This is a genomic window from Burkholderia sp. WTPI3 (assembly GCF_021483755.1).
Lineage (GTDB): Bacteria > Pseudomonadota > Gammaproteobacteria > Burkholderiales > Burkholderiaceae > Burkholderia.
The window spans coordinates 1-48,879 of record NZ_JAGIXF010000056.1; the positions used below are offsets into that span (position 1 = coordinate 1).

The 48,879-nt window shown below is 68.6% G+C and carries 47 protein-coding genes; 29 read left to right on the plus strand and 18 right to left on the minus strand.

From position 1 onward, the window contains the following. Positions 1–221: 221 nt before the first annotated feature. Positions 222–944 carry a haloacid dehalogenase type II gene (locus J7024_RS25545; RefSeq protein ID WP_234745573.1) on the plus strand — a complete coding sequence of 241 codons (723 nt, stop codon included), beginning with the start codon at positions 222–224 and terminating at the stop codon, positions 942–944. Between the two features lie 365 nt (positions 945–1,309). Here J7024_RS25545 and J7024_RS25550 read toward each other — a convergent pair whose 3' ends face one another. Beyond that, on the minus strand, positions 1,310–2,104 hold the full coding sequence (locus tag J7024_RS25550) for a uracil permease (protein WP_234745574.1): 795 nt from the start codon (positions 2,102–2,104) through the stop codon (positions 1,310–1,312). Between the two features lie 64 nt (positions 2,105–2,168). Beyond that, positions 2,169–3,128, minus strand: coding sequence for a LysR family transcriptional regulator (locus tag J7024_RS25555; RefSeq protein WP_124830967.1), 960 nt, complete (start codon positions 3,126–3,128; stop codon positions 2,169–2,171). A 155-nt stretch (positions 3,129–3,283) separates the two neighbouring features. Here J7024_RS25555 and J7024_RS25560 point away from each other — a divergent pair, with 155 nt between their 5' ends. From J7024_RS25560 to mmsB, 3 genes are all read left to right on the plus strand, one after another. Further along, positions 3,284–4,603, plus strand: coding sequence for an MFS transporter (locus tag J7024_RS25560; protein WP_124830968.1), 1,320 nt, complete (start codon positions 3,284–3,286; stop codon positions 4,601–4,603). A gap of 124 nt (positions 4,604–4,727) precedes the next feature. Further along, complete coding sequence (locus J7024_RS25565) at positions 4,728–6,254, plus strand: CoA-acylating methylmalonate-semialdehyde dehydrogenase (protein WP_124830969.1); 1,527 nt, start codon at positions 4,728–4,730, stop codon at positions 6,252–6,254. A 14-nt stretch (positions 6,255–6,268) separates the two neighbouring features. Further along, positions 6,269–7,159 carry a 3-hydroxyisobutyrate dehydrogenase gene (mmsB, locus tag J7024_RS25570; protein WP_234745575.1) on the plus strand — a complete coding sequence of 297 codons (891 nt, stop codon included), beginning with the start codon at positions 6,269–6,271 and terminating at the stop codon, positions 7,157–7,159. Positions 7,160–7,266: 107 nt separating this feature from the next. On the opposite strand, the gene J7024_RS25575 is transcribed toward mmsB, so the two are convergent. The 4 genes from J7024_RS25575 to J7024_RS25590 form a co-directional block, all read right to left on the minus strand. Beyond that, a complete protein-coding gene (locus tag J7024_RS25575) occupies positions 7,267–7,599 on the minus strand; it encodes a hypothetical protein (RefSeq protein WP_124830971.1) in 333 nt (110 codons plus the stop codon). A gap of 235 nt (positions 7,600–7,834) precedes the next feature. Further along, positions 7,835–10,282 (minus strand): c-type cytochrome, encoded by a 2,448-nt coding sequence (locus tag J7024_RS25580; RefSeq protein ID WP_234745576.1) that lies wholly within the window; start codon positions 10,280–10,282, stop codon positions 7,835–7,837. Further along, positions 10,272–10,778: a (2Fe-2S)-binding protein gene (locus J7024_RS25585; protein ID WP_124830973.1), complete on the minus strand. Its 507-nt coding sequence runs from the start codon at positions 10,776–10,778 to the stop codon at positions 10,272–10,274. Before J7024_RS25585 ends, J7024_RS25580 begins: the two co-directional genes overlap by 11 nt. 177 nt (positions 10,779–10,955) lie before the next feature. Then, a complete protein-coding gene (locus J7024_RS25590; protein ID WP_124830974.1) occupies positions 10,956–12,113 on the minus strand; it encodes an FAD-dependent monooxygenase in 1,158 nt (385 codons plus the stop codon). Positions 12,114–12,411: 298 nt separating this feature from the next. Here J7024_RS25590 and J7024_RS25595 point away from each other — a divergent pair, with 298 nt between their 5' ends. The 5 genes from J7024_RS25595 to J7024_RS25615 all read left to right on the plus strand — a co-directional run bounded on the left by J7024_RS25595 (position 12,412) and on the right by J7024_RS25615 (position 18,240). Next, complete coding sequence (locus J7024_RS25595) at positions 12,412–13,164, plus strand: maleate cis-trans isomerase family protein (protein ID WP_175760893.1); 753 nt, start codon at positions 12,412–12,414, stop codon at positions 13,162–13,164. 27 nt (positions 13,165–13,191) lie between these two features. After that, positions 13,192–14,022 carry an alpha/beta fold hydrolase gene (locus tag J7024_RS25600; RefSeq protein ID WP_124826309.1) on the plus strand — a complete coding sequence of 277 codons (831 nt, stop codon included), beginning with the start codon at positions 13,192–13,194 and terminating at the stop codon, positions 14,020–14,022. 44 nt (positions 14,023–14,066) lie between these two features. Further along, entirely contained in the window at positions 14,067–15,107 is a 1,041-nt protein-coding gene (locus J7024_RS25605) for a 2,5-dihydroxypyridine 5,6-dioxygenase (RefSeq protein ID WP_124826310.1), read from the plus strand. Positions 15,108–15,126: 19 nt separating this feature from the next. Next, a complete protein-coding gene (locus tag J7024_RS25610) occupies positions 15,127–15,774 on the plus strand; it encodes an isochorismatase family protein (protein ID WP_124826311.1) in 648 nt (215 codons plus the stop codon). A 177-nt stretch (positions 15,775–15,951) separates the two neighbouring features. Continuing rightward, positions 15,952–18,240 carry a xanthine dehydrogenase family protein molybdopterin-binding subunit gene (locus J7024_RS25615; RefSeq protein WP_234745577.1) on the plus strand — a complete coding sequence of 763 codons (2,289 nt, stop codon included), beginning with the start codon at positions 15,952–15,954 and terminating at the stop codon, positions 18,238–18,240. Between the two features lie 36 nt (positions 18,241–18,276). On the opposite strand, the gene J7024_RS25620 is transcribed toward J7024_RS25615, so the two are convergent. Continuing rightward, complete coding sequence (locus tag J7024_RS25620; protein WP_124826313.1) at positions 18,277–18,723, minus strand: MarR family winged helix-turn-helix transcriptional regulator; 447 nt, start codon at positions 18,721–18,723, stop codon at positions 18,277–18,279. Positions 18,724–19,245: 522 nt separating this feature from the next. Here J7024_RS25620 and J7024_RS25625 point away from each other — a divergent pair. After that, on the plus strand, positions 19,246–20,553 hold the full coding sequence (locus tag J7024_RS25625) for an MFS transporter (protein WP_124826314.1): 1,308 nt from the start codon (positions 19,246–19,248) through the stop codon (positions 20,551–20,553). A 461-nt stretch (positions 20,554–21,014) separates the two neighbouring features. Further along, complete coding sequence (locus J7024_RS25630) at positions 21,015–21,779, plus strand: DUF4397 domain-containing protein (protein ID WP_175751618.1); 765 nt, start codon at positions 21,015–21,017, stop codon at positions 21,777–21,779. A gap of 56 nt (positions 21,780–21,835) precedes the next feature. Here J7024_RS25630 and J7024_RS25635 read toward each other — a convergent pair whose 3' ends face one another. Next, on the minus strand, positions 21,836–22,384 hold the full coding sequence (locus J7024_RS25635; RefSeq protein WP_234745578.1) for a DUF3005 domain-containing protein: 549 nt from the start codon (positions 22,382–22,384) through the stop codon (positions 21,836–21,838). 122 nt (positions 22,385–22,506) lie between these two features. On the opposite strand from J7024_RS25635, the gene J7024_RS25640 reads away from it, so the two are divergent. The 4 genes from J7024_RS25640 to J7024_RS25655 all read left to right on the plus strand — a co-directional run bounded on the left by J7024_RS25640 (position 22,507) and on the right by J7024_RS25655 (position 26,585). After that, entirely contained in the window at positions 22,507–22,767 is a 261-nt protein-coding gene (locus J7024_RS25640; protein ID WP_233410089.1) for a hypothetical protein, read from the plus strand. A 331-nt stretch (positions 22,768–23,098) separates the two neighbouring features. Next, positions 23,099–24,631 carry an NCS1 family nucleobase:cation symporter-1 gene (locus J7024_RS25645; RefSeq protein ID WP_124826316.1) on the plus strand — a complete coding sequence of 511 codons (1,533 nt, stop codon included), beginning with the start codon at positions 23,099–23,101 and terminating at the stop codon, positions 24,629–24,631. A gap of 22 nt (positions 24,632–24,653) precedes the next feature. Then, entirely contained in the window at positions 24,654–25,382 is a 729-nt protein-coding gene (locus J7024_RS25650; protein ID WP_124826317.1) for an aspartate/glutamate racemase family protein, read from the plus strand. A 24-nt stretch (positions 25,383–25,406) separates the two neighbouring features. Then, positions 25,407–26,585 (plus strand): LysR family transcriptional regulator, encoded by a 1,179-nt coding sequence (locus J7024_RS25655; RefSeq protein WP_124826318.1) that lies wholly within the window; start codon positions 25,407–25,409, stop codon positions 26,583–26,585. 35 nt (positions 26,586–26,620) lie between these two features. On the opposite strand, the gene J7024_RS25660 is transcribed toward J7024_RS25655, so the two are convergent. Then, on the minus strand, positions 26,621–27,562 hold the full coding sequence (locus J7024_RS25660) for an AEC family transporter (protein WP_124826319.1): 942 nt from the start codon (positions 27,560–27,562) through the stop codon (positions 26,621–26,623). Between the two features lie 89 nt (positions 27,563–27,651). Beyond that, positions 27,652–29,220: an MFS transporter gene (locus tag J7024_RS25665; protein ID WP_234745579.1), complete on the minus strand. Its 1,569-nt coding sequence runs from the start codon at positions 29,218–29,220 to the stop codon at positions 27,652–27,654. A 100-nt stretch (positions 29,221–29,320) separates the two neighbouring features. Here J7024_RS25665 and J7024_RS25670 point away from each other — a divergent pair, with 100 nt between their 5' ends. Further along, positions 29,321–30,199 (plus strand): LysR family transcriptional regulator, encoded by an 879-nt coding sequence (locus J7024_RS25670; RefSeq protein WP_124826321.1) that lies wholly within the window; start codon positions 29,321–29,323, stop codon positions 30,197–30,199. Between the two features lie 140 nt (positions 30,200–30,339). Further along, a complete protein-coding gene (locus tag J7024_RS25675) occupies positions 30,340–31,335 on the plus strand; it encodes an ABC transporter substrate-binding protein (RefSeq protein WP_124826322.1) in 996 nt (331 codons plus the stop codon). Between the two features lie 28 nt (positions 31,336–31,363). Here J7024_RS25675 and J7024_RS25680 read toward each other — a convergent pair whose 3' ends face one another. Next, the gene (locus tag J7024_RS25680) at positions 31,364–31,738 is read right to left on the minus strand and encodes a phage protein NinX family protein (protein ID WP_175796611.1); all 375 of its coding nucleotides are present in this window, start codon (positions 31,736–31,738) and stop codon (positions 31,364–31,366) included. Positions 31,739–31,956: 218 nt separating this feature from the next. Between J7024_RS25680 and J7024_RS25685 the strand changes: the two genes are divergently transcribed. The 6 genes from J7024_RS25685 (at position 31,957) to J7024_RS25710 (ending at position 37,872) form a co-directional block, all read left to right on the plus strand. Beyond that, positions 31,957–33,024, plus strand: coding sequence for an ABC transporter substrate-binding protein (locus J7024_RS25685; RefSeq protein ID WP_124826324.1), 1,068 nt, complete (start codon positions 31,957–31,959; stop codon positions 33,022–33,024). A 14-nt stretch (positions 33,025–33,038) separates the two neighbouring features. Beyond that, on the plus strand, positions 33,039–33,881 hold the full coding sequence (locus J7024_RS25690) for an ABC transporter permease (protein WP_124826325.1): 843 nt from the start codon (positions 33,039–33,041) through the stop codon (positions 33,879–33,881). Positions 33,882–33,904: 23 nt separating this feature from the next. After that, on the plus strand, positions 33,905–34,732 hold the full coding sequence (locus J7024_RS25695; protein WP_124826326.1) for an ABC transporter permease: 828 nt from the start codon (positions 33,905–33,907) through the stop codon (positions 34,730–34,732). Positions 34,733–34,767: 35 nt separating this feature from the next. Beyond that, positions 34,768–35,604, plus strand: coding sequence for an ABC transporter ATP-binding protein (locus J7024_RS25700; protein ID WP_234745580.1), 837 nt, complete (start codon positions 34,768–34,770; stop codon positions 35,602–35,604). Positions 35,605–35,781: 177 nt separating this feature from the next. Continuing rightward, positions 35,782–36,738 (plus strand): TauD/TfdA dioxygenase family protein, encoded by a 957-nt coding sequence (locus J7024_RS25705; protein WP_234745581.1) that lies wholly within the window; start codon positions 35,782–35,784, stop codon positions 36,736–36,738. Positions 36,739–36,924: 186 nt separating this feature from the next. Then, positions 36,925–37,872 carry a TauD/TfdA dioxygenase family protein gene (locus J7024_RS25710; protein WP_234745582.1) on the plus strand — a complete coding sequence of 316 codons (948 nt, stop codon included), beginning with the start codon at positions 36,925–36,927 and terminating at the stop codon, positions 37,870–37,872. A 55-nt stretch (positions 37,873–37,927) separates the two neighbouring features. Here J7024_RS25710 and J7024_RS25715 read toward each other — a convergent pair whose 3' ends face one another. Continuing rightward, positions 37,928–39,589: an ABC transporter substrate-binding protein gene (locus J7024_RS25715; protein ID WP_124826330.1), complete on the minus strand. Its 1,662-nt coding sequence runs from the start codon at positions 39,587–39,589 to the stop codon at positions 37,928–37,930. A 335-nt stretch (positions 39,590–39,924) separates the two neighbouring features. Here J7024_RS25715 and J7024_RS25720 point away from each other — a divergent pair, with 335 nt between their 5' ends. Both J7024_RS25720 and J7024_RS25725 read left to right on the plus strand, forming a co-directional pair. After that, positions 39,925–40,332, plus strand: coding sequence for a DUF427 domain-containing protein (locus J7024_RS25720; protein ID WP_124826331.1), 408 nt, complete (start codon positions 39,925–39,927; stop codon positions 40,330–40,332). A gap of 205 nt (positions 40,333–40,537) precedes the next feature. Further along, entirely contained in the window at positions 40,538–41,527 is a 990-nt protein-coding gene (locus J7024_RS25725) for a sulfonate ABC transporter substrate-binding protein (RefSeq protein ID WP_124826332.1), read from the plus strand. 27 nt (positions 41,528–41,554) lie between these two features. Here J7024_RS25725 and J7024_RS25730 read toward each other — a convergent pair whose 3' ends face one another. Both J7024_RS25730 and J7024_RS25735 read right to left on the minus strand, forming a co-directional pair. After that, the gene (locus J7024_RS25730; protein ID WP_234745583.1) at positions 41,555–42,139 is read right to left on the minus strand and encodes a putative glycolipid-binding domain-containing protein; all 585 of its coding nucleotides are present in this window, start codon (positions 42,137–42,139) and stop codon (positions 41,555–41,557) included. A 179-nt stretch (positions 42,140–42,318) separates the two neighbouring features. After that, complete coding sequence (locus J7024_RS25735) at positions 42,319–42,576, minus strand: hypothetical protein (protein WP_234745584.1); 258 nt, start codon at positions 42,574–42,576, stop codon at positions 42,319–42,321. A 378-nt stretch (positions 42,577–42,954) separates the two neighbouring features. On the opposite strand from J7024_RS25735, the gene J7024_RS25740 reads away from it, so the two are divergent. The 3 genes from J7024_RS25740 to J7024_RS25750 all read left to right on the plus strand — a co-directional run bounded on the left by J7024_RS25740 (position 42,955) and on the right by J7024_RS25750 (position 44,933). Continuing rightward, a complete protein-coding gene (locus J7024_RS25740) occupies positions 42,955–43,860 on the plus strand; it encodes a LysR family transcriptional regulator (protein WP_124826335.1) in 906 nt (301 codons plus the stop codon). Between the two features lie 159 nt (positions 43,861–44,019). After that, on the plus strand, positions 44,020–44,433 hold the full coding sequence (locus tag J7024_RS25745; RefSeq protein WP_233410088.1) for a hypothetical protein: 414 nt from the start codon (positions 44,020–44,022) through the stop codon (positions 44,431–44,433). Next, positions 44,403–44,933: a hypothetical protein gene (locus J7024_RS25750; RefSeq protein ID WP_124826336.1), complete on the plus strand. Its 531-nt coding sequence runs from the start codon at positions 44,403–44,405 to the stop codon at positions 44,931–44,933. Before J7024_RS25745 ends, J7024_RS25750 begins: the two co-directional genes overlap by 31 nt. Positions 44,934–44,988: 55 nt before the next feature. Here the strand turns inward: J7024_RS25750 and J7024_RS25755 are convergent, their stop codons facing one another. The 3 genes from J7024_RS25755 to J7024_RS25765 form a co-directional block, all read right to left on the minus strand. Next, positions 44,989–46,146, minus strand: coding sequence for an iron-containing alcohol dehydrogenase (locus J7024_RS25755; RefSeq protein ID WP_124826337.1), 1,158 nt, complete (start codon positions 46,144–46,146; stop codon positions 44,989–44,991). Continuing rightward, positions 46,143–46,478 carry a putative quinol monooxygenase gene (locus J7024_RS25760; protein WP_175796613.1) on the minus strand — a complete coding sequence of 112 codons (336 nt, stop codon included), beginning with the start codon at positions 46,476–46,478 and terminating at the stop codon, positions 46,143–46,145. Before J7024_RS25760 ends, J7024_RS25755 begins: the two co-directional genes overlap by 4 nt. A gap of 208 nt (positions 46,479–46,686) precedes the next feature. Beyond that, on the minus strand, positions 46,687–47,403 hold the full coding sequence (locus J7024_RS25765) for an SDR family oxidoreductase (protein WP_124826339.1): 717 nt from the start codon (positions 47,401–47,403) through the stop codon (positions 46,687–46,689). Positions 47,404–47,537: 134 nt separating this feature from the next. Here J7024_RS25765 and J7024_RS25770 point away from each other — a divergent pair, with 134 nt between their 5' ends. Beyond that, on the plus strand, positions 47,538–48,515 hold the full coding sequence (locus tag J7024_RS25770; protein ID WP_199569061.1) for a LysR family transcriptional regulator: 978 nt from the start codon (positions 47,538–47,540) through the stop codon (positions 48,513–48,515). Between the two features lie 30 nt (positions 48,516–48,545). Here J7024_RS25770 and J7024_RS25775 read toward each other — a convergent pair. Beyond that, a partial coding sequence (locus tag J7024_RS25775) for an SDR family oxidoreductase (RefSeq protein ID WP_234745585.1) occupies positions 48,546–48,879 on the minus strand: 334 nt, incomplete at its 5' end.

Here is a 48,879-nt window from a genome sequence, read left to right on the forward strand (position 1 = left end):
CCGCCTGGACGCACCCTGCGTGACATGAACCAACCCGCCCGGGCCACACGGCCCCGGCGGGTGCCCGTGCGTCCGGACCACGCGGCAGCTCGCCGGCCGCCTCGCCGTCCATCGCGGCCAGCCGCGCTTTCCCATCCGTGCTTCAATGTCGTTCGACCCGGCATCGCGCATTGCAGCAACGCCGCGTGCCGTCTCCCCCCGTTCGACCTTCACGGAATCACATGACGAATCCTGCCGAGATCAAGGCGCTCGTTTTCGATGTATTCGGTACGATCGTCGACTGGAGAAACGGTGTCGCGCGCGATGCCGCCGCATTCCTCGCGCGCCATGCGCCGGCGCTCGACCCGTTCGAATTCGCCGATACGTGGCGGCGCGAATATTCGCCGTCGATGGAAGAGATCCGCAGCGGACGCAGGCGCTACGTGCGGCTCGACGTGCTGCATCGCGAGAATCTCGTGCGCACGCTCGATCGCTACGGCATCGACGGCGTACCCGATGCGGAGATCGATGCGCTCACCCTCGCGTGGCACCGGCTCGATCCGTGGCCGGATGCCGTCGCGGCGCTGCAGCGCCTGAAACGGCGCTACGTGATCGCCCCGCTGTCGAACGGCAATATCCGGCTGATGATCGACGTCGCGAAACACGCGGGCCTGCCGTGGGACGCGATTCTCGGCGCCGAAGTCGCGCGCGCGTACAAGCCGTCGCCGAAGGTGTATACCGAAGCGGTCGAGATTCTCGGCATCGCGCCGGCCGAGCTGTGCCTGGTCGCCGCGCACAACGGCGATCTCGCCGCCGCGCGGCAACTGGGGCTGTCCACCGCGTTCGTGCTGCGCCCGACCGAACACGGGCCTGCCCAAACGACCGACCTGAAAGCGGACGACGCGTGGGATTTCGACGTTAAAGATCTGAACGAACTCGCGGACCGGCTCGGTTGTCCGGGGTGAGCGACGGCCGGGCATGACCGGGGTGGCGCCGCTCGCGATGCGTGGCGGGCGGAACGTCCGGTCGCGACACCAGACCGTCGGCGCCACCATCCGGTAGCACAGCCGGCGATTTTCATCGAGCACGAGAATCCGCTGGTCGATGGTGCCGCGATCGGTCGTGCACTGCCGCGTATGGCCGACGGCCGGCGTGCCTTCGAGCACGCGGCAACTGACCGGCTTCGGCACGCCGGGACGGAACAGCAGCGGCCGCGTGTCGTCCATCCGCGCGCGCAGGAAATGCGGCCATACATGCTCGGGCCGGCAATCGAACGCTATTGCGAATGAATTTCCACGACCGTGTCCTGGCGGCTGTCGGTGCGCACATGCTACTTCGCCACGGCGCGCCACGCGTTGCGCGCATACAGGATCAGCAACGGCAGCAGCGCGAGCGCGAACAGCATGCACAGCCCCAGCAACCACACCGGCCACTGCTGCGGATTACCGTGCGCCCAGTAGCGGTAAGGCACGCTCAGGAAGCCGATTTCCATCAGCAGCGCGCCGAGCGGCACGAGCCCGTTCAGCACCACGGCCATCCCGATGCGGGCCGCGCCGTCGAGCGTCTTCCCCGCCCCGTAAGCCGCGATCAGGTACAGGAAATAGCCGAGCATCGCGACCATCAGCGCGCCGCCTGCCAGCAGGCCGACGCTGCGCACGCTGCGTTCGTGCAACTGGCCCGAGCCGGGCGGCAAGACGACGTCGACGGCCTCGCCGATGACCGGCATGCTACCCGAGCGGATGTTGCCAGGCAACACGACCCGCTGGCCGTCCGGCAGCACGGCTTCCAGCATCGACGTGTACTTGATGCACCGGTACGTCGAGGTTCGCCCCGAACTGTCGCGGCGCTCGCAGGTGTCCCACTCGGACTGGTAGGACACGACGGTCGCCGGGTATTTCGGCGAAACGGCCAGCACGTACAACTCGTCGCCAATCCAGTACGCGAACGGGAAACACAGCGACACCAGGCAAAAGCACACGAGCCACCAGAACGCGACCGCGCCGCCATTCGAACCGCCCTTGCCGCCCGACTGGCGGCGCACCATGCGCGACGCCAGCCAATAGGCGGTCACGCCGAATACGGCGACACACACCACGAACACCTTGCCGGCATGCGTCAATGCCATCTCCCCCTCCCCTCCGATAACCGGCTGAATCGCGGTCGCGACCCTCGCGACGCCCGCCCGTCCGCTATTCAGGATCCCCGACGAACCGCAACCGCTCCGACTCCCCCATCAGCAACGCGCGATTCGCATCCGCCGCCGCGCGCAGGTAATCCCATAGCGCCGTCACGCGCCGCAGCTTGCGCAGATCCTCGCGACAGGTCAGCCAGAAGCAGCGCGTGACGACCACGTCGTCCGGCAACACCGGCACCAGCGCCGGCTGCGTGGCCGCCATGAAGCACGGCAGGATCGCGAGCGCGCCGCCCTGCAGCGCCGCGAACACCTGCGCGATCACGCTCGTCGTGCGCAGCCCGGCGGTTGCGCCCGGCACCGCGCGCTCCAGGTACAGCAGCTCGCTGCTGAACGCGAGATCGTCGACGTAGCTGATGAACGCGTGCCGCGCGAGATCGTCGGTGCAGGTGATCGGCGGATGGTTCGCGAGATAGTCGCGCGTCGCATAAAGCCGCAGCTGGTAGTCGCACAGCTTCGTGACCACGTAAGGCCCGCGCTCGGGCCGCTCGAGCGTGATCGCGAGATCGGCCTCGCGCTTGGGCAGGTTGACGAAATGCGGGACCGGCAACAGGTCGACCGTCACATGCGGATGCGCGACGCGAAACCGCGCGAGCTGCGGCGCGAGGAAAAAGCAGCCGAACCCTTCGGTCGACCCGATCCGCACATGGCCCGACAGCGCCTGGCCGGTATTCGCGACCTGGTCGCATGCGGACTGCACGGTCGTCTCCATCGCATCCGCGTACGCGACGAGCCGCTGGCCCTCGGCCGTCAGCGTGAAGCCGCCGGAGCGCGACTTGTCGAACAGCAGCGTGCCCATCGCGGTTTCGAGTGCGCGGATGCGCCGCGCGACGGTCGTGTAGTCGACGCCGAGCCGCTTCGCCGCGCCGCTCGCACGCTGCGTGCGGGCGACTTCGAGGAAAAAACGCAGGTCGTCCCAGTTCAGGTTGCCGGAAACCGGCTCGGTGGCGTGTCGCATCGGCGGAAAAAGGGGCTATATCTCCGGGCCGGCCGTCGATATGCATAAATGCATATCCGACCGGTTTTCTTGTCGGTACATCATGGATCTGCGCATAACTATACTCGACCGTGACCTGAGGACCATGAGCCGCGGGCAATAAAACCGGAGACACCATGCAGACCCGATCCACCCTCGATGAGCATGCAACCGCCGCGGCGCCGGCACCCGCCCGCACCGCGAAGCACTACCTGCTGGCCGGCTGGGCCAGCATGGCCGGCACCACGATCGAGTGGTACGACTTCTTCCTCTACGGCACCGCCGCCGCGCTCGTTTTCAACCGCATCTTCTTCCCGTCGCTCGACCCGGTCGTCGGCACGCTCGCCGCGTTCGGCACGTTCGCGGTCGGCTTCATCGGCCGGCCGATGGGCGGCATCGTGTTCGGCCACTTCGGCGACCGCATCGGCCGCAAGTCGATGCTGATGATCACGCTGCTGCTGATGGGCGTGCCGAGCATGGTGATCGGGCTGATCCCGTCCTACGACAGCATCGGCTACTGGGCCGCCGCGCTGCTGATCGCGATGCGCTTCCTGCAGGGGATGGCGGTCGGCGGCGAATGGGGCGGCGCGGTACTGATGGCCGTCGAGCACGCACCGAAGGGCCGCAAGGGGCTGTTCGGCAGCCTGCCGCAGACGGGCGTCGGGCTCGGCCTGATCCTGTCGTCGGTCGCGATGGCCGCGGTCGCCGCGCTGCCCGACGCCGACATGCTGTCGTGGGGCTGGCGCGTGCCGTTCCTCGCGAGCATCGCGCTGGTCGGCCTCGGCTGGTTCATCCGCGCGAAGGTGCCCGAGTCGCCCGACTTCGAGAAGGTCCGCAAGCAGGGCAAGGCGGAGAAGTCGCCGGTGACGGCCGCGCTGCGCCGCCATCCGCGCGAGGTGCTGACGATCGTCGGCGCGCGCGCCGCCGAGAACACGTGGTTCTACATGGTCGTCACGTTCGCGCTCGCGTATGCGACGCAGCAGCTGCATCTGCCGAAGGCCGGGATGCTGCACGCGATCACGGCCGGCGCCGCGCTGTCGCTCGTCACGATGCCGCTGTGCGGGCATCTCAGCGACCGCATCGGCCAGCGCCGGATGTTCGCGATCGGCCTCGTGCTGATGTGCGCGTTCGCCGCGCCGTTCTTCATGATGCTCGGCACGCAGCAGACGTCGTATGCGTGGTGGGCGATCGTGCTCGGCCTCGGCGTCGTGTTCCCGATCCTGTATGCGCCCGAGTCGCTGCTGTTCGCGCAGCAGTTCCCGGCGGAAATCCGCTACAGCGGCATCTCGCTGTCGGTGCAGCTGGCCGGCGTGATCGGCGGCGGCTTCGCACCGATGATCGCGACGTCGCTGCTCAAGGCCGGCGGCGGCCAGCCGCATTACGTGATCGCTTATCTCGTCGGCTTCGGCGTGTTCGCGCTCGCATGTACCGCATTGATGCGTCCGCCGCGTGCATGAGCACACCCGAGTGCAGCGGCCCGCATCGACCCGATTCCAGTTCGACCTGCCGTCCGCCGTGGCCGCACGCGCGACGGACGCAGCCCCCCATTTTTCTTCGCACCACCGTTTCCCGGAGAGTTCCATGAACGCCGCAGTTCCCCAGACCACCCTCGCCCTGCCCACCGCCAAGCTGCTGATCGACGGCGCGTTCGTCGAATCGCAAAGCGCCGAATGGGGGGACATCGTGAACCCCGCGACGCAGGAAGTGATCGGCCGCGTGCCGTACGCCACGCTCGACGAGGTCGATGCCGCGATCGCATCCGCGCAGCGCGCGTTCCAGACGTGGAAGACGACGCCGATCGGCGCGCGCCTGCGCATCATGCTGAAGTTCCAGGATCTGGTGCGCCGCAACCTCGAACGGATCGCGAAGACGCTGACGGCCGAGCAAGGCAAGACGCTGCCCGACGCGCAGGGCGACATCTTCCGCGGCCTCGAAGTGGTCGAGCATGCGTGCTCGATCGGCACGCTGCAGCAAGGCGAATTCGCGGAGAACGTCGCGGGCGGCGTCGACACCTACACGCTGCGCCAGCCGATCGGCGTATGCGCGGGCATCACGCCGTTCAACTTCCCCGGGATGATTCCGCTATGGATGTTCCCGATGGCGATCGTGTGCGGCAACACGTTCGTGCTGAAGCCGTCGGAGCAGGATCCGCTGTCGACGATGCAGCTCGTCGAACTCGCGATCGAGGCCGGCGTGCCGCAGGGCGTGCTGAACGTCGTGCATGGCGGCAAGACCGTGGTCGACCGTCTCTGCACGCATCCGGACATCAAGGCGATCTCGTTCGTCGGCTCGACGCGCGTCGGCACGCACGTGTACAACCTCGGCAGCCAGCACGGCAAGCGTGTGCAGTCGATGATGGGCGCGAAGAACCACGCCGTCGTGCTGCCGGATGCGCATCGCGAGCAGTCGATCAACGCGCTGGTGGGCGCCGGCTTCGGCGCGGCCGGCCAGCGCTGCATGGCGACGTCGGTCGTCGTGCTCGTCGGCCAGGCGCGCGACTGGCTGCCCGATCTCGTCGAGAAGGCGAAGGCACTGAAGGTCAACGCAGGCGCCGAAGCCGGCACGGACGTCGGTCCGGTCGTGTCGAAGGCCGCGAAGGCACGCATCCTGTCGCTGATCGACGCCGGCGTGAAGGAAGGCGCGACGCTGCTGCTCGACGGCCGCGACGTGAAGGTGCCCGGCTACGAGCAGGGCAACTTCGTCGGCCCGACGATCTTCTCGGGCGTGACGACCGACATGTCGATCTACCAGGAGGAAATCTTCGGGCCGGTGGTGGTCGTGCTCGAAGCGGACACGCTCGACGAAGCGATCGCACTCGTCAACGCGAACCCGATGGGCAACGGCGTGGGGCTGTTCACGCAAAGCGGCGCGGCCGCGCGCAAGTTCCAGAGCGAGATCGACGTCGGCCAGGTCGGCATCAACATCCCGATCCCGGTGCCGGTGCCCTACTTCAGCTTCACCGGCTCGCGCGGCTCGAAGCTCGGCGATCTCGGCCCGTACGGCAAGCAGGTCGTGCAGTTCTACACGCAGACGAAGACGGTCACTGCGCGCTGGTTCGACGACGATGCGACGGCCGGCGGCGTGAACACGACGATCGCGCTGCGCTGAGCGAGGGCCCGCACATGGAAATCGCATTCATCGGACTCGGCAACATGGGCGGCCCCATGGCCGCCAACCTGCTCAAGGCCGGCCACGCGCTGACGGTGTTCGACCTCGACGCGAACGCGGTCGACGCCGCGGTGCGCGCGGGCGCGACGGCCGCCGCCTCGCCGCGCGATGCGGCCGCGCGCGGCGCGCTGGTCATCACGATGCTGCCGGCCGCGCAACACGTGCGCGCCGTCTACCTGGGCGACGACGGCGTGCTGGCCGGCGCGCGCGCCGGCGCGACATTCGTCGACTGCAGCACGATCGATCCGGGCACCGTGCGCGCGGTGGCCGAAGCGGCCGCGCAGCGCGACTTCCCGCTCGCCGATGCACCGGTGTCGGGCGGCACCGGCGGCGCGCAGGCCGGCACGCTGACCTTCATGGTCGGCGCGCCCGACTCGCTGTTCGAGCGCATCCGCCCGGTGCTGCTCGACATGGGCAGGAACGTCGTGCATTGCGGCGGCACGGGCACCGGGCAGATCGCGAAGATCTGCAACAACCTGCTGCTCGGGATCTCGATGATGGGCGTGTCGGAGGCGATGGCGCTCGGCGCGGCGCTCGGCATCGAGCCTTCGGTGCTGGCCGGGATCATCAACACGTCGACCGGGCGCTGCTGGAGCTCGGACACGTACAACCCGTACCCGGGCGTAAACGAAGCGGCGCCCGCCGCGCGCGGCTATGCCGGCGGCTTCGCGGCGAACCTGATGCTGAAGGATCTCGGGCTCGCGACGGAAGCCGCACGCAACGCGCGGCAGCCGGTGTGGATGGGCGCGCTCGCGCAGCAGCTCTATCAGTCGATGAGCCAGCAAGGGCTCGGCACGCTGGACTTCTCCGCGTGCGTGAAGCTGTACGAAGCGCAACCCGCGTAACGCGGCAAACGGACGTGCGCCGGCCCGCGATGCCCGTCAACGGCATCGCGGGCCGGATCACATTCGGAGGAACCCGGGCGCGGGCGCCACGAACGCGCGACCGGCGCTTACCCGCGCGGATTCGACGCGGTCTCGAAGGTCGGATGGCACTCGAACGCAAGCTCGGAGCGCGCGTCGACACGGCGGCCGCCGGTCACCGACTCCTGCTTCAAGCTCGCGCGCAATCCGCGCTGCGAGCAGTAGTTCGTGGCTTCGGTGACGGCTTTTTCATGGGCGTCGGCCCACGTCGTCGACACGCCGAGCGTGCGCGTCGTCACGGTGAAAACGTTCGGGTTCGACGTCGCGGTCACGTCGGAAGCGGTCGAACACGCGGCGAGCAAGCATGCAGCAGCCGCGACGGTCAACCATCGCAGGGATCGAAAAGGGACAGGGATAGACATGGGGGGCAAGCGCACGTCGATTCGACGGCATTGAGCAACATAGGCGACAGTATGCCTGTCCGATCGCCGGAGATCATGCCCCTTTCGGTGAACACATTGTTTCTAATGGTTAAACGATGAACCGATGCCGGCAAGATTTACGGCCTGCGCGGTGTGCTGCGCGGCCCCGGGGCGTCGCTTTTCCCGGCTGCCGCGCGAGGCCGGGCCGGCGTGAGCGTCGCGCCCCGCGCGCCCGTCAGTGCGCGCCCTCGCGCCGGATCCTCGCCGATGCCTCCTCCAGATTGCGCCACGCCGGTTGCCCCGGCGCGTAGCGCGCGCGGATGTACGCGGCGAGCTCGGCCATCTGCCGGTCGTCGAATGCGTCCCGAAAACCCGGCATGTAGCCGAGCCGGGCGGTGGCCGGCTGGTCGATCCCGTTGTGCAGCACGCGCAGCAGATTGTCGGGCGCGGCCTGGCTGACGCTCGTGTTGAGCCCCATCAACGGACGCACGCCGAGATGCCCGACGCCGCCCGATTCCGCGTGACAGACCGCGCATGCGGTATCGAACGCGCGGCGGCCGCTTTCGAGGCCGAGCGTCGCGACGGCTTCCGCGCCGTGCGCGCGACGGGTCGCCGCATCCGCGGCCGTGGCGGCATCGACGGACGGCGACAGCGACGCCAGATAGTGCGAGATCGCCCGCACGTCGGATTCGGGCAACGATGCGAGCCCCGCGACGACGGGCGCCATCGGCCCGGCCGCGACGCCGTGCTGGGCGGAGAAGCCCGTGCGCAGATAGTCGAACAGCGCACCTTCGGTCCACGGCACCGGCGCGGCCGGCGACGCGACGAGCGGCGGCGCGATCCAGCCTTCGGCCTCGCCGCCCGCGAGGTACGCGCGCCCGCCCTTCTCAGCCCCGAGCGCGTTGCGCGGCGTGTGGCACGCGCCGCAATGGCCGGCCCCGTCGACCAGGTACTTGCCGCGATTCCACATCGCGGAGCGCGCCGGATCCGGCGCGAACGGCCGCGCGTCGTGAAACAGCCAGTTCCACCCGGCGACGAGACGCCGCTGGTCGAGCGGGAACGGCAGCTTCGTCTTCGGCGGCGCGTGCTTCACCGCCGGCTGCGCCATCAGGTACGCATAGAGCGCGAGCAGGTCGGGCTCGCTCATCTTCGCGAACGCGGTGTACGGGAATGCCGGGTACAGATGCGTGCCGTCGCGGCCGATGCCTTCCCGCATCGCGCGCGCGAACGCCGGATACGACCATGCGCCGATGCCGGTTTCCGGATCGGGCGTGATGTTGGTCGTGTAGATCGTGCCGAACGGCGTGTCGAGCGCGAGCCCGCCCGCATTGGTCGCACCGCCGGGCGCGGTGTGGCATACCGCGCAATCGCCGGCGAGCGCGATCAGGCGGCCGCGCTCGAGCGTCGCCGCGCTCCACATTGCGCCGTCCGCGCCGCCAGGCGCGAGCGGAGCGATCGGCGCGGGGCCCGGCAGGATCGCGCATGCGAGCCCGATCAGCCCGCCGACCACGCCGCCTGCACCGCCGCCGGCCAGCCAGCGGCGCCAGCGCGACGGGCGGCGCGGTGCGCCCGATTGCCCTTCGGCGAGATCGGCCGGCACCGGCCGTGCCAGCGCCGCACGAATGCGCGCGGCGTCGAACGGCGGCGCGCGAAACCGCACGCCCGTCGCGTCGTACAGCGCGTTCGCGATCGCGGCGGCGGCCGGGGCGGCCGCCTGCTCGATACATTGCGCATCGCGGGTCGACAACGGCTGCGCGCGATCGGCACCGGCGGTCGCCGGCTCGAACGCGACGAGTTCATGCGCGATCGTATCCGGCGGCATGCCGTTGCCGGTCTCGTCATGCGCAGGGCGCGCGGACAACCGCGTGCCCATCACGCGCGAGATCGCAGCCTCGACCTGCCACGCGGGCAGACCGGCCATCGACGGCTGACCCGGTTCGCCCGCGCCCTGCCCCGCCACCACGCGCCGCACCGCGACGTTGCCCGTCGCGCGATCGACGTCGAGATCGACGACCCACGCGGACCAGTGCGGGGCGCTGTCGGGCGCGGCATCGGCTCGCGGCTTCCCGCTGTCGAGCGGCGCGCCGAGCGTGCCGGCGCCGTCGAATGCGAAGCCGCGGCCGCTGACACGCGTATCCGGCTGCGCATACGCTTCGGCTGCGGTCGATTCGCCCCATGCGGCACGTTCGCTGACCATCCGGATAATCTCGCGCGGCCCCGCATCGCACGACGCATCGAGATGCTGCAGACGCAGCGCGACCGGATCGCGGCCCAGCGTACCGGCCAGTTCGTCGATGAAGGATTCGCGGGCGAATGCGTGTGCATGGCCGGGAATCGCGCGATCGGCGTCGGCGATTTCGATCGACGTCCGCACGTGCCGGTAGACGAACGGCGACGACGGCGCGGATGCCCCGCCGTCCGTCGCCGCGGGTAGCGCATCCGGCGTCGCGCCGGCTTGCGCGCGATACCGCCACGTCGTCATCCGTCCGTCGGGCGCGGTCAGGGTTTCGACGCTGAACGATGCCTGCGCGCGTGTGTCGCCGATCGGCCATTCGTAACGCGCGCGATGCGTGCGCGCCGCATCGGCCCGGCGCCGCGCGGACTCGGCGACGACGTCACCGCGCGGCTCGTCCCGTGTTGTATCGGGTTCGGGCCTCGCGGTCAGGCCGAGGTCATGCTTCATCGCCGTCGCCCCGCAGATAACGCGCGGCCCGATGCACCGCACGGATGATCTCCAGATGCGTGCCGCAGCGGCACAGGTTGAAACGCAGTGCGGCGCGGATCGCCGCATCGGCCGGCGACGGATCGCGGTCGAGCAGCGCCTTCGTGCTCATGATCATCCCGTTCAGGCAATAGCCGCATTGCGCGGCCTGCTCGTCGATGAACGCGCGCTGGATCGGATGCAGCGCGTCGCGCGAGCCGAGCCCTTCGAGCGTCGTCACATCGCGCCCGTTGGCCGCGGCGGCCGGCACGACGCACGCACGCGTCGGCTGCCCGTCGACGAGCACCGTACACGCGCCGCACTGTCCGAACCCGCAGCCGTATTTCGGGCCGTTCAGCGCGCAGTCGTTGCGCAGGACCAGCAGCAGCGGCGCATCGGGCGCCGCATCGTCGAAGGTATGCGGCGTGCCGTTCACGCAAAATGCGAGCGGCCGCGACGAAGGAGCGGGATGGGACATGAATGGATCCGGAAGGCAGCGTGCGCGCCGGGGCCGGGCCGGCGGCAGGCATGACCGCCGGCTCGCGACGTTCGGCGTCGCGCACACTGCTCACGTATAACACGCCGAAATGCGCGCGTACCGCCGCATCGATCCGCGATACGGCGCGCGCCGCACGGCGCCGGGGGCTCGGGTGCGTCAGGCGACGGCCGCGACAGTGCTGCGCGACGGCGACTCCAGCGGCACGCCGAACACGTCGTAGCCGAACACCCACGCCGGATCCTCGTTCGTGCGCAGCCACGTGTTGTTGTGCGACACGAGTTGCACCTTCGACGCACGCGCTGCGCGATTCGCCTCGTACAGTGCGAACACGCCCGCGTAATCGCCGATGCCGACCTCGTCGAGGCAGCGCGCGAGCATCGCGGCATCCTCGATCGCCATCGCGGCGCCCTGCGCCATGTGCGGCTTCATCGGATGGCACGCATCCCCGAGCAGCACGAGACGGCCGCGGCTCCACAACGGCAGCGGATCACGCTCGAGCAGCGGCCACTTCGTGATCGACGGCGACACGTCGATCAGGTGCTGGATATCCGCATGAAAACCCGCGAACGCTTCGCGCATTTCGTCGCGGCTGCTGTCGACCATCGACACGCCTTCCGGCCAGTCGGCCTGCGGCACGCCGGTCACGTAGTAATACTCGTCGCGCTTCTCGGTCACGTAGTAGACCATCATGTGGCGATCCTCCGACCACCACTTCACGCACATGTCGTACGGCTTGTTGCCGAGCAGCGACGCGGGGAACACCGCGCGATGCGCGACGTAGCCCGTATAGCGCGGCGGCTCCGCGCCGAGCAGGTGCTCGCGGATCCGCGAATTCACGCCGTCCGCGCCGATCACGATGTCGGCCGTATCGACGCTGCCGTCCGCGAACGTCAGGCGCACCTCGCTGCCGGTGTCCTCCACCGCAGCAAGCCGCTTGCCGAAGCGGATCGTGCCGGGCGTCACCGCCTGCGTCATCAATGCATGGAAATCGCCGCGATGCACGGTCAGGTAGCTCGCGCCGTACGTCTTGCGCGCGTAGTCGCCGAGCGGAATCTGCGACAGCACGTCGGCCGTCTGCCAGTCGCGGCTGTACCAGCAATCCGGATGCGAGCCCATCGTCTCCAGCGCGTCCTCGCAGCCGATGCGCCGCATGATCTTCATCACGTTCGGGCCGAGATGGATCCCCGCGCCGAGGCGCGAGAACGCCGGCGCCTGCTCGTACAGCGCGACGTCGTAGCCGCCGCGCTGCAGCAGCGCAGCCGCGGCCGTGCCGCCGAGACCGGCGCCGATGATTGCGATACGGGGTTTGCTCATGCGGATCTCCTGATCGTGGGCCCGTCGCCGAACACGGTGCGAGAACGGGCGGATTGAATGGCGTACATATAGCGTACACACTCAATTTATTCCGGACAAGAGGATTGTTGACGGCAGCCGAGATATACGGGAAAACACCAATAAATCCCGGATAATCCGCGCAATCAAATACTCCAAATCGATCGTCAATCATTTTGATCCATTGCCATTTTCAAATGTACACACTAGACTTTGCTCGAAATCAGGCGATTCCGCATCCGCGTGCCGCCCCACCCTTACCGACACGGAGCCTCCCGTCATGAGCAAGACCTACCGCATCGGCCAGATCGTGCCGAGTTCCAACACGACGATGGAAACCGAGATTCCCGCGATGCTGCGGTTGCGCGAAACGATCCGGCCCGAACGCTTCACGTATCACTCGAGCCGGATGCGGATGAAGAAGGTCGTCAAGAAAGAGTTGGCGGCGATGGATGCCGAATCCGACCGCTGCGCGATGGAGCTGAGCGACGCGCGCGTCGACGTGCTCGGCTATGCCTGCCTCGTCGCGATCATGGCGATGGGCCATGGCTACCACCGCGTGTCGCAGAAGCGTCTGCGCGAGCGCACGCAGGAGAACGGCGGCGACGCGTCCGTCATCACCAGCGCCGGCGCGCTCGTCGACGCATTGAAGGTGATCGGCGCGAAGCGCATCGTGGTGGTCGCGCCGTACATGTTGCCGCTGACCGAGCTGGTGGTCGACTACATCCGCAATGAAGGCTACGACGTGATCGCGTACCGCGCGCTGGAAATTCCGGACAACCTGGACGTCGGCCGCCACGACCCGGCGCGCCTGCCGGACATCGTGAAGACGCTGCCGTACCAGGATGCCGATGCGATCGTGCTGTCCGCCTGCGTGCAGATGCCGTCGCTGCCGGCCGTCGCAAAGGTCGAGGCGATGACGGGCAAGCCGGTGATCACGGCCGCGATCGCGACCACCTACGCGATGCTGCGCGAACTCGATCTCGAACCGGTCGTGCCGGGCGCCGGCGCGCTGCTATCCGGCGCGTACTGATTGCCGCCCTTTCGACGGAGTTTCCCCATGTCTTCGACTTTCCTGTACGGCGCGAACGTCCACGCCAACGGCATCCGCCAGCACTACCTGCGCTACGGCGGCGCGTCCGGCGCGCGCGCATCGCGCCCGGCGATCGTGCTGATCCCAGGCATCACGAGCCCCGCGATCACGTGGGGCTTCGTCGGCGAAGTGTTCGGCGCGGCGTTCGACACCTATGTGCTCGACGTGCGCGGCCGCGGGCTGTCCGAAGCGTCGGCGACGCTCGACTACGGTCTCGATGCGCAGGCCGACGACATCGCTGCGCTGATTGCCGCGCTCGGCCTGCCGCGCACGAGCCTCGTCGGCCATTCGATGGGCGCGCGGATCGCCGCACGCGCGGCGCGGCGCGCCATCCGCGGGCTCGAATCGGTCGTGCTCGTCGATCCGCCCGTGTCGGGCCCGAACCGCCGCGACTATCCCGGCAAGCTGCCGTGGTACATCGACTCGATGGCGCTCGCGCGCGCCGGCACCGACGCCGAAGGGATGCGCGCGTTCTGCCCGACCTGGACCGACGCCGAGCTGCAACTGCGCGCCGAATGGCTGCACACCTGCGACGAGCGCGCGGTGCGCGCGACGTACGAGAGCTTCCATACCGACGATTTCCACGCGGACGCCGCGCGGCTGACCGTGCCGTCGCTGCTGATCACGGCCGGGCGCGGCGACGTGGTGCGCGACGACGACGTCGCTGAACTGCAGCGCGCCACGCCGGCGATGCGGCACGTCCGCGTGCCCGACGCGGGCCACATGATTCCGTGGGACAACGCGGCGGGTTTCTACGCTGCGTTCGGCGACTTCCTCGGCGCGCCGCTCGCGGCCTGAGCGCGTCGCCCACTCTTTCCTTCACGCCCTTACCGGAGCCGACGATGCCAGTCAGCGACACCCAACTGATCGACGCGTGGAAGCAGGTGCTCACGCTGTCGCGCCTCGAACCCGGCCAGACCGTCACGATCCTGACGAGCGCGGCCACCCATCCGCAAACGCTGACGTGCGCGCTGATCGCAACGCAATCGATGGGCGCGATCGTCAACCGCCTCGACCTGCCGCCGGTGAACGGCGAGAAGGCGTTCAGCCGCGACCCGCTCGCGTATCTCGGCACGACGCCGCTGACCGGCAACCGCGCCGCGATCGCAGCGCTGCGCGAAAGCGACCTCGTGCTCGACCTGATGACGCTGCTGTTCTCGCCCGAGCAGCACGACATCCTGAAGTCCGGCACGAAGATCCTGCTCGCGGTCGAGCCGCCCGAAGTGCTGGTGCGGATGGTGCCGACGCTGGCCGACCGCACGCGCGTGCTCGGCGCCGCCAGAAAGATCGCCGCCGCGCGCGAGATGCGCGTGACCTCCGCGGCCGGCACCGCGCTCGCGTGCCCGCTCGGCGACTTTCCGCCGACCGCCGAATACGGCTTCGTCGACGCGCCGGGCCGCTGGGATCACTGGCCGAGCGGCTTCGCGCTGACCTACCCGAACGACCGCACCGCGCGCGGCACGATCGTGATCGATCGCGGCGACATCCTGCTGCCGCAGAAGCACTACGTGAGCGAGCCGATCGCGCTGACCGTCGAAGGCGGCTATGCGACGCGCATCGAAGGCGGCGTCGACGCCGACCTGCTGCGCGACTACATGGAAACCTTCGCCGATCCGGAAGGCTATGCGATCTCACACATCGGCTGGGGGCTGCAGCCGCGCGCGCGCTGGTCGACGCTCGGCCTGTACGACCGCGAAGCGACGATCGGCATGGATGCGCGCGCATTCGAAGGCAACTTCCTGTTCTCGCTCGGGCCGAACAACGAAGGCGGCGGCAACCGCACCACCACCTGCCATATCGACATTCCGTTGCGCCGCTGCACGGTCGAACTCGACGGCGAGACCGTCGTGCGCGACGGCCGCGTGATCGATCAACCCGCCTGACCGACGAGTACCCGACATCATGACCGATCTTTCCCACCACGCCGAAGCGGGCGTCTATCGCCAGCAGGGTTTCGGCACGCCGCTGCCGCCGCACGGCAACATCGGACTGCTGATCGTCGATTTCGTGGTCGGCTTCGCTGATCCCGCGACGTTCGGCGGCGGCAACATCGCGCCGGCGATCGCGCGCACGACGCAGGCGCTCGCACGTGCGCGAGAACGCGGCTGGCCCGTCGCGCACAGCCGCATCGTGTACGCGGACGACGGCAGCGACGACAATGTGTTTTCGCTGAAGGTGCCCGGCATGGCAACGCTGACCGAGCATCATCCGAACAGCGCGATCGTGCCCGAGCTCACGCCCGCTGCCGGCGAACTCGTCGTGCGCAAGACCGTGCCGTCCGCGTTCTTCGGCACGCAACTGGCGCCGTGGCTTGCGCAGCGCGCAGTGCAGACGCTGCTCGTCGCGGGTGCGGTGACGAGCGGCTGCGTGCGTGCAAGCGTGGTCGATGCGATGTCGCACGGATTCCGCCCGCTGGTGCTCGCCGATTGCGTCGGCGATCGCGCGATCGCGCCGCACGAAGCAAACCTGTTCGACATGCAGCAAAAATATGCGGCCGTGATGCCGCTCGACGATGCGATCGCGGCGATCGATGCCGTGCACGCGCGCTGAGCCGCCGCCTCGAGCCGTCATGCAGCGCGGGCGCCGGCCGCGCCGGTGCGCCCGCGCGCGATTGACGCTGCGGTTTTGGCGGCCTAGATTGAACGCGTGCCCGGCCGGCGGCGCACGCGCGCCGCACCCGCCACGACCGGCCGCCGACCGCGCCTTCCCCGACAGGACTCTTCATCCGTGAATCGCTCCGAACTGCTAGCGCGCGACGGCTGCCTGACCGTGATCCGCCCGCCCGCGCCGCCCGTGAAGCCGGCGCCCGGCCAGCCGGGCAGCCTGTCGTCGTATGTACCGGCGCTGCCCGAAGTGTTCGTCGCGATCCTCGACGACGGACGCATCCTCGCATTCAACGGGCACGTCGACCTCGGCACCGGCATCCGTACGTCGCTCGCCCAGATCGTCGCCGAGGAACTCGACGTGCCGGCCGCGCGCGTCACGATGGTGCTCGGCGACACGGCCGCGACGCCAAACCAGGGCCCGACCATCGCGAGCGCAACGATCCAGATTTCCGCCACACCGCTGCGTTGTGCGGCCGCACAGGCGCGGCACGCGCTGCTGGCGCTGGCCGCCGAGCGCTTCGGCGTCGACGCCGCGCAACTCGCCGCCGAAGGCGGGACGATCTCGGTTCCCACCGACAGCCGCACCGCGACATTCGCCGCGCTCGTTAGCGCGCGCCGCATCGCGTTGACGCTCGACCTGAATGCGCGGACGAAGGATCCCGCGCACTACTGGATCGTCGGCACGTCGTCGCCGCGCATCGACGTGCCCGCGAAGGCCACCGGCCAGCTCACGTTCGTGCACGACATGCGCGTGCCGGGCATGCTGCACGGCCGCGTCGTACGGCCGCCGTATGCGGGCCACGACAGCGGCGCGTTCGTCGGCACGTCGCTCGTCGACGTCGATCGCGCGTCGGTCGCCGACATTCCGGGGCTCGCGGCCGTCGTCGCGATCGGGGACTTTGTCGGCGTCGTTGCCGAACGCGAGGAACATGCGATTCGCGCGGCGCGTCAGTTGCGCGTCACGTGGCGACCGCACCCCGCGCTGCCGTCGCTCGATGCGCCGGCCGCCGCGATCGCCGCCGCGCCCGTGCAACGACGCGTCTTGCTCGACGAAGGCAGCGTCGATGCGGCACGCACGCAACCCAACACGATCACGCTGTCGCGCACCTACGCGTGGCCGTTCCAGATGCACGGCTCGATCGGCCCATCGTGCGCGCTCGCCGACTACCGCGAGCCGGGCGACGGCCGGATCACCGTGTGGTCCGGCACGCAGAACCCGGTGTCGCTGCGCTACGACCTCGCAACGCTCGTGGCCCGCGACGAAGCGGATTTCGACATCGTGCGGATGGAAGCGGCCGGCTGCTACGGCCGCAACGGCGCGGACGACGTATGCGGCGACGCGCTGCTGCTGTCGCGTGCGGTCGGCCGGCCGGTGCGCGTGCAACTGTCGCGTGCGGACGAACATCTGTGGGAACCGAAGGGCGCCGGCCAGTTGATGCAGGTGACGGGCACCGTGACGCGCGACGGCCGCCTGCTCGGCTACGACTTCACGACGCGCTATCCGTCGAACGATGCACCGCTGCTCGCGACGCTGCTGACCGGCGCGATCGCACCCGAGCCGCGCGTGTTCGAGATGGGCGACCGGACGGCCGTGTCGCCTTATGCAAGCCCGAATCGCCGTTTCGTCTGCGAGGATCTCGCGCCGCTGGTGCGCGCGTCGTGGCTGCGCGGCGTATCGGCACTGCCGAACTCGTTCGCGCACGACGCATTCGTCGACGAATGCGCGGCGCTGGCCGGCATCGATCCGCTCGCGTTCCGCATTCGCCATCTGCAGGACACGCGTGCGATCGAACTGCTGCGGGCCGTGGCCGATCGCGCGGGCTGGACGCCGCGCGCAGGTCGCGACAAAGAACGGGATGGCCGCGATGGCGCGCGGGTCGTGCGCGGCCGCGGTATCGCATATGCACGCTACGTGCACAGCCGCTTCCCCGGCTTTGGCGCGGCGTGGTCCGCGTGGATCGTCGACCTGAGCGTCGATCGCGTGTCGGGCGAGATCCGGATCGAGCGCGTGACGGTCGGCCAGGACACGGGCACGATGATCAATCCGGACGGCGTACGCCACCAGATCCACGGCAACGTGATCCAGGTATTGAGCCGCACGCTGAAGGAGCGCGTACGGTTCGCCGACGGCAAGGTCGCGTCGCGCGAATGGGCGAGTTATCCGATCCTGACGTTCGACGAAGTGCCGGACGTCGATGTCCTGCTGATGCCCAGACAAGGCGAGCCGCCGCTCGGCGCGGGCGAATCGGCATCGGTGCCGGGGCCAGCCGCGGTCGCGAATGCGCTGTTCGATGCGACCGGCGTGCGCGTCTACGCGCCGCCGTTCACGCCCGAAACGGTGCGAGCCGCGCTACGCGAGGCCGGCCGGCTTGCGAGTGACGAAGCGCCGGCTGCCGCAGGCGTCATATAACGCCGGGTTGCGTCGATGGCCGGACGGCGCCGCGCATCACGCATCGCCGTCGGCCTCCATCATCTTGCGCAGCAGATACTGCAGCGCGACGCGCTCGCCCGGATTGAGCGGACCGTACGTACGCTCCGTCACCTGCCGCGCGAACGGCACCGTGCGATCGATCAGCGCGAGCCCCGCCGCGGTCGCGCGCACGATCAGCTTGCGGCCGTCGCTCGGGTCGGGCAGCACTTCGATCAGCGCGCGCGCCTTCAATCGGTCGACCACGCCGCGGATCGTCGCCTGATCGATCGCGGTCGCCTTGACGATGTCGTTCAGCGAACACGCCTGCTTTTCCTTGACCGCGCACAGCGCGACGAACTGGGCGGCCGTCAGATCCGAATCGGGGATCGCTTCCTGAAAGATCGCTACGTGGCGCTGATATGCGCGGCGCAGCAAGTGGCCGACCTGGTCGTGAAAGTCGTAGGAATCCCTGGAAGACGCCATGAAAGTAAAGGCCCGCGCGGCACGAATAGGAAAGGTAAGGAGTGTACACCCTCAAATCGCCGCAATCGACGGTGCGCGCGCCGCTTCGTTGCGGTGCATCAGGGTTCGTCGCACCGCTCCCGCACCCTGCGCGAAGATCCCTCGGCGTTGTCGTTCATGCCCGGACAACGCACATCCGGCACCGCCCGGCGCATGCCGGATGGCAGGTTTCCGGGCTGTCGAATCGCTTGCGCGCACACGCTGCAATTTTGAGCGCGTACGCACTAATTCGGCGCATGCATCGATGCTTTGTCCAGCTGCCAGGATGCACATGAAGATTCGCTTTAATCCTGCAAAAATACGCAATATTCCTCATCGATAGGTCGATCACGATGCATTCATTTTCATGCCTGTGCGATTCCGTATTTTCTAGTGTGTACGCTACGTAATTGGCGTGCTATACAGACTCCAGCGCGCGGCGAGATGCTCGCTCGCGTCGATCGGCCACTCACTCATCCGTCACACTTGAACAGGGGCAATCCCATGTCTACCGCACACCCGAGCGCCGCCGTCTCCGCCGACGACGCGCAGCACGGCACGCTCTACCGCAAAGTCACGCTACGCCTGATCACCCTCTTCTGCCTGTGCTATTTCGCGGCCTATCTCGACCGCATCAACATCGGCCTCGCGAAGCTGCAGATGCTCGATGCGCTGAAGTTCAGCGATACCGTGTACGGGCTCGGCGCCGGCCTGTTCTTCGGCGGCTACATCCTGTTCGAAGTCCCGAGCAACCTGGTGCTTCAGCGCGTCGGCGCGAAGCTGTGGATCGCGCGGATCATGATCACGTGGGGCCTGCTGTCCGGCGCGACGATGTTCGTGCAGACGCCGATGCAGTTCTACATCGTGCGCTTCCTGCTCGGCGCGGCCGAAGCCGGCTTCCTGCCCGGCGTGCTGCTGTACCTGACGCAGTGGTATCCCGACGCGCGCCGCGCGCGGATCGTCGCGCTGTTCATGGTCGGCCTGCCGTTGTCGAGCATGATCGGCAGCCCGATCTCCGGCTGGATAATGCGGGCGTTCGACGGCACGCACGGGCTCGGCGGCTGGCAGTGGCTGTTCCTGCTCGAGGCGTTGCCGTCGATCCTGCTCGGCTTCGCGGTGCTGCGCTGGCTGCCCAACAGCATCGAGACCGCGCGCTGGCTGGACGACGACGAAAAGCGCGCACTGCGCGAAAACCTCGACGCCGATCCGGCCGGCAACAAGAGTCACGCACTCGGCCGCGCGTTCTCCGATCCGAAGGTCTGGGCGCTCGGCCTCATCGATCTGTGCGTGCTGCTGGGGCTGTATGCGGTGAGCTTCTGGCTGCCGACGATCCTGCGCGATACCGGCGTGAAGGACGCATATCACATCGGCTGGCTGATGGCGATCCCGAACGCCGCGGCCGTGCTCGCGACGCTGTATTGCGGCGCGAGCTCCGACCGCGCGCGCGAGCGCCGCTGGCATATCGTCGTGCCGTTCGTGGTGTCGGCCATCGCGCTCGCGCTTGCGGCCGCGTCGTCGCACGGCACGCTCACGACCGTGCTGCTGTTCTCGCTGATCAATGCGGGCGCCGCGGCAGCGATGCCGGTCGTCTGGGCCCTGCCGTCCACGTTCCTGAAGGGCTCGGCCGCAGCCGGCGGGATCGCGTTCGCATGCTCGATCGCGAACCTCGGCGGATTCGGCAGCACCTATTTCATCGGCTGGCTGCGCGACACCTTCCATTCGCAAAGCGCCGGGCTGTACGGCTTCGCTGCCTGCATGCTGGTCGGTTGCGCACTCGCGCTCGCGTATCCGGCGAAGCTCGTGAATCGCTGATGCCCCGACGCGCGCGGCGACGCCACGTCGTCGCGCGCGGTTCTGCGGTTCTGCGGTTCTCCGCAGGTGCGTGCCGTATCGATGCGCATGCAACGACTTACGAACGCGCACCGCCGCCTCCATCCTCTCTCGGCCGCCGCGCAGGTTTGCGCAATGCACACCGAACGGCGTTTGAAACGCCGTTGCCGCGAAGATCGCGCGCGAACGCGCCACCACGCCGCTTTTTTACAAGCGCGTTACCCGATACGCACGATCACGCGCGGCATTTGACAGCCCGCCGCGCCGCACACGCCATCACACGGCCACCCGCGCGCTTCGCGCCATGCAGGCACATCGCTTGCGACATCCTCGCGCCCGTCATCCGGCGGACAACATTGATCCTTCAACCGGCGCTGCGCACCGCGCGATCCTTCGCGCGGCGACCCGCATCGCAAGCAGGTTCCCCTGAACGAGAGGACGACATGAAATCCATACGAACGATCGCGGCGCTGTGCTCGGTCATTTCCGTGCTCACGGCATGCGGCGGCGACGGCAACGACGTCGGCACCGAGCTCGGGATCTCGAAGCCGCAGGCACGCTTCATCAACGCGGTGCCGGCCGGCCCGAACCTCGACTACTACCTGAATGCGAAGGTCGACGCATCCGGCGTCGCGTACAAGGGCGTCACGCGCTATCACGACGTCGATTCAGGCACGCAGAACGCCAGCTACGACGTATCGGGAACGACGACGACGATCGCATCTCAATCGTTCAGCGCGGCGAACGGCCACCACTACACCACGATCGCGCTGCCGAGCACCTCGTCGCCGATCTCGGTGATCGACGATCCGTACGACAAGGGCCTGCTGTCCGACAAGGCGCGCGTGCGCACCTTCAACGCATCGCCGAACGCACAGAACGTCGACGTGTACGTCGTGCCGCCGGGCACCGACATCACGACGCAAAGCCCGACGCTGTCCGGCGCCGCCTATCAGAACGCCTCGCCCGCATCGGGCCAGGACTCCGTCTACCTGAACGGCGGCAACTACCAGGTGATCGTCACGACCGCCGGCAGCAAATCGCCGATCCTGACGACCGCACCGGTGGCGATCAACAACAATGCCGACTGGTTGCTGGTGACGATTCCGGCCGGCGGCATCGGCGACGTCACGCCGAACGACGTCCACGTGCTGGTTGCGCAAGGCAACGATGCCGACACCTCCGCGCAGGAACTCGGCCCGCAATAAGCGGCACCGCGCGCCCGGCGCCACGCCGCCCGGCGGGGCGTCGGGCCATCCGTCCGTCAGTCGCCGCGCTCGAGGCGGATCACATGCTCGGCACGCGTCCCGCCGCCGTGCGCGATATCGACGTCGCCGACATGACTCACGCGCCAGCCGGGCCGCGTCGCGATCCGCGGCAGATTGCCGGACGGACGGCTCTCGATACCGCCGAGCCCTTCGTCCGGCGTGCGGACCGCATCGTCAAGCGACGCGTTCGAATAGATCACGTTGTCGTGCCATTCGGTCGCGCCGGTGCCCGCTTCCATGCCGTTGCCGTCGACGTCGACCGTGTTGTCCGTCATCGCCATGTTCGCGTTGTCGAGCGTCACGATCCGGCCAGCGGCACGGCGCACCGGATCGCCGCTGTCGACCGCATGCGCACCGACGTCGATCAGCGGCAGTCCGGTCGGCGCTTTCGCCGCGATCGTCTCGGGCGTCTGCGGCCGCTTCGCGACTTCGGCGGCCTGGGTCGCGGCATCCGGCATGTCGCCGGCCGCCGGCGTCTTCACGGGGCTCCGTTCGATCGGTTCCTGCTGCTGTTTCGGGGTTGGGTTCAATTCCGCGTTCCGCATCGCACCTCCAGTTCCGGACGGCGTGCGCCGGCGGGATGCACGGCGCCGGTCCGGGAATCGCTACAACGATCCTTGCAAATCTTTCACGCGCGGCGCGTCACCCGACGCGCCCGCACAACATCATGACGCCCGGCAGGCGGCGGCCGCGCACATGGCGCACGCCGCCTGCGCTCGCCGGTCAGCCGCCGCTCGCGCCGGCCGGTGCGGAAGCCGCACCCGGCGAGCTCGCGCCGCTGTCGCCGCCGGTCGTCCCGGTGTCGGCGCCGGCCGCACCGCTGGCCGGCGTGCCAGACGGCGCGGTGGACGGCGCAGCCGACATGCCGCCTGTGGCGCTCGTATCGGAGCTCGCACCGGTGCCGGTGTCGTTGTCGCCCTTCTTCTGACAGCCCGCCCCCGCCGCCAGGCCGGCGATCACGATGCCGGCGAAGACGGCTCGCGATACGTGACGAAAGGAATATCGCTGCATGACACCTCCGCTGATGTCGATGTGGATGGAGCCCGTTGAGCCGCAATTCGCATGCCGCCGGATCTGCTCGACGATGATCGAACCCCATTCATTTTCCAACTGACGCTTAGCAAAATATTTAATTTCCCATCGTTGCAGCCGCCGCCCATACTCGCCGACAAATCCGAGACATAACGTCCACGGTGGCCGGGCCCGCGCTGCGTGCACACGCTGCCGGTTCGCGCCCCGCACATGGAAGGAGACAAGGCGTGCAACTGGAAGCCATTCACCGCGCGGGCATCGTGCTCGGCGCGGACGACGCATCGCATCGAACCGATACGGCCATGCGCGACCCCGCGCTGAGCCCGCGGCTGCACAACCCCGACCTCGCGCCGACCCAGGCCGAAGGCCGCACCTGGGGCCGCTACAGCATCTTTGCGCTGTGGACCAACGACGTGCACAACATCGCGAACTATTCGTTCGCCATCGGCCTGTTCGCGCTCGGCCTGTCGGGCTGGCAGATGCTCGCCGCGCTCGGGATCGGCGCGGTGCTCGTCTACAGCTTCATGAATCTCACCGGTTACATGGGCCAGAAGACCGGCGTGCCGTTCCCGGTGATCAGCCGGATGAGCTTCGGCATCTACGGCGCGATGCTGCCCGCGATGATCCGCGCGGTGATCGCGATCGCATGGTTCGGAATCCAGACCTATCTCGCGTCGGTCGTGCTGCGCGTGCTGCTCACCGCGATCTGGCCGGGCCTCGCCGCCTTCGACCGGAACGCGATCTTCGGGCTGTCGTCGCTCGGCTGGATCACGTTCGTCGCGATCTGGCTCGTGCAGATCGGCATCCTCACGTACGGAATGGAAATGGTCCGCAAGTACGAAGGGCTCGCCGGCCCTGTGATCCTCGTCACGACGCTGTCGCTCGCCGCATGGATGTACGGCCGCACGGGCGGCCATCTCGCGCTGTCGATCGGCAAGCCGATGACCGGCCTGAAGATGTGGACCGAGGTGTTCGCGGGCGGCTCGCTATGGCTCGCGATCTACGGCACGCTGGTGCTCAACTTCTGCGATTTCGCGCGCTCGTCGCCGAGCGCGAAGACGGTGCGGGTCGGCAACTTCTGGGGCCTGCCGGTCAACATCCTCGTGTTCGCAACGATCAGCTTCGTGCTCGCGGGCGCGCAGTTCAAGCTGAACGGCCACATCATCCACAGCCCGACGGAAATCATCGCGACGGTGCCGAACAAGCTGTTCCTCGTGCTCGGCTGCCTCGCCTTCCTGATCGTGACGGTCGCAGTGAACATCATGGCGAACTTCGTCGCGCCGGCCTTCGTGCTGACGAGCCTCGCGCCGCACCGCCTGTCGTTCCGCCGCGCAGGCCTGATCAGCGCGACGATCGCGGTGCTGATCCTGCCGTGGAACCTGTACAACAGCCCGATCGTGATCGTCTACTTCCTGTCCGGCCTGGGCGCGCTGCTCGGCCCGCTGTACGGGATCATCACGGTCGACTACTGGCTCGTGCGCAAGCAGCGCGTGAACGTGCCGGATCTCTACACCGAAGCGCCGACCGGCGCGTATTTCTACAAGGGCGGCGTGAACCGCAAGGCGCTCGCGGCGCTCGTGCCATCCGCGCTGATCTCCATCACGCTCGCCGTCGTGCCGGCCTTCAGCGCGATGACGCCGTTCTCGTGGCTGCTCGGCGCAGCCATCGCGGGCAGCGTGTACTGGCTGACGGCCGACCGCAAACGGCAATACGAGGCGCGCTCGGGCGAACACATCGCGGTCGCCTGCGCCCGACACTGATGCACGCACACGGAGTTCACCAATGAGAATCCTGGTAGTCAACGTCAACACCACCGAGTCGATCACCGACGCCATCGCCGCACAAGCGCAGGCCGCGGCCTCCCCCGGCACGGAGATCGTCGGGCTGACGCCGCGCTTCGGCGCGGAGTCGGTCGAAGGCAACTTCGAGAGCTACCTCGCGGCGATCGCCGTGATGGAGCGCGTGTTGAGCTACGACGAACCGTATGACGCGGTGATCCAGGCCGGCTACGGCGAGCACGGCCGCGAAGGCTTGCAGGAACTGCTGACGGTGCCCGTCGTCGATATCACCGAAGCAGCCGCGAGCGTCGCGATGCTGCTTGGCCACCGCTACTCCGTCGTCACGACGCTCGACCGCACAGTGCCGCTGATCGAGGATCGCCTGAAGCTCGCCGGGCTCGATGCGCGCTGCGCGTCGGTGCGCGCGAGCGGTCTCGCGGTGCTCGAACTCGAGGAGAATCCGGCGCGTGCGATCGAGTCGATCGTCAGCGAGGCGCAGCGCGCGGTGAAGGACGATCACGCCGAAGTGATCTGCCTCGGCTGCGGCGGAATGGCCGGCCTCGACCGGCAGATCGAGGAATGCACTGGCGTGCCCGTGGTCGACGGCGTGTCGGCCGCGGTTGCGCTCGCCGAATCGCTGGTGCGCCTGAAGCTGAAGACGTCGAAGGTCCGCACGTACGCGCCGCCGCGTCCGAAGCGGATCGTCGGCTGGCCCGGCACCTTCGTCAAATGACGAGCCGCGCGGACGCGTAGCGACATGCGGGACGCATCGGCACCGACCGGCCCTCCCTCCGGCACATGCAACGCCGCGGGCGCGCTCGACGTGCTGGACGCGCGGCTGATGCGCATCCTGCTCGTGCTGCTCACCGAGCGCACCGTGTCGCGCGCCGCCGTGCGGTTGAACATGTCGCAGCCCGCGACAAGCGCGGCGCTCAAGCGCCTGCGCACGCTGCTCGGCGATCCGCTGCTGGTGCGCAGCCGCTACGGAATGGTGCCGACCGAGTTCGGCGCGCGTTTGATCGAGCCGCTGCGCAACGCGCTGCGTGTGATCGACTTCATCCGCATCCAGCAGCCGACGTTCGATGCGCGCACGTCGGTGCGCACCTACCGGATCGGCTGCCCCGACTACCTGAACGTGCTGTTCGTGCCGAAGCTCGTCGCGCTGTTCCGCGAGCGCGCGCCGAACGCGCAGCTCGTGTTCCACCCGCTCGGCGACGGCTTCGACGACGAACGCGCGCTCGCCGACGGCGAACTCGACGTCGTGATCGACAATCGCGCGGCGCGTCTGTCGCGATTCCGCCAGGACGACCTGTTCGACGATCGCGTCGTATGCCTGATGCGCGCGACGCATCCGCTCGCACGGCGCGGTGCGATGACGGCGGACGAGTTCGCGCAGGCCGCGCAGCTGTGTCCGACGCCATCGTGGCTCGAAGCATCCGGCGCGATCGACCGGCAGCTCGAACGCGTCGGCCTGCTGCGGCGGATCGTCGTCACGCTGCCGCATTTCGAACTTGCCGCGCACGCACTCGTGCGCTCCGACCTGATCCTGACCACCACGTACCGGCTCGCGCGTCACTACGCAAAGCTGCTGCCGCTCGGCGCGGTCGCGCTGCCGGCCGAGCCGCCGGACATCGTCTATCGGATGACGTGGAACGAATCGGGATCGTGCGTCGAGGGCGTGCGCTGGTTGCGCGGGCTAATCGCCGAAGCGACGCACAGCTGGCTCGAAGCCGAAGCCGCGCAACCTGCCGTTGCGGCGGTTGCCGCGCATGCGGATGATGCGGGCACGAGCGCGTCAGCCGCGCCCGCCTCCGGCTCTGCCGCGACCTCCGCGCGGCGCACGCGCCGCCAGCAGGCGACGCATTGCGGCGCGGCACAGCGGCCGCGCGTCGCGCGGGCGGCACGCATTCACCGGATCGCGACGAAGTCGCACTGAGCGCGAGAAGCACGCGTCGCACCGGCCGCACGGCCTCACGCGTGTCGCGCGATCGCGAGCAGCACCGATAGCGAGAGGATCGATCCGAGCGTCGACAGCAGGATCGTGCGCGACGTCACATGCGCTTCGCGTCCGTAGAATTCGGCCAGCATGTACGGCCCGGTGCCGGTCGGCAGCGCCGCCAGCACGACGGCGATCTGCGCGAGCACGGGCGGCATCGCGAACACGCGCACGCCGAGCCACCACGCCAGCGCCGGCTGCACGAACAGCTTGACCGCCGTCAGCGCGATGCTGCCGCGCGGAGCGGCGCCGGTCGCGTCGCGCTTTTCCGCGAGAAACAGCCCAAGACTGACGAGCGCGCACGGGCTCGCGGCCGCGCCGAGCAGCTTGAGGAAGGTCTCGACCGGCGCATCGAGCGGCACCTGCGCCGCCGACACGCAGACGCCGGCCAGCGGCGCGACGATCAGCGGATTGCGCAGCAGCGCACCCACCACCTTCCACATCAGCTTGAGCGGCGCACGGTCGCGCTGCAGCCCGATCTCGATCAGCACGATCGCGCCGGCGAACAGCACGCAGGCGACGAGGATGGTCGCGATCGTGGTTGGCGTGAGGCTCTCGGTGCCGAACGCGAGCAGGCACAGCGGAAAGCCGAGATAGCCGGTGTTCGGATACGACGCGGCGATCGCATCGATGCTCGCATCGGCCAGCCCGCGCCCCGCGAAGAGCCGCCACACGAGCACGCCGACGAAGACGAGCGCGCAGGTCAGCGCGAACGTCGCGACGAATGCCGGCTGATAGAGCTGGTGCCACGACGCGTGCGCCATGATCCGGAACAGCAGCGCCGGTAGCGCGAGCCACACGACGAAACGGTTGAGCTCGGCAGCCGCTGCCGGCCCGAGTACGCCCCGCCGGCGGCACAGGAACCCTGCCGCGATCAGCCCGAACACGGGCAACAGAATCTCAATCGTCGATGACATCTTGAACACGCTGCGTGAAACCGGAACGCGCAAGCTTAACGGCTGCGCGTCGTCGCGTGCAATGGTCAACGCAGCCATTGCCGCACTGATCACGCGTCGCGAATCGGTTGTGTAAGCAACTTGTATGAAACGACGGCGGCGGCGAGCGCGAGCACGCCGCTCACCGTCAGCGCGGCGGCGAACCCGCTCGCGAACGCCGCGGGCGCCGCCTGCGCAAGCGTGCGCGCCGCCGAGGGCGGCACGCGCGCCAGCGCCTGCGCGAGGTCACCGGCCAGCAGGCTCGACATGAACGACGCATCGGCGAACGCGCGCAACCCCGGTGCGACGGACAGCAGCCGGTCGAGCTGCACGTGGGTACTCGCGGCCAGTACCGCGCCGAGCAGGCCCACGGCCGTCACGATCGCGGAGAAGCGGGTCGTCGTGCTGATGCCCGACGCCATGCCGGTGCGATTCGGCGGCACGCAGGCCATGATCGCCTTCTGCGTGTCGCCATTCATGATGCCGGCGCCGCACCCCGTCACGAACATGCCGAGCGCGACGAGACGGTAGTCGCCACTGACCGTCAGCGCCGCGGTCGCGAGATTGCCCGCGCCGATCAGCGCAAGCCCCCCGGCCAGCACACCGCCGGACGACACGCACGCCGCCAGCATCGCGCCGAGCGACGGCCCGGCGATCATCGCGGCCGCGAACGGCAGCATCCCGAGCCCCGCGTCGATCGCCGACATCCCGAACGCGTTTTGCAGGTACAGCGGCAGGAACGTCATCATCACCTGAGCGCATGCCGCATAGCCGAACATCGCGAGCACCGCGCCGACGAAGCGTGGCTGGCGGAACAGCGCGAGATCGATCATCGGCCGCGCCTGCCAGCGCTCCGCGCCGATGAACGCGGCCAGCAGCGCGGCGGCGAGCGCGAGCCGGCCGAGCGTCGCGGCCGCCAGCCAGCCATGCGACGGCGCGCCGATCAGCGCCGCGATCGCGCATGCAAGTGCCGCGCCGAACAGCAGGCTGCCCGCCGCATCCACGCGTTTCGCGTGCGGATCGCGCGACTCGTCGATCGCCACCCGCGCGCCGACGGCCAGCAACGCACACACCGGCAGGTTCAGCAGGAACACCCAGCGCCAGCCGATCCACTGCGTGATCGCGCCGCCGACGAGCGGCGCGACGGCCGTCGCGATCCCCATGCACATCCCCCAGATCGCCCACGCGCGGGCCCGTTCGCGCCCGCCCGGAAAACGGTTCGCGATCACCGCGAGCGCGGCCGTCAGCAACAGCGCGGCGCCTGCGCCCTTCACCGCGCGCGCGGCGATCAGCCAGCCGGCCGACCGCGCGATGCCGCAGCCGAGCGACGCGAGCGCGAACAGCACGAGCCCCGCGCCGAGCATCCGCTTGCGCCCGAACCGGTCCGCGAGCCCGCCTGCCGGCAGCAGGCACGCGGCGAACGCGGTCATGTACGCGCTCACGACCCATTCGATGTCGGCGAAGCTCGCATGGAAACTGCGCGCGATGCTCGGCAGCGATACCGCGACGACGTTCGTGTCGAGCACGATCAGCGAGCACGTCGCCGACGCGACCGCGAGCGTCGCGGCCGCCGGCAGGCGGGTGCCCACGCGTGCGGCGGCGGACGCGCCCGTGTGCGGCGCAGGGGACAAATCGGACATCGGCGGCTCCGAACCAGGATGGAAGACCCGTATGCTAGGCTTGATCGGTATTACCGGTCATTGACATACTGATGCCATTTAATTGACGAAAATTACAATCATGAATCCACTCGAACTCCGCCACGTCCGCGCGTTCCTCGGCGTCGCGCGACATCTGCATTTCGCGCGCGCGGCCGAGGCGCTTGACATGGCGCCGCCCGCGCTCACGCGGCAGATCCAGGAAGCCGAACGGCTGCTCGGCGTGCGGCTGTTCCATCGGTCGCGCCGCGAGGTGACGCTGAGCGCGGCCGGCGAAGCGTTTCTCGCCGAGGCGAGCGCCGCCTTCGAGCACCTGGAGCGCGGCCGCGAACTCGCCGCGCTGGCCGAGCGCGGCGAACTCGGCCGGATCGAGATCGGTTACGTGTCGTCGGCCGTCTATTCGGGCACGCTGCAGCGCACGGTCGGCGCATTCCGCACCGCGCACCCGCGCATCGAACTGAACCTGCGTGAAGTGCCGATGGACGACGTCGCGAAGCAGCTGGACGCCGGCCGCCTCGATCTCGCATACGTACGCCCGCCGTTGCCGCTGCCCGGCGGGCTGCGAATCGTCACGCTGCAGCGCGACGTGTTCGTCGCGGCCGTGCCGGCCGATTCACGTTACGCGTCGATGACGACCGTGCGCGCCGCCGATCTCGCCGACGCGCGCTTCGCGGTGCCGGAACAGGAACGCGGCACGCTCGAAGTCGCGCGCCGCGGCCGCTTCGCGCCGTTGATCGCCGCGCGGCCGGGCGGCTTGCTCGCGGTGCTCGCGTGCGTCTCGGTAAACGGCTGGGTCGCCGTGATCCCCGATGTGCTCGCCGGCTGCGTATCGTTGCCGGGCGTCGTGTACCGGCCGATCGCGGGCAAGCCGATCATGTCCGAACTCGCGCTCGCGCACCGGCGCTTCGAGAAGGCGCCCGCGGTGCGGGCGTTCCTGCGTGCGATGCCTGCGGCCGTGTGAGTGTGCCGCGCCGCCGCGCCCCGCCATTTCCATACGCGAATAAGCATTTCGCGATTCGATGTTTGCCCGCGCAAAACCGATTCCGTAATCTGCCCGGCAGCCGCGCGGCCCGCGCGCGGATCTCCGAGGACCTGCCGCCGATGACTTCGTCCCCCGCCCTGGCCCGCCGCCGCGCACTGCTGCGCGTGGCCGCACTGGCCGCCGCGCCGCTTGCGGGCGCCACCGCACTGTCCACCTCCGCTCACGCGGCCGGCTCCGACCTGTCGAACGTCACGCTGGTGCTCGGCGACCAGGCCGGCGGCCTGCGCGCGCTGGCCGAAGCCGCGCGCGTGCTCGACGGCGCGCCATACCGGTTTCGCTGGGCGAATTTCCAGGGTGCCGCGCCACTGTTCGAAGCGCAGCGCGCGGGCGCGATCGATCTCGCACCGGCCGGCGACCTGCCCGTGCTGACGGCCGCGCTCGGCGATCCGGCGCTGCGGATCGTCGCGACGCGCGTCGGTTCGCCGGCGTCGCTCGGCATCGTCGTCCAACCGGATTCGCCGGTCCGCACGGTCGCCGACCTGAAGGGGCGCACCGTCGTCGTGTCGTCGGCGCGCGGCAGCATCTCGCAATACCAGCTCTACGGCGCACTGCGCGAACACGGCCTCGCGCCGGGTGACGTCGACGTGCGCTTCGTGCTGCCGGTCGATGCGTTCGCCGCGTTCGAGGCGAAGCAGATCGGCATCTGGGCGACCTTCGACCCGTATTACGGAAACGTGGTGCGGCGCGGCGCGCGCATCGTGCGCGACGGCAGCGGAATCAATTCGGGGCTCGCGTTCCTCACGTCGCCGGTCGACACGCTCGACGATCGGGCGAAGCGCGCGGCGCTGTCGGACGTGCTCGCGCGGCTCGCCCGCGCCGGCCAGTGGGCGCTCGCCCATCCGGCCGATTACGCAAGCGTCTATGCGTCGCTCACGCGCCTGCCGCGCGATGCGGCGTCCGACATCGCACGCCGCGCGGCGCTCGCGCAACGCGCGCTCACCGGCGCGGACATCGACGTGCTGCAGCGCGTCGCCGATCGCGCGGCGGCCGATGCGATCCTGCCGAAACGCGTCGACGTCGCGTCGATCGCAGTACGTAACCTGTCGGCCGCGTAACGGGCCGGCAGCCCGAAGACTACCGCGCTTATCGCGGCTTCGACATGTCGAGATCCGGCACGTCGTCGCCGAACGTCGATGCGACCAGCGTGCGCATCGCGGCGACCAGCAGCGTCGGCCCCGACTGATTGAACGTGCAGCGCTCGCCGGCCGCCGGCACCGCGCGATGCAGCACCGCGCGCCACGCGCCGCGGCCGCCGTCGCGTTCGAACTCAGCGAACGGCAGCCGCTCGACGAGCGGGCCGCCATCCGCCCACGCCGACGACGGCGCATACGGCATCGGCACACCGCCCGGCTCGCGAACGACCGTGCATCCCGTGGCATCGACGCGCGGCGCACCGAGCTCCTCCGCCATCGCCACCCAGAAATCGAGCGGCGGGCCGGTCAGGTCGTGGACTTGCATGGCTGTCTCCGTGGCCGTCGCGTGAGCGGCAGGCGCGCTGTTCGTTGCCCGAGCAGCCGCACCGGCTGCATTCGATCGCGGCGGGTTTCGTCACCCGCCGCCACGCGATAAGCATAGTTCAAATCGTTGCTTGTCCGCCGCCGGACGCGTCATCGAGAATGATTCGACGCACCGGGCCCCGGCCCGCGTTTCCCAACGTTCTCCTGACCGATCGATTCATGCTTCCACTGCGCCTGCTGCGATCGCTGCTGATCGCGTCCCTCGTTGCGTTGCCCGCCGCCGCCGCGCACGCCGACAAGCCCACTACCATCCGCATCGGCGTCGCCCAGCAGGGCGCCGGCGATCCGCCGACCTTCGGTGGGTCGAGCGGGGCCACCGTACAGCTCCAGCAGCTTGTCGAAAAGGAATTCGCGGCCGACGGCATCAAGGTGCAGTGGCTGTTCTTCAAGGGCGCTGGCCCGGCCGTCAACGAGGCGATCGCCGACAAGGCGCTCGACTTCGCCTACCAGGGCGACCTGCCGGCCGTGCTCGCGCGCGCGAACGGGATCAAGACGCACCTGCTGCTCGCCGCGAGCGTGCGCTCGGGCATCAAGATCGCCGTGCCGCCCGGTTCCGACATCCGTTCGATCACGGACCTGAAAGGCCGTCGCGTGTCGATCTTCCGCGGCACCAACCTGCAGCTCGTCGCCGACAACGCGCTCGCGAAGAACGGCCTGAGCGAGCGCGACCTGCGCGTGATCAATCTCGACTCCGCGAGTGCGCTCGCCGCACTCGCATCGAAGGGCATCGACGCATCGGTGGGCGACTATCAGCTGTACAAGCTGCGCGACGCGGGGCTCGCGAAGATCATCTACGAATCGCAAAACGACGGCCCGCAGTTCACGCGCCAGACCCACCTGCTCGTGCTCGACGATTTCGAGCGCGCGCATCCCGACATCGTGCAGCGCGTCGTCAACGCGTTCGTGAAGGGCGCGCAATGGTCGTCCGACGAGGCGAACCGCGATGCGCTGTTCAAGCTGTGGGCGAAGAGCGGCGTGCCGTATGTATCGTGGCAGGCCGACTATGCGAACCAGCGCCTGAAAGACCGGCTGTCGCCGCTGATCGATCCGTTCGTGATCGCACGCTACAAGGCCGTCGCGCAGGATGCGCTGAAGCTGAAGCTGATCCGCCAGCCGGTCGACATCGACGGCTGGTTCGAGCCGAAGTATCTCGACAATGCGTTGCGCGCGCAGAAGCTCGAACACTACTGGCCGCGTTACGACGCGACCGGCAAACCCCTCTCCTGACCGGACCCGCCCCGATGAGCGACACCGCGATCTCGATTTCGCCGTCCGGCCCGCATGCGCTCGCCGCACGGCCGTCCCGCACCGCGGCCGCGAAACGCGTCGCGTGGCTGCTCGCGCCGTGGGCGCTGCCCGCGCTGCTGTTCGCGCTGTGGGCCGTCGGCAGCGCGCGCGGCTGGATCGCACCGCAGATCCTGCCGCCGCCCGAACAGGTGGCCGACTCGCTCTCCGAACTCGCGGCAAGCGGCGATCTCGCACGGCACACGCTGATCAGCCTGCAGCGCGTGCTGGTCGGCTTCGCGGTCGGCACGCTGCTCGGCTTCGCCACCGGCGCGGCGCTCGGCCTGTCGCGCACGCTCGAAGCGTACGTGCTGCCGAGCTTCAACGCGCTCGTGCAGATTCCCGTGCTCGGCTGGCTGCCGTTCCTGCTGCTTCTCGTCGGCGTCGGCGAACCGTTGAAGTACCTGCTGATCGCGCATGCGGCGCTGGTCCCCGTCACGTTGAGCACGCTGCAGGGCTTCCGCCAGACGCCGCCCGCACTCGACGAAGTTGCACGCATCTTCGGCTACACGCGACGCCAGCGCATTCTCCATATCGTGCTGCCCGCCGCGATCCCGACGCTCGCGACCGGCTTGCGGCTCGCGTTCACGAAATCGTGGCTCGCGCTCGTCGTCGTCGAGCTCGTCGCATCGTCGGAAGGGCTCGGCTACCTGATCGTGTACGGACGCCAGCTGTTCCAGCTCGATCTCGTGATGGCCGCGGTGATCGTGGTCGGCGCGGTCGGCTTCGTGATCAACCGGCTGCTCGACGCGCTCGAAGCCCGGCTGCGCCGCGGCGTGCCGTCCGCGTTCCGCGGCTGAACCCGATTCAAGGAGCCTTTTCCGTGCCGCCTTCCGCCACGTCCACGCCGAACGCCGCGCCGGCCGCCGCGCCCGCGCTCACCCGCCGCCTGTCCGCGCCCGACTGGCGCGGCTTCGTCCTGCCGCTCGCCGCGCTCGCGATCTGGTGGGCGATCTCTGCCGCGCATCTCGTCAAAAGCGGACTGCTGGTCGGCCCGGCCGACGTGCTGCACACCGCGTGGACCCAGACGACCAGCGGCGCGCTCGCGCGTGCGCTGTCGGCATCGCTCGCGCGCGAAGCGTGCGGCTTCGCGATCGGCGCGACGGGCGGCCTGCTGCTCGGCGCCGCGCTCGGGCTGTCGCGCATCGCGGCGCGCATCGTCGGGCCGAGCTTCGACACGTTCAAGCAGATCTCGCTGTTCGCGTGGATTCCGCTGATTTCCGTGTGGTTCGGCCTCGGCGACGTCGCCAAGGTCGTGTTCCTGTCGCTCGCCGCGCTGCTGCCGGTTGCCGCGCATACGTGCGACGGCATTCACGCGGTGCCGCGTACCTATGTCGACGTCGCACGCGCGCTGCGCTACTCGCGGCTTCAGCTCGTGCGCTACGTGATCCTGCCCGCCGCGCTGCCGTCGATCTTCACCGGGCTGTATCTCGGTCTCATCTATTCGTGGCTAGCGACCCTCGGCGCCGAATACCTGCTCGTCGCGGGCAGCGGGATCGGCAACACGCTGATCGACGGCAGCGAGCAGTTCCGGATGGACCTCGTGCTGTTCGGGATCATCGTCGTCGGCGTGACCGGCTGGGCGCTGAACGCGGTCGCACGCGCGATCGAGCGCAAGACACTCGCCCGCCGCGGCGACCTGCAACGGTAACCGCCCTCTTCCTTCCTGCCGCTTCCCTTTCCGCCATGACGACACTCGCTTCCGATTCGCTCGATATCCTCCATGTCAGCAAGCGCTATGCGCAACGCGGCGCGACACTCGCCGTACTCGACGACGTGTCGCTGCACGTGCGCGCCGGCGAGTTCGTGACGATCGTCGGCGCGAGCGGCTGCGGCAAGTCGACGCTGCTACGGCTGATCGCGGGGCTCGATACCGACTATGCGGGCGAAATCCGCGCCGGCGACGCGCTCGTGCGCGATACGTCGCTGCAGCGCGGGATCGTGTTCCAGGATCACCGGCTGTTTCCGTGGCTGACCGTCGCGCAGAACGTCGAGGCCGCGTTGCGCAACGCACCGCTCGATGCCGCGCAAAAGCGGCGCGCGGTGGCCGAGCACATTGCGCTCGTCGGGCTGAACGGCTTCGAGCATGCGTACCCCAACCAGTTGTCGGGCGGGATGGCGCAGCGTGTCGCGATCGCGCGCGGCCTCGTGAACCGTCCGCGCGTGCTGCTGCTCGACGAGCCGTTCGGCGCGCTCGACGCGCAGACGCGTGCGCGAATGCAGAACGAACTGCTGCGCATCTGGGAGCAGGAGCGCATCACGATGGTGCTCGTCACGCACGACGTCGACGAGGCCGTGTATCTGGGTGACCGCATCGTCACGATGGCGCCGCGCCCGGGGCGCATCGAGCGCATCGTCGACGTCGTGTTGCCGCGGCCGCGCCGGCGCGATTCCACGGAATTCGCGCGGCTGCGCGACACGGTGCTCGCCGATTTCGACGATCGCGGGCCGCCAGGCGATGGCGGAACCCCGATCGCTGCGGCCGATGTGCACCGGATCGGCGAATGGCGGCTCGCGTGGTAGCACGCGCGGCACGGCCTGCGTAGCGCGGCAGCGCGGTCTGTCGCGCGCGATTCGCTCAGCATGACGACACATATCGATCATCGCGACGCACGCTAAGGTTGTGACGATTCATCGGTTCCGGTTCCGCGCGGTCCCTGCTTGAATGGAGACTCAACCGACCCGACCAGGAGACTCCCGATGTCCGAAGTCCAGCACGCCGCTCACCCGTCATCGCATGCTTCGCACGCCGCCGCGCCACGCACGGCGGCCGATCCGCTTCAGCTTCGCCAGGTCGCCGGCCGGATCGGCGCCGAAATCGCCGGCGTCCGGCTGTCGGGCACGCTCGACGACGCGACGTTCGACGCGATCCACGCCGCACTGCTGCGCCACAAGGTACTGTTCTTCCGCAACCAGGGCCATCTCGACGACGCCGAGCAGGAGGCGTTCGCACGCCGCTTCGGCGACACCGTCGCGCACCCGACCGTGCCGTCCGTCGACGGCAGCGCGCATCTGCTCGAACTCGATTCCGCGCACGGCGCGCGCGCCAACTCGTGGCACACCGACGTGACGTTCGTCGATGCCTACCCGAAGGTGTCGATCCTGCGCGCGGTCGTGATCCCGCCGTTCGGCGGCGACACCGTGTGGGCCAACACCGCGGCCGCCTACACGCACCTGCCGGAATCGCTGCGCGCCCTCACCGACACGCTATGGGCATTGCACACGAACGCATACGACTACGCGTCGACGCATGTGCATGCCGACGACACGCAACTGAAGCGCTACCGCGAAGTGTTCACGTCGACCGTCTACGAGACCGAGCATCCCGTCGTGCGCGTGCATCCGGAGACCGGCGAGCGCACGCTCGTGCTCGGGCACTTCGTGCAGAAGATCAAGGGACTGTCGTCACAGGATTCCGCGCATCTGCTGCAGGTGCTGCATGAACACGTGACGCGACTCGAGAACACCGTGCGCTGGAACTGGCAGCAAGGCGACGTGGCGATCTGGGACAACCGCGCAACGCAGCACTACGCGATCAACGACTACGGCGATGCGCGCCGCGTCGTGCGTCGCGCGACCGTTCACGGCGACGTGCCGGTCGGCATCGACGGTCGCCGCAGCGTCGTGCTGAAGGGACCGGGCGCCACGCTGCAGTAAGGTTCGCGCATGGCGGCGGCACCGGCTGCCGCCATGCGCGGTACCGCTTCTGCATCGCCGTATCACCGTATCCCTGCATTCCCGACCGGAGGATCCGACCATGACCTTCCCGCCGCCGGGCCGACGCGTGCATGCGCAACGATGTCGCCGGCCGTCCACCCCGTCCACTTCCGCCAGGAGCGTTGCATGAGCGCCCTACTCGAACCCGCCGCCCAGCCCGTCGACGTGATTCCGCTGTCCGCCCACATCGGCGCGGAGATACGCGGTGTCGACCTCACCCAACCGTTGACCACGCCGCAGATCGCCGCGATTCGCGCGGCGCTGCTGACGTGGCGCGTGATCTTCTTTCGCGAGCAATTCCTCACGCACGAGCAGCACGTCGCGTTCTCCGCGCAGTTCGGCGAGCCGACGGTCGGCCACCCGGTATTCGGGCACGTCGACGGTCATCCGGCCATCTATTCGATCGCGAAGCACCGCAAGGCGACGCGCTTCGAAGGCGAACCGGTGCGCCGGCCGTGGACGGGCTGGCACACCGACGTGACGGCCGCCGTCAATCCGCCGTGGGCATCGATCCTGCGCGGCGTGACGATTCCGCCGTACGGCGGCGACACGCAGTGGACCAACCTCATGCGCGCCTATGAAACGCTGTCCGCGCCGCTGCGCGGCTTCGTCGACAGCCTGCGCGGCATTCATCGCTTCACGCCGCCGGCCGGCGCCCGCGCGACCGGTGCGTTCGACGCAGCCGTCGAGCGCCACCCGCTCGTGACCGAGCATCCTTTGGTACGCGTGCATCCGGAGACCGGCGAACGCGCGCTGTACGCGAGCCCGAGTTTCCTGAAGTCGATCGTCGGGCTCACGCCGCGCGAAAGCCAGGCATTGCTCGAACTGCTGTGGGAACACGTGACGCGCCCGGAATTCACGATCCGCTTCAAGTGGGAGCCGCGCAGCATCGCGTTCTGGGACAATCGCTCGACCGCACATCTCGCGCCCGTCGACATCTTCGATCTCGACTTCGACCGTCAGCTCTATCGCACGACGCTCGTCGGCGACGTGCCGATTGGTCCCGACGGCCGCCCGTCCGTCGCACTCGAAGGTTCGCCCGTCGAGGCGGCCGCGGCGGTCGCACTGAACTGACCGTCGTCGCGGCGACAACCGGCGCGCACGCGCGCGCCGGGCTTGTCTCCTTCGTTCAATCCAGCCACACGCCGTCGAACCGGTGCCCGCCGAGCGGCGAGAACGTGAGCCCGTGCACGCGCTTCGAAACCGGCAGCGACACGATCGACGTGGCGATCGGCGTGAACGGCACCTGATCCTTGAACACGACCTGCGCCTGCTCGTAGAGCGACGTGCGCTTCGCGACGTCCGCGTTCGTGCGCGCCGCATCGACGAGCCGCTCGAAGTCCGCGTTGCACCATTTCGCGAGATTGCTGCCGTGCACCGCGTCGCAGCCGAGCAGCGTGCCGAGCCAGTTGTCGGGGTCGCCGTTGTCGCCCGACCAGCCGTACAGGATCGCGTCGTGCTGACCGTCGTGCTTCGCACGGCGGTTGTACTCGCCCCATTCGTAGCTGACGATCTTCGCGCGCACGCCGATCTTCGCCCAGTCCTGCTGGATCAGTTGCGCCATCAACTGCGCATTCGGGTTGTACGGGCGCTGCACCGGCATCGCCCACAGCGTCAGGTCGAAGCCGTTCGGGAAGCCCGCCTGCGCGAGCAGCGCCTTCGCGGCGGCCGGATCGCGCGGCGCGTCCTTCAGGCGCGGGTTGTACGACCATTGCGACGGCGGCATCGGGTTCGTCGCGATCTTCGCATCGCCGTTGAACACGGTCTTGATGATCGCCGCCTTGTCGATCGCGATATCGAGCGCGCGCCGCACGTCGACGCGATCGAGCGGCGGATGCTGCGTGTTGTATGCGACGAAACCGACGTTGAAGCCCATCCCCGAGAACAGCGTCAGCTTCGGGTCGCGCCGCACCGTCTCCAGATCGGCCGGACGCGGGAACGCCGACACCTGGCACTCGCCGGCGACCAGCTTCTGCAGCCGCGCGGCCGGATCCGGCGTGATCGCGAACACCAGATGCGCGAGCTTCACGTCGTCCGGTTTCCAGTAGTCGGGATTCGCGTCGTAGCGGATCAGCGCATCCTTCTGGTACGTGCGCAACTGGAACGGCCCCGTGCCGACCGGGAACTGGTTGATATCGGCTTCGCGATGACGCGCCGCGAGCTGCGACGCATATTCGGCCGACAGGACCGAGGCGAACGCCATCGCAAGATTGCGCACGAACACGACGTCGGGGGACTTCAGCACGAAGCGCACCGTGTAGTCGTCGGCTTTCTCGATGCGCTCGATGTTGCGATCGAAGCCGAGATCGCTGAAGTACGGGAAGCTGACCGGGTAGGCCTTGCGGAACGGATCGTCCGGGTCGAGCATCCGGCGGAACGTGAACACGACGTCGTCCGCCTGGAACGGGCGCGTCGGCTTGAACCATGCGGTCGTCTGGAACTTCACGTCGTGTCGCAGGTGAAACGTATAGACACGCTGATCGGGCGACACGTCCCAGCTCGTCGCGAGCGACGGCACGAGATCGAGCGTGCCGCGCTTGAACTGCACGAGCCCGTTGTAGACCGTATACGTGCTCGCGTCGAAATCGGTACTCGTCGTGTGCTGGCCCGGATCGAAGCCGGCCGGGCTGCCTTCGGTGCAGTACACGAGCGTCTTGCCGGCCGGTGCGGCGAACGCGTGCGAAGCCGTACCGGCGAGCAGCAGCGATGCAGCCACGCAGCGTAGCGCCACACCGGCATGCGATGCGCGCCGCGCACGACGCGCGGCGGATGATGCGAATGGAATCTTCATGATGGCGGAAGGAAAAAGACGGTCACGTGAATGACGACCGCCGATCTTCGCGCGCATGCCGCCGATCGCTTACCAATTAATTCGGCGTTGCTTATCGCGGCGAATGCATCCCGCTGCCGTTGCATGAGATCGTCCATGCGGGCGTCGGAAGCCGGCGGCGCGACGCGGATACGGCACGCCTGGCGCACCGCCTTCCGTCCCCCTGCAGCTTTCTCCGAATTGGCGCATCGTATCGGTTGGCCAACGCCGGCACCGGCGCGCGGGCGTCCGCCCGGCGCGCACGTTCCGGCGCGGCGCGCCTGCCGGGCGCGCCGTCACTTCCTGGAGGACCCACGATGTCGATCCGTCCCGATACGCCCCCTCGTCCCGTGAAGTCGCCGGGCCCCGATCATCCGATCACGATCGAGCCGCATCCGTCGCGTGTCGTCGTCACGGTGGCCGGCAAGGTCGTCGCCGATACGCGTCGCGCGCTGGCGCTGCGCGAGGCGAGCTATCCGGCCGTGCTGTACATCCCGCGCGAGGATGCCGACATGGCGCTGCTGGAACGCACCGATCATGCAACGTACTGCCCGTACAAGGGCGATTGCGCGTACTACTCGATTCCGGCCGGCGGCGCGCGCGCGACCAACGCGGTATGGACGTACGAGCATCCGCATCCGGCCGTCGAATCGATTCGCGCCCATCTTGCGTTCTATCCGGATCGGGTCGACTCGATCGCGGAAAGCCCGCTCGGCACCGACTGAGGCTGGCCGCCGCCCCTACCGACCCTTTGTCCCGCCGCTGATTTGCATATGCGGATTCATTGGTTGGCCGCCAACCTGCGCGGCCGTATCGTCCTGAATCCGGCGCGGGCCGGCCGGCTGCGCGCATCGCCCGCATCCGGCTCCGTCCTGAGCCGACCGCGCCGCATGCACGCGCGGCCCGTGAACCCGCAAGCAGGACGCCTCGATGAACGACACGCCACACGCACACGTTGAAACGACCCCGGAGAACCCGCGCCGCCGCCAGTTGCTGCATGGCGCGGCCGCCGGGCTGGCCGGGCTCGCGCTCGGACCTCTCGCGGGGCTGCCCGCGTATGCGCAAGGCGGCACGCGGCTGCGCATCGGTTTCCAGAAATACGGCAACTTCGTCGTGCTCAAGGCGCGCGGTACGCTCGAGAAGCGGCTCGCGAGCCAGGGCGTCACGGTGCAATGGCTGGAGTTTCCGGCCGGCCCGCAATTGCTCGAAGGGCTGAACGCCGGTGCGATCGATGTCGGCACGGTCGGCGAAACGCCGCCGATCTTCGCGCAGGCGGCCGGCGTCGATTTCGTCTACATCGGCAACGAACCGCCCGCGCCGCAAGGCGAGGCGATCGTCGTGCTGCCCGATTCGCCGATCCGCAACGTCGCGCAGCTGCGCGGCAAGAAGGTCGCGTTCAACAAGGGTTCGAACGTGCACTACCTGCTCGTGAAGGCGCTCGAGCACGCGGGCCTCGCGTATGCCGACATCCAGCCGATCTACCTGACGCCCGCCGACGCGCGCGCCGCGTTCGTGCAGCGCAGCGTCGACGCGTGGGTGATCTGGGATCCGTATCTGGCGGCCGCCGAACGGCAGCTCGGCGCGCGCGTCGTCGCGAACGGCGACGGGCTCGTGCGCAACACGCAGTACTACCTCGCCGCGCGCAAATATGCGGCCGCGCAGCCGCAGGTGGTGCGCGCGCTGCTCGAGGAAGTCGACGCGGTCGACCGCTGGGGACGCGACCATATTCCGGAAGTCGCCGCGCAACTGTCGCCGCTCGTCGGCCTCGACGCGCCGACGCTCGAGGTCGCGCTGAAGCGGGCCGGCTACGGCGTGCAGCCGATCACCGACGCGACGCTCGCGTATCAGCAGAACATCGCCGATGCGTTCAGCACGCTGAAGCTGATTCCCGGCAAGGTGACGGTAGCCAACGCGCGCTGACGTTGACGTACTGCCGCTGCAACGCGATTACGGTGAGCGCGCCGCGCCGATGCGCCGCCATTCGTCGTAATCGGTGACGAGGCCCGCATCGTCGATCTCGATGTCGGCCGCATACGTGCCGCTCTCGTAGCGGTACACATTCTTCGCCGTACGCGCATAGCGCTGCTCGCCGCGCACGATGTCGAAGTCCGGAAAACGCAGCCATGCAGTGCGGATCACGGTCGATGCGCCGACCTCCAGCCCGAGACGCCGGATCGGCAGCGTATTGGTCGACGGACTGAAGCCAAGATCGATGTCGGTCGCGCCTTCGAGCGCCGGCGCGTCGGCACCGTCGATCGTCCATCGCCCTGCTTCGCACCGGATATCGCGCTGCACAGGCGGTGCCGTGCCGAACCGGTAGTTCAGGCGTACCGACCGCGTAAGCCAGTTCGCATCGCACACGATCGCATAGTCGGCGCGAAACGGCGTGCCGTCCAGCGCGCCCGCGACCGAGCCCGACAAGTCGATGCACGTGCGCGACTCGGCCAGCCGGCACCATTCGACCGCCTGCCAGCTCTGCTCGATCTGCCATGCAACGCAGCGCGTGCGCGCCGCTTCGTCCGGTTGCGTCATGTCGTCTCCTGTCGGTCGAGGCGTGCTGTCGGTGCGATCGATGCGATTGCACCGGAGATCGATTTTCGCTCACCGCGCCGGCAAACACACGTGGTTGCGCGACACGACGATGGGCCGCCTCCCGCGCAGGACAATACGCGCACCCCCGCTCGCGCTGGAAGCGAACGGCGGGCGGCGCGTTACGAACCGTCGGCCTGACCGAGCGCGTCCGCGCAGCTTGCGGGCTTCCACGGGAACGTGCGTGCCAGCCGGTCCTGGTCGAACAGCACCTTGTACTTACTGTTACGGAATCGGACCGTCCTTCGAGTGCAGATGGAACAGGTGATCCCGTTCGTGCAAAGTTGCCGAGCGCCACCCGACGCATACGACGATGCGCCCGGCGTCGCTGCCGTGAAACCCGTCGCGGCCACACCGAGCGCGAGCAGTCCGCGCGCCACGCGCCGGCGCGTGTTGCGCGTCGACTTGCCGCATGCGGCTGCCTTTTCGTGAACCGCGACCCACGCGCGGATCGCTTCATTCCCGTCGAGGCAGGCAGGTCGCGGCGAAGGTGACGATGCTTCCCGGTTTGGCGGTAGTCTGCGCGACCGATATCAAATATCGGCCTTGCGGGCATCTTTCGGGGAAAGGGCCTTTAGTACTATCTTGCGATTGGGAAATCGGATCGAGATGCGAAACAATTTCCGGACAGTCGTGAATTCGTTTTATTTTCCGGAAGAGGCATCGAGTGGCGACGCATTACGCACCAATCGGAAATCAATCCCATGATTTCGATCCAGATTACAAACCAACACTAATCAGACAAGAGGCTCGACTTCATGGATTTGTTGGCGACGATGCGCATCTACGTCAGGGTCGTCGAGCGCGGCACGATGTCGGGCGCGGCGCGGGATCTGGACATGGGCCAGCCGGCCGTCAGCGAGCGTATCGAAAAACTCGAGAAATTTCTCGGCGCGCGGCTCCTGATGCGCAGCGCACGCACGCTCACGTGCACGGAAGAAGGCCGGGTCTTCTACGAACGCAGCAAGGAACTGCTCGATGCGGCGGAAAACACGGTCGCATCGGTCTCGAAGGCGGAAAACACGCTCAGCGGCACGATCCGGATCGCGGCGCCGCAATGCTTCGGCGAAGTCGTCGTCGCGAAGGCGCTGATCCATATCCGCACCGCGTATCCGCGACTGCACATCGACCTCGTGCTGAACGACAACATCGTCGACCCGGTCACCGAAGGGGTCGATATCTCGCTCCGTGTCGGTCAGCTCGGCGACGGCGGCTTTGTCGCGCACGCGCTCGGCGCGATCGGCCGCGTGCTCGTGGCCGCCCCCGCCTATCTCGACCGCCACGGCCCGATCGTAACGAAGGCGAATCTGGCGAACCACCCGTTCATCCGCGTCAAGGGCATCTTCGCGAACGAGCAGTTGCCGCTGCAAGGCGAAGACGGCACGCTCGAATACGCGCGCATCCAGACGGCGATGACGACGAGCCACTGGCGCCCGATGTTCGACACGATCGTGGCCGGCGGCGGTATCGGCGTGGTGCAGCAGCCGGCGTGCGTGAATGCGGTTGCGCGCGGCGAACTCGTCGAGATCCTGCCGCAATACACGATCCCCAACTTCGCGCTGAACGTGCTCGTCGCGCAACGGCCGCTGCCGCCGCGCGTGCGGGTCATCGTCGACCTGCTGAAGCAGGAAATCCCCGCACTGCTGACGAAGCACGAGCGGTAAGCGTCGCACGCCGATGCTTGCATCGCCGGCCGGGCGGGCGGTACCGTCTTGCCTTCCGGGATAATCGAAGCCTCGCCTCGAAACCCGTCCGTCGATTCGATCCGATGCGGCCCCGTCCTTGCCGGTGCCATCGCGTCGTACGTACAGGAGGGTTCGGGCGTGGACGTTCGCGTATACCTGCTGGCCGCCGCCGTATTTCTGGCCGGCGTCGCCGAAAATGTCTGCGTCGGCATCCCGCCGGCCCTCTCCGCCGGCCCGTTCACCACGATCCTCGCCGCCGTGTTCGGGCTCGCCGCACTCGTCGCGATCGCGTTCGTCGGGCGCATCGAACGGCGCACCGCGCCCGGTTCAGCGCTCGGCGGCGTGCTCGTCGAACGCGACGCGCTGCTCGTCACGCCGTGGGCAGCATGCGCGCTCGTCGCGATCGCGCCGGGATGTGCGTGCGTATCGCACATGGCCGATGCGGCAGGCGGTGCGTGCGTCGTCGCGATCGCGACCGGCCCTCGCCGCACATGTCGGCGACGTGTATCATCGCCGCCATCATGCCCATCCGACCGCTTCGTCCGCTCCTGATCGCCGCCGCACTCGCGACGCTCGCCGCACCTGTCGCATCGCGCGCACAGCAGGTCGGCGTGGTCGCGGATGGCGTCTACTACACGCCGAACACACATCTGCCCGTGGGCACGTCGCTGCAGATTCTGCCCGACGACGGCAAGGGTATCGCGCGCTGCTGCGCGACGATCGCCGGGCCGGCCGCGAAACCCGGCAACCAGATTCTCGACGCGCTGCACGACGACCGCACGATCGCCGCGTATGCGCTGTCGCTGCCGAAGTCGGTCCCGGCGGATACGACCGGTTTCGGCGTGGCCGGGGAGGCGCGCTTCGTGCATCAGGGCGCGCATCCGCAAGCCGTGCTCGCCGGCGGCCTGCCGCTTGCGTTCTCGACCTGCACGTCGACCGAAGGCACGCATTACCTCGGCCGCAGGGTCGGCAGCAACACGTTGCTCGTGCACCTGTACCAGTACTTCGACGGCGAGCTCGAATCGACCTGCCGGGATGCCGATCTGAAATAATTGGGCCGGCCGGCGGCATCGCGCCGTCAACCGCCGCGCCTTCACGCCCGGCGCATCACCACGCCTGCCGATAGATCGCGAGCGCGTCGGCTTCCGTCACTTCGCGCGGATTGTTCACGAGCAGGCGCGTCTGCAGCATCGCGTCCGACGCCATCCTCGGCAAGTCGCCCTCGCCGATCCCGACTTCGCGCAACGTGTTCGGAATGCCCGTCGCCACGATCAAGCGATCGATCTCGTCGATCAGCGCCTGCGTCCTCGCTTCGTCGCTGCCCGTCGCCGACGGTGCGACGATCGCTGCCAGTTCCGCATACAGCGGCGCGGCGGCCGGCGCGTTGAAGCGCAATACGTGCGGCAGCACGAGCGCGTTCGACAACCCGTGCGGCACGTGGAAAATGCCGCCGACCGGATAGGCCAACGCATGCACGGCCGCGACCGGCGCGTTCGCGAACGCCTGCCCCGCGAACATCGCACCGACCAGCATCGCTTCGCGCGCGTGGCGATCGGTGCCGTCGTCGCAGGCCTTCAGCAGATTGCGCGACAGCAGCGTCAATGCCTGCACGGCCAGCATGTCGGACACCGGATTCTTCAGCCGCGACGACGTATAGGCCTCGATCGCATGCACCATCGCGTCGATGCCCGTGGCCGCCGTCGCCGCGCGCGGCAGCCCGAGTGTCAATTCGGCATCGAGGATTGCAACGTCCGCGAACAGGTGCGGCGACACGACCCCCATCTTGCGCGCCTCGCCGACCGTGACGATCGACACGGCCGTCACTTCGGAGCCCGTACCGGCTGTGGTCGGCATCTGCACGAGCGGCAGCCGCGACGTCGCGACCTTGTCGACGCCGTACATGTCGGCCAGCGCCTGCCGGCCCGGCGCGAGCACCGCGATCAGCTTCGCGACGTCCATCGACGAGCCGCCGCCGAGACCGAGCACGATCTCGGCATCGGCCGCCACCGCCCGCTCGGTCGCTTCGAGCACCACGTGTTCGGGCGGATCCGCGATCACGTCGTCGATCACGGTCACCTGCCAGCCGTGCGCGGCGAGGCTCTCAAGTGCGGGCGCGAGCACGCCGCTGCGATGCAGGAACGCGTCGGTGACGACGCATAACCGCACAAGCGCCGGAAAGCGTTCGCGCAACAGCGCGCCGAGCCGGCGCGCGGCGCCGAATTCGACGATCTGCGTCGGAACGGTACGGAATTGAAACGGGCTCATCGGCTGTCTCCCGGTGGCGTCGCCGTGCCGGTGTCCGGCCGCACCATGTAGCGCGTCACGTCGCGGCGATCGAGCAACGGAATGATCGCTCCGACACCGATTCGCTGGAAATGCGGCGTTTCCCGATGCGCGTCGAGCCCGTCGGCGTCGCGATAACGCTCGAGGATCACGACGTGGTCGGGGTCGGCCGGCGACCGGAAGTACGCGTAGTCGAGGTTCTTCGGCTCGGCGCGCGTGGCCGGTGCGAGTTCGGCCAGCAACTCGATCACGCGGTCGCCATTGCCGGGTTTCGCGAAGTAATGGGCGATGACCTGCAGGTAAGGCTCGTTCATGCTGCGCTCCGGGTTCGACAGGGGCCCGTCAGGACGGGCCGACGTTCAGGAAGGCGGCGATCGTCTCCACGATATCGGGCAGACGGTCCGACGTCGCATTGTATTGAATCGGCGCGACGTTCGCAGCCCGCCGCGCACCTGTCGAATGCCGGCCGCGCCGATGGCGGTCGTCTCTCGCGTACGGTGGTCGTCACCGGTGCACCGGCCACTACCACGGCACGGTGCGCCCCAGGTAATCGAGGTATTCCAGCCCTGCCCGCCCCTGTTTTCCGATCAGCACGTTCACGAGGCTCGGCACGCTTTCCTCGATGGTCAGTCGCGCGTCGGGGCCTCCGAGTTCCGTGCGAACCCAGCCGGGCGCCATCAGCACCATCGCACGCGACGTGCCGGTCTGGCGTGCCGCGAAACTGCGCATGAACTGGTTCAGCGCGGCCTTGCTGCCGCGATAGACCTCGCGCATTCCGGTGACGTTGTTCGCGACACTGCCTTGCCCCGACGACATCGCACCGATCAGGCCATCGCCGGTCACGAGATCCTGAAGCGTCTCGATCACGCGCATCGGCGCCAGCGCATTCGTGATCATCACGCGCACGAATTCCCCGGTAGTCACTTCGCCGATCGTTTCGTTCGGGTCGTTGGTCGTTCCGGCGTTCACGAACAGCATGTCGAAGCGCCTGCCCGACACACGCTCGCGCAGCGCGGCCAGTTGTTCCGGATCGCAGATGTCGAGCGTCTCGATCTCGAGCCTGCCGTCGAAGCGCTCGGCGAGTTCGTGCAGTTTCGTTCGCCCCGACCCTTCACGGACCGTGCCCGTGACACGCCAGCCCTTGTTCAGGAATTGCTCCGCCATCGCGAGGCCGAGCCCTCGCGACGCGGCGACGAGCAGAATCGAGGGTGCGCCTGGGTTCGATACAGTCGATTGCATGGTTCTGCCTGTGTGGAAATCCGTCATGCAGTCACTATAGATGCGCGCGGAAATGAGCACCAGACGCACCGAACTCAAGGAATAGTTGCATCGAAGGCCATGCCAAACGGCTCAATGCCGTATGCTGCCCCCTTATGGAAAACATCGATCTCAACCTCGTCGCCGCGCTCGACGTGCTGCTGACCGAAAACAGCGTGACCGCCGCCGCGCGCCGGCTCGGGCTGAGCACGTCCGCGATGAGCCGCACGCTCACGCGGCTGCGTGCCGCCACCGGCGATCAGTTGCTCGTGCGCGCCGGACGCCAGCTCGTGCCGACGCCGCACGCAACCGCTTTGCGCGATCGCGTGCATGCGATCGCGAGCGACGCCCGTTCGGTGCTGCGGCCGGCCACGGCCGACGTCGACATGTCGACGCTCGCGGCCACCTTCACTGTGCGTGCGGCGGCGTCGTTCATGGACATGCTCGCCGGCCCGGTAGTCGCCGCGATCGGCGACATCGCGCCCGGCGTTCGCGTGCGTTTCGTCTCGAAGCCCGATCGCGACCCGGTGCCGCTGCGCAACGGCACGGTCGATCTGGAGATCGGCAAACGCGGCGACGACGCGCCCGAACTGCACACGCGCCCGCTCTTTCACGACTGGCACGTCGCGGTGGCGCGCGCCGGGCATCCGCTGTTCGCATCCGGCAAGATCACGCCCGCGCGCTACGCGGCGTGCCGTCACGTGATCGCATCGCAACTGGGCGATTTCGGCGGGCCGGCCGACGATGCGACAGGCCCGCTCGCGTCCACTCATGACGTTCATGTCGTCGTGCCCGGCTACCCCGATGCGATGCGCGTCGCGGCCGGCACCGACCTGATTGCGCTCGTGCCGCGCTCGAGCCTCGGCAATGCATTCACGCCGGGGCTCGCACAAGCGCTGCGGCTGCGCAGCTTCGACGTCCCGGTTCGACTGCCCGGGATCCTCGTTTCGGTGCTGTGGCATCCGCGCATGCACGGCGACCCGGTGCATCGCCGCCTGCGCGATACCGTCACCGACACATGCAAGCGCGCGTATCCGGAGTCCCGCCCGCCGCGCGCGTCGGCACGCGGCACGGGTTCGCGCGCAACCGGCTGAGGCATCCGGTCCGTGCGAAGCGCGCCGGCGTCACACCAGCCGGCCGCCGCCGTCGATGTGCAGGATCTCGCCGTTCATGAAGCCGTTGCCCAGCAGGAAAGCGATCGCTTCCCCGACTTCGTCGGCGCGTCCGACGCGTCCGCCCGGTAACGCCGCTGCGGCGTCGCCGAGAATCGCGTCGCGCGCTTGCGGGCCGAACGCGTCATACAGCGGCGTAGCGACGAAACCCGGCGCGACGACGTTCACGCGAATCGGCCTGAGTTCGAGTGCGAGCGACTGCGCCAGCGCCTCGACACCACGCACGGCGGCTGCGATCACGGACGTACCCTGCGCCGACGGACGATCCGCCAGTTGGCCGCCGGTC

Coding starts and splice junctions, on each gene's coding strand:
- mmsB (WP_234745575.1), top strand. CDS start 6,269: ATGGAAATCGCATTCATCGGACTCGGCAACATGGGCGGCCCCATGGCC.
- J7024_RS25575 (WP_124830971.1), bottom strand. CDS start 7,599: ATGTCTATCCCTGTCCCTTTTCGATCCCTGCGATGGTTGACCGTCGCG.
- J7024_RS25740 (WP_124826335.1), top strand. CDS start 42,955: ATGGATTTGTTGGCGACGATGCGCATCTACGTCAGGGTCGTCGAGCGC.
- J7024_RS25660 (WP_124826319.1), bottom strand. CDS start 27,562: ATGTCATCGACGATTGAGATTCTGTTGCCCGTGTTCGGGCTGATCGCG.
- J7024_RS25750 (WP_124826336.1), top strand. CDS start 44,403: ATGCCCATCCGACCGCTTCGTCCGCTCCTGATCGCCGCCGCACTCGCG.
- J7024_RS25770 (WP_199569061.1), top strand. CDS start 47,538: ATGGAAAACATCGATCTCAACCTCGTCGCCGCGCTCGACGTGCTGCTG.
- J7024_RS25625 (WP_124826314.1), top strand. CDS start 19,246: ATGTCTACCGCACACCCGAGCGCCGCCGTCTCCGCCGACGACGCGCAG.
- J7024_RS25730 (WP_234745583.1), bottom strand. CDS start 42,139: ATGACGCAACCGGACGAAGCGGCGCGCACGCGCTGCGTTGCATGGCAG.
- J7024_RS25755 (WP_124826337.1), bottom strand. CDS start 46,146: ATGAGCCCGTTTCAATTCCGTACCGTTCCGACGCAGATCGTCGAATTC.
- J7024_RS25710 (WP_234745582.1), top strand. CDS start 36,925: ATGAGCGCCCTACTCGAACCCGCCGCCCAGCCCGTCGACGTGATTCCG.
- J7024_RS25635 (WP_234745578.1), bottom strand. CDS start 22,384: ATGCGGAACGCGGAATTGAACCCAACCCCGAAACAGCAGCAGGAACCG.
- J7024_RS25725 (WP_124826332.1), top strand. CDS start 40,538: ATGAACGACACGCCACACGCACACGTTGAAACGACCCCGGAGAACCCG.
- J7024_RS25680 (WP_175796611.1), bottom strand. CDS start 31,738: ATGCAAGTCCACGACCTGACCGGCCCGCCGCTCGATTTCTGGGTGGCG.
- J7024_RS25610 (WP_124826311.1), top strand. CDS start 15,127: ATGACCGATCTTTCCCACCACGCCGAAGCGGGCGTCTATCGCCAGCAG.
- J7024_RS25700 (WP_234745580.1), top strand. CDS start 34,768: ATGACGACACTCGCTTCCGATTCGCTCGATATCCTCCATGTCAGCAAG.
- J7024_RS25650 (WP_124826317.1), top strand. CDS start 24,654: ATGAGAATCCTGGTAGTCAACGTCAACACCACCGAGTCGATCACCGAC.
- J7024_RS25580 (WP_234745576.1), bottom strand. CDS start 10,282: ATGAAGCATGACCTCGGCCTGACCGCGAGGCCCGAACCCGATACAACA.
- J7024_RS25765 (WP_124826339.1), bottom strand. CDS start 47,403: ATGCAATCGACTGTATCGAACCCAGGCGCACCCTCGATTCTGCTCGTC.
- J7024_RS25705 (WP_234745581.1), top strand. CDS start 35,782: ATGTCCGAAGTCCAGCACGCCGCTCACCCGTCATCGCATGCTTCGCAC.
- J7024_RS25590 (WP_124830974.1), bottom strand. CDS start 12,113: ATGAGCAAACCCCGTATCGCAATCATCGGCGCCGGTCTCGGCGGCACG.
- J7024_RS25690 (WP_124826325.1), top strand. CDS start 33,039: ATGAGCGACACCGCGATCTCGATTTCGCCGTCCGGCCCGCATGCGCTC.
- J7024_RS25670 (WP_124826321.1), top strand. CDS start 29,321: ATGAATCCACTCGAACTCCGCCACGTCCGCGCGTTCCTCGGCGTCGCG.
- J7024_RS25605 (WP_124826310.1), top strand. CDS start 14,067: ATGCCAGTCAGCGACACCCAACTGATCGACGCGTGGAAGCAGGTGCTC.
- J7024_RS25630 (WP_175751618.1), top strand. CDS start 21,015: ATGAAATCCATACGAACGATCGCGGCGCTGTGCTCGGTCATTTCCGTG.
- J7024_RS25665 (WP_234745579.1), bottom strand. CDS start 29,220: ATGTCCGATTTGTCCCCTGCGCCGCACACGGGCGCGTCCGCCGCCGCA.
- J7024_RS25545 (WP_234745573.1), top strand. CDS start 222: ATGACGAATCCTGCCGAGATCAAGGCGCTCGTTTTCGATGTATTCGGT.
- J7024_RS25555 (WP_124830967.1), bottom strand. CDS start 3,128: ATGCGACACGCCACCGAGCCGGTTTCCGGCAACCTGAACTGGGACGAC.
- J7024_RS25720 (WP_124826331.1), top strand. CDS start 39,925: ATGTCGATCCGTCCCGATACGCCCCCTCGTCCCGTGAAGTCGCCGGGC.
- J7024_RS25550 (WP_234745574.1), bottom strand. CDS start 2,104: ATGGCATTGACGCATGCCGGCAAGGTGTTCGTGGTGTGTGTCGCCGTA.
- J7024_RS25600 (WP_124826309.1), top strand. CDS start 13,192: ATGTCTTCGACTTTCCTGTACGGCGCGAACGTCCACGCCAACGGCATC.
- J7024_RS25595 (WP_175760893.1), top strand. CDS start 12,412: ATGAGCAAGACCTACCGCATCGGCCAGATCGTGCCGAGTTCCAACACG.
- J7024_RS25620 (WP_124826313.1), bottom strand. CDS start 18,723: ATGGCGTCTTCCAGGGATTCCTACGACTTTCACGACCAGGTCGGCCAC.
- J7024_RS25585 (WP_124830973.1), bottom strand. CDS start 10,778: ATGTCCCATCCCGCTCCTTCGTCGCGGCCGCTCGCATTTTGCGTGAAC.
- J7024_RS25675 (WP_124826322.1), top strand. CDS start 30,340: ATGACTTCGTCCCCCGCCCTGGCCCGCCGCCGCGCACTGCTGCGCGTG.
- J7024_RS25715 (WP_124826330.1), bottom strand. CDS start 39,589: ATGAAGATTCCATTCGCATCATCCGCCGCGCGTCGTGCGCGGCGCGCA.
- J7024_RS25565 (WP_124830969.1), top strand. CDS start 4,728: ATGAACGCCGCAGTTCCCCAGACCACCCTCGCCCTGCCCACCGCCAAG.
- J7024_RS25560 (WP_124830968.1), top strand. CDS start 3,284: ATGCAGACCCGATCCACCCTCGATGAGCATGCAACCGCCGCGGCGCCG.
- J7024_RS25760 (WP_175796613.1), bottom strand. CDS start 46,478: ATGAACGAGCCTTACCTGCAGGTCATCGCCCATTACTTCGCGAAACCC.
- J7024_RS25685 (WP_124826324.1), top strand. CDS start 31,957: ATGCTTCCACTGCGCCTGCTGCGATCGCTGCTGATCGCGTCCCTCGTT.
- J7024_RS25655 (WP_124826318.1), top strand. CDS start 25,407: ATGCGGGACGCATCGGCACCGACCGGCCCTCCCTCCGGCACATGCAAC.
- J7024_RS25640 (WP_233410089.1), top strand. CDS start 22,507: ATGACGCCCGGCAGGCGGCGGCCGCGCACATGGCGCACGCCGCCTGCG.